The following is a 50260-nucleotide window of genomic DNA, read 5'->3' on the forward strand; positions in this document are numbered from 1 at the left end:
CGATCGATGGCGCCAGCCTCAACGCCGGACTTCTGGTCTCCGGCGTTGATTTTGCGGCAACCGCAGCGAACGGCGGCAGCATCATGCTCGGAGGGACCGGTACGACGGACCTCACCGTCTCCGGCAATGCAACGGCCGGCACGATCCTCTCGGCCGGCGACATCACGGCAAAGGCGGCCAATCTCCAGGCGGGCAGTGTCACAAGCCACGGCAATATCGGCATGGTCGGCAATGTCGATGTGAGCAGCCAGATCCTGGCGGCAGGCGATCTCACGATCAATGGCGGCAGCATCAGCGCACCGACCTTGATCTCCGGCATCGACTTTTCCGCCACCAACGCCGCCGGCGGCAGCATCGTGCTGGCGCAGTCCGGCAAGACCAGCTTGACCGCCTCCGGCAACATCACGGCTGGAACCATCCTGTCGGCCGACGATGTCACGGCAAGGGCGACAGACCTCATCGCCGCCAGTATCACCAGTCATGGGAAGGTTGACGTCGTAGGCGATGTCGATGTCAGCAACCAGATTTTGGCCGCAGGCGATCTCACGATCGATGGCGGCAGTATCAGCGCCCCGATCCTGATCTCCGGCATCGACTTTGCCGCCACCAATGCCGCCGGCGGCGGTATAGTGCTCGGAACTGCCGGCGATATGAATCTTACCGCTTCTGCGGGCATCACCGCGCAGACCATGCTATCGGCCGGCAATATCGACGCGCAGGCGGCCACCATCGCGACCAATGCCGTGACCGGCCATGGCGACATTACCCTTGCCGCCAGCAGCAATGTCAAGGTGACCGGTCAGCTCCTCGGTGCCGGCGATGTCTTGCTCTCCGGTTCATCCGTCCAGATCAATCAGGCCGTCACGGGCGTCGATTTTGCCGCCACCGCGCGCTCATCAAACGGCGCCATCGCCCTCGGAGCAAGCGGCGATCTGACCATCAATGCGGCAAGCACCACCGCCAATACGTTGATCGTCGCCGGCAATCTCGATGTGGCGGCAAGCGCCTTTACGGGCGGCAACATCACGGGCCATGGCGTCGTCGCAATCGGTTCGACCACCAGTCCTGGCGCAATCAGGATCAACGGTCAGCTCCTGGGCGCCAGCAACGTCTCGATCACCGGATCTGCCGTCAGCGGCAACGTCATCGCGGCCGGTGTCGATTTTGCGGCGATGGACCAATCGGGCGCCGGGAATGTCATTCTTGGTCCGACCGGCAATCTCACGCTCCTAGCCACGGCAGGCGACATCTCTTTCAACAGCCTCCTTGCTGCCGGCAGCATCACGGCCAACGCGGCGAACAATGTCAGCGCGAATGCCGTCTCCCACGGCGATCTGACGATCACCGCGGGGAATTCGATCACGCTCACCGGCCAGTCGCTTGCCAGCCGCAACGCCAATCTGTCCGCCCGATCGATGACGATCGACACGCTGGTCTCCGGCGTCGATTTCGCCGCCACCCGTGCCACGGCCGGCGGCAGCCTGATGCTGCAGCGTACCGGCGCGATGACGCTCTCAGCCTCGAGCGGCAGTATCAGCGCCAATTCCCTGCTTTCGGGCGGCAATCTTGCCGCCACGGCAACGCAGAACATCGGTTACAACAGCCTGCAGAGCCTTGGCAGCGCCACGCTCACGGCGCCCGGGGCCATCGCCTATACCAACACCACCCGCGTCGGCAGCAATCTGACGCTCAATACCGGTGCCGTCGATCTCTCCGGCAGCAGGGGTAGCAGGATTGCCGGCGGCGGTACGCTGATTGTCAACGGCTCTTCCGCCAATCTGTCCGGCAGCAATCTCGTCTTCGGCGGCCTGTCACTCAATCTGTCGGGCAATGCGGATCTGTCCAATGCCGAGGTCAGCACCGTCACCTCCAGCGTCACCGGCAACGGTGATCGCGTCGCCGGCGGTTCCGGCGACATCGCCATCTCTGCCGCGGGCCTCGTCACCACCGCCAACACATCGCTGCTTGCCGCGCATGACCTGACGCTCAACCTGCCGTCGCTCGGCAATACCGGTCAGCTTGCCGCCGGCAACAATCTGACCTTCAACGTCGCTGGCGACTTCTACAACAGCCCCTCGGGCCTCGTGTTTGCCGGCAACAACGCCAACCTCCTCGTCGGCGGCACATTGACCAATGACCAGGGCGCTATCGTTTCCGATGGCGGGTTGACCATCCAGGGGACGACCGCCGGTCAGCGCAATGCGGCAGTCACCAATGTGTCCGGTCTCATTCAGTCCGGTGGTGACATGTCGATACTCACCAGCAATCTCATCAACAGGCGATCGACGACGCCGACCTGGGTGACGGGTCAGCTGGTCTCCTCCGGTGCGGTTGTCGGTACCTTCGTGCTCAATCCAGCGGTCGCGGGCCAACCCTTTGCCTATCTGGAATCGACCGACCAGAATATGTTCCAGCTTTATGCGGGGGTCGATCCGGGGCAGTTTTCTGACTACCAGCCGCTGCTGTATTCGGTCGCAACCCTTGCCGATGGCACCTCCTATCACGCCTGGACCTGGGTCAGCGGCAGCGGTCCGACGGAAGTTCGGCCGATCTTCGACTGGATCAAGGCCCGCGTTCCCAAGGATGCCAACGGCAATCCCATCCTCGATCCCAACAATCCCTCGCGTTATTTTATCGTCGATGAGGTCGTGCGCAACGGTTCGGATACGAGCACGACCTACACCTGGGACCCCACGTCCAACATATCGCAGTCGGTTTATGAAGACCGCTTCACCAGTGCGCTCAGCCCCGAGGCGGTGATCCGCGCCGGCGGCAATCTCACGGTTGATGCCACCAACCTCACCAATTCCTACAGCCGGATCGAGGCCGGCGGTGATGCGACGCTCAACGGATCGACGCTCTCCAACGAAGGCGTCGTCCTCAATCGCACCACGATGCTGACCTGTAGCGCGCAGAGCGCCTGCTCGGCCTACAACGCCGATGGCACGGCCGATCCTTCCCGCAATATCGCCAACGGCACGTCGATCGTCTCGGGATCGCAGGTTATCGGCGGCGCGGCTGGCACGCTTAAGGCGGCCCACGCCCTGAGCCTCAATTTCGGTACGGTCAACAATACGTCGCTCGGTTCGACAAGTGGCGGCGCGGCCGTCAGTGCGCCTTCGACATCGAGCGATCCCCTGTCGGCCCTGAATGGCATGACGGCCGGCGGCGCCTTGTTCAACGTCAATGCCGCGCTAGGCAGTTTCGCCTCAAATGGCGGCGCGAGCGTCGGTAGTGGCCCGTCGTTGGCAGCCGTCAGCACGACGATCGCCGGCGGCCCGACGGCCAACGGCAGCGGCCTGACGGCAGCCATCGGCGCTTCGGTGAGCGGCAATGGTGTGACGCTCGCCAGCGGCCCTTCGATCAGCTCCGGCAGCCTGACGACCGGCGGCGCTGCGATCAGTCCGAACAGCCTGATGGGCAAGCTCACCGCTGCTCTCGGCAGCAGCGGCAGCCTTGCCCAGGTGCTGCAGGTCAATGGCGCGGAACTCGCCTCGCTTGCCAAGCCGCAATCGGGCGGTGTCGGCGGCACCGTGCCGGGCCAGATCTTCCTATTCGAGACACGGGCGGCCTTCCTCGACGTGTCGAAGTTCTACGGCTCGAGTTATTTCATCGGCCGAGTTGGCTATACGCCGGAGACCAAGGTTCCCTTCCTCGGCGACGCCTATTTCGACAATCAGCTGGTAGACGAACAGATGCGGCAGCTGGTGGGCGATGGCCTTGGCGCGGGATCCTTCATCCCCGGCAACAATGCCACTGACCAGATGAAGACGCTGCTCGACAACGGCGTCGCTTATGCCGAGGCGAACGGGCTTGCTCTCGGGCAAGCACTGACGCCGGAGCAGGCCGCATCGCTGACCCAGTCGATGGTGATCTATCAGACGCAGATCGTCGACGGCGCCCAGGTGCTGGTGCCGGTCGTCTATCTCTCGGCCGCTGATAAGGCGAAAGTCAATGCAGGCGGCGCCGTCATTGCCGGCAACAGCGTCAGCATCGATGCCGGCTCCGTCAACAATTCCGGTGCGATTGCCGCAGCGGATGGCATGACCATCAATGCGACCGAGATCAAGGCCAATGGCGGCACTTTCCTCGCCGGCGGCAACATGAACCTCAATGCCACCAATGGCATTACGCTTGCCGCCCAGACGATGACCATCGGCGGCCAGAATGTCGTCAACACCAATGCCGGCGTGTCGGCTGGCGGCAATCTGCAGATCGCCGCGGGCGGTACGCTGAGCTCGCAGGGCACCAAGATCGCCGCAGGCGGCAATGCCCAGCTTTCCGGCACCAATGTCAACCTTGCTGCTGTCAAGGTTGATAATGGTAGCCAGCAGAATGCGACGGGCGCCCGTGTCACCGCTGGCGGCAATCTTACCATCGTCGGCAATAATGACGTCAACATCATCGGTTCCTCCGCCAAGGCCGGTGCTGATCTCAAGGTCAAGGCCACGGATGGCGCGGTCAACATCGTCTCGACCGATCTCTCCCGCAAGACGGACGATGGCTACACCAAGACGACCAGTACCGATCAGCAGGCTTCGCAGCTCTCGGCCGGCGGCAACCTTCAGGTCAATGCCAACACGGGTATCCTGATCTCTGGTTCCGATCTGATGGCCAAGGGTAATGTCGGCCTGACCTCGAACGGCGACATCAATGTCACCACGTCTCAGAGCCAGTCGAACTCGACGTTCGGCAAAAATTCCTCGTCCGAGCTGACGCATAATGGCTCGACGATTACGGCGGGCGGCGATCTCGTCGCCAAGTCGAACAATGGCATCAACGTCATCGGTTCGACGATGGATGCCGACGGAAAGCTTGGCTTGCAGGCCGGTAAGAACGTCACCATCGCTGAAGCGACCGACAGTGCAACCCTCGATGTCAAGAGTTCCAGCAAGAAGAGCGGTTTCTTCGGTTCGACGAAGGAGAATGCCTCCGGTCATCTCGAGACCACGACGGCGGCTGGCTCGTCACTCTCCGGCAAGGACGGCGTGACGATCATTTCCGGCGGCGACACCACGGTCTCCGCCTCGAAGGTGACGGCTGGCGACGATACGCATGTCGCTGATCTCAATGTCCAGACCGGCGGCAATCTGATCGTCACTGCCGGTAAGGACACCGAGACCGAGCATGACGCTGCCCGCCGCAAGGGTTTCCTGCGCAGCGGCAGCTCGAGCTATGACGGCTATAACGAGACGACCATCGGGTCACAGCTTTCAGCCTCGGGCGATGTCAATCTGGATGCCGGCAAGGCGGCGGTGATTGTTGGCTCGAAGGTCAATGCCGATGGCTCGCTGAACGTCTCCGGCGAAAGCGTCTCGATCATCGGCGCGCAGGAAAACCACCAGTCCGACAGCAAGCGCAAGGATTCCGGCCTCTTCGTCGGCTCCGGCGGCGGCTTCATCTCGCTCTACGGAAAGAACGAAAAGCAGGGCCAGCAATCTTCCACGGATAACATCGGCTCTACATTGTCGGCCGGTCAGGACGTCAATCTGACGGCAAGGACGACCGATCTCAATATCATGGGCTCGTCGGTTAGCGCCGACCGCGACATCAACCTGTCGGCGGCCCGAGACGTCAATGTGACCCCGGGCGCCGAAAGCTCGTCACAGTCCGAGCAGCAGAAGAAGTCCGGCTTCGGCTTAGCGCTTTCCGCCGGCAATGGCGGCTTCTCGATCGGGATTGGCGCGCAGTCGACCAAGGACAGCAAGGCGCAGCAGTCCGATACCAATGCGGTATCGACATTGGCGGCGGGCCGCGATCTCAACATCTCGGCAGGCAACAACGTCAACCTGCAGGCGACCAGCGCTTCGGCCGAACGCGACGTCAATCTCTTCGCCGGCAAGGACATCAATCTGCTCTCGGCCAACGACGTCACCAATTACGAGGAGGTGCATGAGAAGACCTTTGCCGGTGTGACCATCTCGGTGACGAGCCAGGTCGGCAAGGCGGCTCAAAGCATCATGAACTCGGCCGAGCGTCTTTCCGACAGCGGCGGCGTCAATGCGGTGACCAACACGGCCATTGCCGGCCTCGGTTTCTACGAGGGCTACAAGGGGCTGAAGGGCGCCTATGAGGGGCTTACCAGCACGGATCCGAAGATTGGAACCGGTCTATCCTTCAGCATCGGCATCAATGCCGGCGTCAGCCATCAGGAAAACAGCTGGTCCTCGTCGTCCTCGACCCCGGTCGTGACGGATATTCGTGCGGGGCGCTCCATCACCATGGAGGCCGAGAAAGGCTCCATCACCAGTGATGGTGCGCAGATCCTGGCAGGCTACGACAAGAACGGCATCCCCACGGTTTCCGGCGACCCGCTGACCGGCGACATCTTTCTGTCGGCGGCGAATGGCGACATCAACCTCAACGCCGCCACCGGCACGTCGGATTCGACCAGCTCGAACAAATCCTGGAGCGTGGGCGTCGGCGTCAACTTTGGTTGCACCAGCAAGGGCGGCTGCCAGGAGACCGGCGTGGGGGTCAACGCCTCCTACGGCAAGGGTGGTTCGGAAACCTCCGGCACCAGCCACACGAACACGCATGTGAACGGCACCGGCGATGTCACCATCGTCACCAACGATCTCGCGCTGAAGGGGGCGACGGTCGCCGGCAATTCGGTTGCGATCGACGTCAAGAACCTGACGATCGAAAGCCAGCTGGATACGCAGAAGGCCAAGGCCGATCAGTTCAATGTCTCCGGCCAGATCGGCTTTGGTAACACCGGCGTCTCCGGCACCGTGCAGAAGGCCATGGGCGATGCGGTGCTCGTCTCCGAACAATCGGGCATCCATGCAGGCACCGGCGGCCTCGACATCGATGTCAAAGGTCAGACGTCGCTTGTCGGTGGCCTGATTACCAGCCAGGCGACGGCGGACAAGAACTCCTTCTCCACCGGCACCCTGACGGTTGCCGATATCGATACGCATTCGACCTGGAGGGCCGAAACCTATGGCGGCGGGATCGGCACCAGCGGGCTCACCATCGCTCCGCCCGTCAAGGCCGGCGAGAAGGAGACCGGCAAGGCCTATTCGGCCATCGGCGGCAATATCGGCATCACGATCACCGATCCCGCGCACCAGGTGCAGGACATCGGCACGATCCGCCGCGATACCGACAACACCAATACCTCGCTGCCGGGACTGCCCGACCTGCAGAACATCCTGCGCCAGCAGTATAAGACGCAGGCGGATTTACAGGCGGCGCAAGCGACAATGGCGGGGCTGGTGGGCGATATTGCCAGTGAGTTCTACCGCCAGGCTGCGGAGGGCCGCGACCAGGCTGGAATGGACTACTGGAAAGAAGGCGGAGCCGGCCGCGTGCTGTTGCACACGATCGGCGCCGGCATTCTCGGCGGCGTCAATGGTTGGGAGGGTGCGCTCAAGGGAGCTGCAGGCGCAGCGACCTCTGCGCTGCTGACACCAGCCATTGCCGATCTGGTCAAGGGCATGCTGAAGGACAGCACCTTGTCCGATCAGGACAAGCGGACGCTTGCAGCAGCTATCGGTTCTAGCCTTAGTGGTCTCGCGGGAGCAATCGGTGGTGGTGAAGGTGCCTCCTATGGGGCTGCAAGCTACAAGAACAACTATTTGACCCATGATCAAATGGACAAAGCCACTAAGTTGGCGCAGGAGCTTGCAGATTGTCAGGCGCTGTTCAGCGGCTGTAGCGATCAAGATAAGCAAGCACTGAAGAATCAGATCAGCGACCTTGTTAAATTATCCCAGGAACAAACTGCAGCGTTGATCAAAGAATGCAGTGGCGGTGTCGCATCCGACGCATGCAAGCGTATGCTCAATGATCTGCGAGACTTCGAGGCAGCCAAGAGGGCAATCGTCAGTCAAGCGCTGAACTATCCCGGAGGAGGACTGGATGCTCTTGTCAATGATACAAGCCCAAGTAGTCCATTCTACTATGATGTCGGCTATGGCGACACCAGCGTCGATGGTCTCTTGGCCAAGAATTATGCCGGTGTGCTCAACGGCACAGTCACTCCGGAGCAAGCGCGAATAAACACGCTTCAGGACGTGCTGCAGCAGAATAAGGATGCGGGCACGATTAAGTTGATGATCGATGGCCTCGGTCTCGCGGGCGGCGTCACAGGCGGACTTGCGGGTGGTGGAAGTGTGCTGGCTAGGGTTGGCGCAGTCCTTATTGTCACCTCCGCTGGCAGCCATGTGGTTGGTGACACGGAGCAGGCAGTGACCGGCATGGTCAGCGATCCCGGTCTGGTTCAGTTGCTGAACGCGGGGGGCATGTCAGCCGAGGATGCGCTGACGGTTCAGAATCTCATCGATGTCGGTGCTGTCTTCGTTGGCGTCGCCGGCGCTGGCAAGGAAATATATAGCCTAGCCAAGCCAGCAAGTTCGCTCACCAGTGCGGAGCGTAGCCTCATCAATCGCAATGTTCTGACGCTTGACGAAGCGGCAGCCCAACCTCGGGTCATCTTCACCTCGGACGGGCGGCAGATCACCTTGCCGTCAGGCTATAAGCCTTTGTCTAACTTGTCGGCCGCTGGCGATGTCGGTGGACTGCCTGAAGGGTTTGTTCGTGTCACGGACAACAAGGGGAATATCGTCATTGCCGGACCGAATGGCGCAATCTACAATGATCTTGCTGCTGTACAGCGGGCGTCTGTCACCCAAGGAAACGCGTTTAGCCAAACAGACCTTGATGCGTTGGCTGCAAATGGTGTGAAATTCACGCGCGAAAATGTAGTTGCTACAGGCAGAGCTCCTAACGGGCAGATCGTCTTTCTGGAGACGGGCACCTCGAATGCTGGTTTACAGCACATAATAGAAGCTCATGCCACGGACTTCGCCAATATTGGAGTTTCGCGATCGCAGATCCCCAGCGTGGTAATGCAGGCAGTTACTGAAGGAAATATCGTTGGCTATCAAGGCAGCGGTACGGGGCGACCAATTTATCAAACAACAATCAATGGACAGCCTCAACGAATAGCGGTGACCGTTGGTAACAATGGTTTTATTGTGGGTGCCAACCCCGCAGGGAGCGGTAAATGAGAACCATTAAGGTTATGGCCGACTATCAATGCTTTCCTCTCTGGGAAGCCTCTCCTGGAGCTGTGGGAAACATCGATCCCAAAGATTTGCCTATCTCTTTTTCACTTCGGCAAAGGCTAATGGCATGGGCTAAGACGTTTGATGCAACGCTTAATATTGATGATCCCTTGAGTTCAGGCTTCGGAAGTGAACGGGAGCGCATCGAGTTCCGCGAAGAGGGGGCAACTTTAGCTCAACAGCTTCAGGAAGAATTAGGGGCGCGTTATATCGTTATTGCCAAGCTTTAGTGTTACACATAAGAATATAACGGCGTATTATTCATATGAGGGGCGAATAATGAAGATAGAATTTCATTTCTATTCAAATGAACTGCTGCGCATAATGCTAAGCATTGGCTGACAGTATTAGAATCTGTTCGAATTGTTGAGATTTCGGCTTCCGCAGCTACATGTTTTCACTTTCCTCTAGGATTTCAGAATGAACGCAAAATTCTTCGCTGCGGTCGGATTCGGCCTGCTGGCCGTTCTCTTGGCCGGTTGCGCCGGGACTCCAGACCCAGCCAAGGTCGCTGCCCAGCAACATGAAGGGTCGGCCCAGATTTTGGCAAATAAGAACAAGAAGGGCTCGCTCCTTCTTGTTCGAATGGTGGATTCGCCGCTGTTGGGTGATGTGGATTGCAGCGGTTACATCACTCTGCGCAGGGTCAATGCAGGAAAGCCAGACGAGACGGAGCCGCCTGTATCTATCGGTTCCGCGGTTGCGTATCGCTTGCAAAACCCAAACAAACTGGTGCTCGGCCAGTTGTTCTCCGCGACTGCGCAAAAATATGCACGATGGTTCGTGCCCGTCGCCCCTGGTCGCTATGTCATAACCTACGCAAATTGCAGCTATGGAAATGTCACCATCGAGGCGGGAGGTGACCAGGATGGACTTTTCGGCAGAACATTCAGCTATGTCCGCCCGTTTGGGGGTGATGGTGCCATCACGATTGGCGAGGGGAAGATTGTTGACGCCGGATATATCCGGCTTGAAGGAACGCGCAGCGACCCACGTGTGGTGGGGTCGGAAGCCACGCCTGCCGAACGTGACCTTATGAAGAGCGCCATGCCGGAAGTCTATCCTTCGATAAGTTTCACGAAATTCGGTCCGTGAGGGTAGCAGTCAATCTGGCGATTGCCAGCGGCCACCCTTTTTGGCGGCCGCGGCGGTCGAAGGGTTGGAAGAGAGATTATTTTCCTTGCCGGGAGCAGTCTCTCGAAACAGCGGCCTTACTGCTCACTCGCAGAGCCGATCTGCCTCCAAAGCACGCGACGGGCGGTCACCGGTTCGGCGGCATTTCGTCAGATCCGCCTGCCGTGCAAAATCACGAGAGAGCCGCATGTGGGGGGAGAGCACCGATGCGCTTTTCGTGCGCTGCCGAAAGGATGGCAACCCCGCAGGCCAAGGCAAGTGCGATGGCACCCAGCACCGGCAGGCTGCGATAACCAAATCCACCCTCGAGCAGAGCGGCACCGATGCTTGCTGCGATCGCGATGCCGATGTTGAACCCCGATGGGATGAGCGATGAGGCGAGGCTCGGCGCATCGGCCGTCCACATTAGAATGCGGGCCTGAACCGGAGCACCGATCGCGAAATTAAGCGCACCCCAAATGAAGATCGTCACGGTCATCAGCAAGGGATAGGGGCTGACGAGGTAAAGGACGACCAATATCGCGGCCTGAATGGCGAGCATGACGATCAGCGACGGCATCAGCTTCCAGTCCGAGAGCCGACCGCCCAACAAGACGCCCAATGTCGCGCCGACGCCATTGAGCAGGAGTACCCATGGAATCAGCATGGCATCGAGGCCGGTCACCTCCCGCAAAAGAGGCGTTATGTAGGTGAACGGCACCATTTGCCCGATCATGAGGGCGAGCATGATGATAAGGGACGTCCAGACCTGCTGGCGGCCAAGAACGCGCACTTCGCGGCTCAAATGGCCGGATGGCTGGAGTTCGGCTTTCGTTGATGGGATCAAGGCCCAGATCGCGGCCAATGCGAGCACGCCGACCGAAGTCATGGCCCAAAAAGTCGTCCGCCATCCCCAAAGCCCGCCGATCGCTGCACCGACGGGGACGCCGATAATGTTCGAAACCGTCAGGCCTGCAAGGATGACCGCCACGGCACGTCCTCGGAACGCCTGCGGGACAAGGCCGACGGCAACCACCATGGCGATCCCGAAATAGGCGCCATGCGCGACGGCGGTCGCAACGCGGAAAAGGAGCATGGTGGCGAAGTCAGGTGCGAGCGCGCAGGCGATCTGCCCCAGGCAGAAGGCGATTGTAAGGGCGATCAGAATGGTCCGACGCGAGACCTGCCGGGTTGCCATGGTCAGGAGTGGGCCGCCGATTGCAATACCCAATGCGTAGCCGGAAACCAGAGAGCCGGCAAACGGGATCGAGACATCCAGCCCTTGAGCCACATCCGGGAGAATGCCTGCGATGACGAACTCGGTCGTGCCGAATGCAAACGCAGCCAGAAACAAAGCGAAGAGGGGTAAGGGCAAATCCAGCTCCCATATAAAGGCATAAGGATTTCTTTAAATCACCGCCGAGAGCACATCAAGTGTGAGATATCGTCGGCGAGGGCGGGTGCAAGGGAACGAGGCGCTTGAACCGGTTGCATTCATTCCGCAAAATACGTTTTCCCGAGCAGTTTTCGGCCGCCGACATCCGCCATCTCAGGGTTCGATCCTTGACAAACCGACAATGTTTGTAAAGGCTTGTCGCCATGAGTGAGGTGGCTGATTGGTTATCTTATACAAGTCCGATCAGTCGGAAAAACGCTGCCGAAGCAGTGTTTGAGGATATTCGTTCGGCAATTACATCGGGACGGTTGGCGGTCGGGACACGGCTGCCCGCCGAGGCGCAGCTTGCCGCCCGCTATGGCGTCAGCCGTCCCATCGTCCGCGAAGCGCTCCGCTCGCTGCAGACGCTCGGCCTTACCCAGACCCGCACCGGCAGCGGCACCTATGTCCTGACATCTACGCCCGGCCCGGAGCTGCGCTACGGCGGCTATTCCGCGCGCGATCTGATCGAGGCGCGCCCCTTCATCGAGGTTCCGGCCGCCGGCTGGGCGGCGCTGCGGCGCACAGGGCAGCAGCTGGCACGGCTGCTTGAACTTTGTAATGAGATGGACCGGGAAGAAGAGCCCCTGAAGTGGGTCAATCTGGATTCGGAATTCCACTCGATGGTGGCCGAATCCTCCGGAAATGCAGTCTTTTCCAAGATCGTTTCCGACGCCCGCGATGCGCTGATGCGGCAATCGGAGCTCGTCAACATGATGGCGCAGCGCCGCGTGGCCTCGAATGTCGAGCACCGCCGCATCGTCGAGGCGATTGCGGCGGGATCGGAAGAGGGGGCTATCGCTGCGATGGAGGCCCATCTCGGTCAGGTCAAGCGCGTGGTGACCACGATCATCGGCGAGGATCAGCCGCACCGTTGACGGCGGCCGGCAGATTGGCGAGCCGCTCCGGCCGCAGCGCCTCGAAGAGCTCTTCTGCGGTCAGATATCCATGATCCAGCACGATTTCCGGCACGGTGCGTCCTGTCGCCAGGGCCTCGCGGGCAACCTTGGTCGCTGCCTGATAGCCGATCAGCGGGTTCAGCGCGGTGGCAAGGCCGATCGATTCCTGCAGGCGTTGTGCCATGAGAGCCGGATTGGCGGTAATGCCGTCGACACAGCGCTCGGCAAGGATATGGCAGGCGGCGGTCAGATGCATGATGCTCTCCGACAGCGCACGTACCATAATCGGTTCGAAGGCATTGAGCTGCAGTTGGCCTGCTTCCGCCGCCATAGTGACAGTGATGTCGTTGCCGATAACGGAGAAGGCCACCTGGTTGACCATTTCCGGGATTACCGGATTGACCTTGCCGGGCATGATACTGGAACCGGCTTGCATGGCCGGTAGCGTGATCTCGCCGATGCCGGCACGCGGCCCGGAGGACAGCAGGCGCAGGTCGTTGCAGGTCTTCGACAGCTTGACCGCAACGCGCTTCAGTACGCCGGAGAGATGGACGAAGGCGCCGGGATCCTGTGTCGCCTCGATGAGGTCGCTGGCAGTCACGAGCGGGCGGCCCGTCAGCCGGGCGAGATGAGTGCAGGCAAGGGTTGCGTAGCCGGCGGGCGCATTGAGGCCGGTGCCGATGGCCGTGGCGCCGAGATTGACCTCATGCAGGAGGGTTGCCGATTCGAGCAGGCGGGCTCTGTCTTCACCGAGCATGACGGCGAAGGTCCTGAACTCCTGTCCGAGCGTCATAGGCACGGCGTCCTGCAGCTGCGTGCGGCCGACCTTCAAAATGCTGTCGAATTCCTTGGCCTTGCGCTCGAAGGCATCCTGCAACGCTTCCATTGCCGCAGCCAGACCATCGATGGCTTCGATGACAGCGACGTTGACGGCGGTCGGATAGGCATCGTTGGTGGACTGGCTGAGATTGACGTGATCGTTCGGATGAAGATGGCCATAGTCGCCCTTGGCATGGCCGAGCAGTTCGAGCGCGCGATTGGCGATGACTTCGTTGGCGTTCATGTTGGTCGAGGTGCCGGCACCTCCCTGGATGACATCGACGACGAATTGGTCGTGAAGCTCGCCTGCACGGATTTCGCGGCAAGCGCGCACGATGGCATCGAGCCTCTCCTTGCTGAGCAGGCCAAGCTCGTGATTGGCAAGGGCCGCCGCTTCCTTGACGAAGGCAAGGCCGCGGATGAGGTGCGTGTAGCGCCCGATCGGCGTGCCCGTGACCTGGAAGTTCTCGACCGCTCTTGCAGTGTGCACCCCCCAATAGACATCCGCCGGAATATCCTTTTCGCCCAGCAGGTCATATTCGCTTCGCGTCTTGACCACATTATCCTCCTATGGTCGAAATCAAGCTATATCTGTCAAGCTGTATGACAGATTTGAAACTTGTTATCGATTGTGCCGAACCGCGTCAATAAGCCTGGTGCCGGGTTGACCTTAGGCAATTTCTATGTCTAAGAGGAAAAATCTGTCATACAGCATTACAGCATGACCGGCGATCATCAGTTTCGATCGACGGCTTGAGTGAAGCGAAAGGGCATCCTGTCGGGTGCAAACGAGCACCCCGGACCCGTCCACGGACAAACGGCTCAAGGGAGGAGCAATGTCAGTCGAAACCATCCAGAATGTGCCGACGGATCGTCAGCCGCCAGCCAATGAAGATCTTGGCTACCACAAGGCCTTGAAGCCGCGCCAGATCCAGATGATCGCCATTGGCGGCGCGATCGGCACCGGTCTCTTCCTTGGTGCCGGTGGGCGGCTTGCCGCAGCCGGTCCGGCGCTGATCTTCGTCTATGCGCTCTGCGGCTTCTTTGCCTTTCTGGTGCTACGCGCACTCGGCGAATTGATCATGCACCGTCCGAGTTCCGGCTCCTTCGTTTCCTATGCCCGCGAGTTCTACGGCGAGAAGATGGCCTTCGCCGTCGGCTGGATGTACTGGCTGAACTGGGCGATGACCTCGGTTGCCGATGTGACGGCCGTCGCTCTCTACATGAATTTCTTCAAGCATTATGTTCCATGGCTTGCCGGCATCGATCAGTGGGTCTTCGCGCTGATTGCCCTGATGGTCGTGCTGGTCATGAACCTGCTGTCGGTGAAGGTCTTCGGCGAGCTCGAATTCTGGTTCAGCCTGGTCAAGGTTCTGGCACTGGCCAGCTTCCTCGTCATCGGCATCTATTTCGTCGTCTCGGGCACGCCGATTGCCGGCCATACGGCTGGTTTCAGCATCATCAGCGACAGCGGCGGCTTCTTTCCGAATGGCATCCTGCCCGCCTTCGTCATTATTCAGGGCGTGGTCTTTGCCTATGCGTCGATCGAACTCATCGGCACGACGGCCGGCGAGACCGAAGATCCGCGCAAGGTCATGCCGGGCGCGATCCGCACGGTGGTTGCGCGCCTGCTGATCTTCTATGTCGGCTCGGTGCTGCTTCTGTCGCTGCTGCTGCCCTATACGGCCTATAAGGCTGGCGAGAGCCCCTTCGTCACCTTCTTCGGGACGATCGGCATCCAGGGCGCCGATGTCATCATGAACCTCGTCGTGCTGACGGCCGTGCTGTCCTCGCTCAATGCCGGCCTTTATTCCACCGGCCGCATCCTGCATTCGATGGCGGTTTCGGGCTCGGCGCCGGCCGCGCTTGCCAAGATGAACAAGGCCGGCGTGCCCTATGGCGGCATAGCGGTGACGGCAGTGGTGACCGTCATCGGCGTGGCGCTGAACGCCGTCGTGCCGTCGGCCGCCTTCGAGATTGCGCTCAATCTCTCGGCGCTCGGCATCATCTCCGCCTGGGGCGTCATCGTGCTGTGCCAATTGAAACTCTGGAAGCTGTCGAAGCGCGGCGAGATGGCCCGCCCGGATTTCCGCATGTTCGGCGCGCCCTATACCGGTATCCTGACGCTCGTCTTCCTCTTTGCTGTGCTGGTGCTGATGGCGCTCGACTATCCTGTCGGCACCTGGACGATCGCCTCGCTCGTCCTGATTGCACCGGCCCTGGTCGTCGGCTGGTATCTGCTGCGCGACCGCATCCATAGGCTGGCGGTCGAGCGAGGCCGGTCGTGACGGCAGGAAGGATCAATCCGCTGGTGGCCGTGGTTGCCACCGGCGGTACCATCGCAAGCGAGCGTGCCGACAACGGCGCCAGCTCGCCATCTTTGACGGGGGAAAGCCTGCTGGCACTTTTGCCTGACATGCCCGTCGATCTCAGGCCCATCGAGCTGATGGCGAAGGATTCGGCGAGCCTGACGCTTGCCGACATGCAGGAGATCAGCGACAAGGTCGGCGAATTGCTTGCGGATGATGTCATCAACGGCATCGTCGTTCTGCATGGTACGGACGCGATGGAAGAGACGGCGCTGCTCGTCCATCTGCAGCACGGCCTGAATAAGCCGGTCGTGTTCACGGGTGCGCAATTTACGGCGGATCATCCGAACGCCGATGGCCCTGCGAACCTTGCCGCTGCCGTTGCCGCCGCTACCGATCCGGTCAGTGCCGGACGCGGTGTGCTCGTCTGTTTCGGCGGCCGCCTGCTGCCGGCTTGGGGGCTTTATAAATATTCGTCGGATGTCGCCGACGCTTTCCGGCAATCGCGGCCACGCGAAAATCCACCAAGCATGCGCCTTGCGGCAGCGCTCGACAGTGTGCGCGTCGATGTGGTGGCAATCTATCCCGGGTGTGATTCCGTGCATGTGGATGCGAGTCTCCGGGCCGGCGCACACGGCATCGTTCTTGCGGCACTCGGCTCGGGTAATGCCAATCCGCGTCTGGTTGAAGCCGTCAGGCGTTGTGCCGATGTCGGGGTGCCCGTCGTGGTCTCCAGCAGGGTGCCTGATGGGTTGCTGGTCTCAAGCTATGGCGGCGGCGGCGGCGGGCACGATCTCGCCGAGGCCGGTGCTGTTCATTCCCCGACGTTGCGGCCGGGGCAGGCGAGAATTCTGCTGGCGGCCCTCGTTGCCTCCCGCGCCAGGGCCGAGCTTATCAGGCAGGCTTTTGCCGACTTTGCAGACGACGCGACGCTCTGATCGCCAGCCATGAGAACGGGCCGACTGGCGGATGACAGCGGCCCGAAGTCTGGCTGGAAGTATGATCGTCAGGCCTGGTGCGCGGCATTGGCGACGACGACGGGGATCAATAGATCGCCCCAGTTGCCGTTGCCGCCATGGTGGCGGGCCGAGCGGACGAGCTCGACGGAAACACCGGCCTCGACCGCATTCATGACGGCCTGATTGAGGCGATGCAGCTCGTTCGCCAACATGCGGATGACTGCCTGCTGATCTGCATTCATGGTGAGAGATTGTTCCTCGGCTCTCTCGCGAACACGTGCTATCGATGCCATGTCATTCTCCTTCTATGATCTTGATATCACTCTGCTGCCGGCTTGAACTGGGCGTGCTCGGTCGATCCGTGCATGGCCGTGGTGGATGACTGTCCGCCGGTGATCGCCAGCGAAACGGCATCGAAATAGCCTGTGCCCACTTCGCGCTGATGCTTGGTGGCGGTGTAGCCATTGGCTTCCGCGGCGAACTCCGCCTGCTGCAGTTCGGAATAGGCGGCCATCTGGCGAGCCTTGTAGCCGCGGGCGAGCTCGAACATGCCGAAATTCAGCTGGTGGAAGCCGGCAAGCGTGATGAACTGAAACTTGTAGCCCATCGCACCCAGCTCGCGCTGGAATTTGGCGATCGTCGCGTCGTCCAGGTTCTTCTTCCAGTTGAAGGATGGCGAGCAATTATAGGCGAGCAGCTTGCCGGGATGGACCCGATGCACGCCCTCGGCAAATTTACGCGCCTGCTCGAGATCCGGCTTTGACGTCTCGCACCAGATCAGATCGCAATGCGGTGCATAGGCGACGGCGCGGGCGATGCAGGGCGCGATGCCGTTCTTGACCTGATAGAAGCCTTCGACCGTGCGGCCGGCGTCGTAATCGACGAAGGGCCGGTCGCGTTCGTCGATATCGGATGTCAGAAGCTTGGCGGCCTCGGCATCGGTGCGAGCGACGACGAGGGTCGGCACACCCATGACGTCGGCGGCAAGCCGTGCCGCGTTGAGATTGCGGATATGGGCCGCCGTCGGAATAAGAACCTTGCCGCCGAGATGGCCGCATTTCTTCTCCGATGCCAGCTGGTCCTCGAAGTGGACGCCTGCGGCACCCGCCTCGATATAGGCTTTCATGATCTCGAAGGCGTTCAGCGGACCTCCGAAGCCCGCTTCGGCATCGGCAACGATCGGTGCGAACCAGGTGTCGACGGAAAGCCCTTTGCCTTCGGCCGTCTCGATCTGGTCGGCCCTTTGCAGCGTGCGGTTGATGCGTTTCGCCAGCTCCGGACCGGCATTGGCGGGATAAAGCGACTGATCCGGATACATGGCAGACGCCGTATTGGCGTCGGCTGCGACCTGCCATCCGGAGAGATAGATCGCCTTCAGGCCGGCGCGAACCATCTGCATGGCCTGATTGCCCGAGAGCGCGCCGAGCGCATTGACGAAATCTTCCTCGTGAATGAGCTGCCACAGACGGTTCGCGCCCATTTCGGCGAGTGAATGGCGGATGGTGATCGATCCACGCAGCCGCTCTACATCAGCGGCCTGATAGGGGCGTTCGATGCCATCGAAACGCTCGGCAGGTGCGCTTGGAACCAGTTTGTAAAAATCTGTCATGCTATTCTCCCGATACCTTCTCTCGATCCTCCGATCGATCTCGATTGCATGACTATTTTTACAATAGTGGTGCTCGCAGAGCTAGGAAAACCAGAAAATCTCAGTAGTTAAAAAGGTTATGATGTGCTATCGTTGACATCGCTTGCCAGTAAAATTGTAAATCATGTAAAATTCCACTGAAGGAAGGTTTGTAAAGGGTTTGACATATGGTTGAACGCAAGATCTTCGCTGGCCCCAGGGTTCGTCGCGTCCGAATGGGCCTCGGCCTGACACAGACGACGATGGCGCAGGCTCTCGATATCTCGCCGTCCTACCTCAATCTCATCGAGCGCAATCAGCGGCCGCTGACCGTGCAGCTGCTGTTGAAGCTCTCGGCGGTCTACAAGGTCGATCTCGACGAATTGCAGGGCGGAGAGGCCGGCAGTGCAGGGCAGCTGCGCGAAGTCTTTGCCGACCCGCTGCTTGCGGGTGAAATTCCGGGCGACCAGGAGCTGATCGAGCTCGCCGAAGCCGCGCCGAATGCGGCAAACGGCATGATCCGGCTTTATCGCGCCTATCGCGAGCAGGCCGCAAGGCTGTCCGATCTTGCCGAGCTTCTGTCCCGCGAGGGACGGGTTGCCGATGTCGCCGGTCCGCGCCTGCCGCTGGATGAGGTTCACGACCGTCTGCAAGCGCGGCCGAATTTTTTCGCCCGCATCGAAGATGCCGCAGAGACATTCCATGAGCGCCTCTCGTCCGGTGACGATGTGGCAGGCGGATTGAAGGCGTGGTTGAAGAGCGAACATGGCATTGCCGTGCGCCTGCTGCCGGTGCATGCCATGCCCGGTCTGCGCCGACGCTACGACCGGCATTCCATGCGGCTTTTCCTGTCCGAGCGATTGTCGCCCTTCGATCAGCTTCGCGAGATTGCGACCGAGGTCTCGCTGTTGGTCATGCGCGAGGAGATTGCCGCCGAACTGGAGGCGCTTGCGCTCTCGACGCCGGAAGCCAAGCGTATTGGCCGCTTCGAGCTGGCGCGCTACGCCTCCCACGCCCTGCTGATGCCCTACGGCGCCTATCTTTCGGCAGCGCAGCGTCTGCATTATGATATCGATGGCCTTGGTGCTCGCTTCGGTGTGTCCTACGAGCAGGCCGCGACGCGGCTCACCAGCCTGCAGCGCCCGGCGGCATCGGCTATCCCGTTTTTCCTGATGGAGGTCGATAGTGCCGGCCATCGCCTGCGCAAGGCCGGCGCCCAAGGCTTTCCGCAGGCGCGCTTCGGCGGTGGCTGTCCCAAGCTCAATGTCCATGCCGCCTTTGGCCAGCCCGGGCAGATATTGGTGGACGACACGCAGATGCCGGATGGCGGCGGATTTCTCACCATATCGCGGACGGTCGAGGGGCCGCGGGCCGACTTCGGAGAAAGGACGCGCCGCACCGCGCTCCTCATCGGCTGCGATATCGCCCATCGCGACGAGGTGATCTACGGCAAGGCGCTTGGCTCGATGCCCGTCGCGATCGGTCCGGCCTGTCGTCTGTGCGAACGTCAGGGCTGTCTGGCGAGAGCAGAGCCGCCGGTGACGCGCCCGCTCGGTCTTGACGAAATGGCGACGGGTCTGAGTGTATTCGACTTCCAGTAAACGCATTGAATTTGCCGTTGCGCACAGGGAACGGCAAATTAGATATATTCAAATCTATCGTTTATATGGATAATTGTTGCGCCGATATCCCGATAAATAGGATCTCATTCCTCGCGCGCTGCGCGTGCCCTCTCTACGTTCCGCGCAGATAAGGAGTCCCAGATCCATGAATTTTGCCAAGCGAACATCTGCCGCCATTTTTGCCGCTGCGCTTTCCTGCGGCGCGCTGTTCACCACGATTGCACATGCCGATGCGACGCTCGATCGCATCAAGGGTCGTGGCGCGTTGACCGTCGGCGTCATCCTCTCCGGCGCGCCTTTCGGCTATATCGATCCGGCAAGCCAGGAACAGAAGGGCTATAACATCGACATTGCCAAGGCGCTTGCCGAAAAGCTCGGCGTCAAGCTGGAAACGGTGACCGTGACGCCGCCGAACCGTGTGCAGTTCCTGCAGCAGGGTAAGGTCGATATTCTGATCGCCAACATGCAGTACACGGAAGAGCGCGCCAAGATCCTCGATTATGTGCCGACGCCCTATGACCGCAGCGGCGGCGCTGCCGTCGGCCGCAAGGATAGCGGCCTCAACGACTGGAGCGACCTCAAGGGTAAGTCTGTCTGCGTTTCTCAAGGGTCGAACTATACGCAGCCGCTGATGGAGCAATATGGCGCAGAAGTGAAGGGGCTGCCGAGCCAGCCGGAATCGCTGCTGGCGCTGCAGGGCGGCAATTGCGTTGCGGCCGTCCATGTCGGGGCGACGGTCGGCCTGCTGCTTCAGGATCGGCCGGAGGAATGGAAGGACTACAAGATCCTGTTTCCGACCGAACTCGTTCCCTCGGATTCGGTGATCTGGCTGCGCAAGGGCGAAAGCGATACGCGCGCCGCACTCGACAAGGCCATCCAGGAACTGCATGCCAACGGCAAGCTTCTGGACTATGCCAAGGCAAACCGCCTGCTCAACACGACCTATCTTGAGGAAGAGCATAAGAAGTTCGAGGGCAAGTGACCTGACCGGTCGCTTGAGGAGCGGTTTGCATGGGAAGTTCGCTTCTTCAGACCTTCATAGACTGGACCGGCAGGCTCGGGCTTCACTATGAATTCCTGGCCAGCGGTTATGAGGCGCAGATCTGGCGTGGTGGTTTCATCACCACGCTTTATCTCATCGTGCTCCTCATTCCGGTCAGCCTGTTGTTCGGCCTGCTGTTTGCGGCCATGTTGACCTCGGGGAACAAGGCTCTGGCCGCGCCGGTCAGAGCTTTCATTGAAGTGACCCGCAATACGCCGACACTCGTGCAGCTGATGTTCAGCTTCCTCGTGTTGAACACACTCGTCTCCAATGGGCTGGGTGGCGCGCAGAACAATCCTTTGACACCGTTCTTCTGGGTGGTTGCCGTGGTCGGCCTGCATGTTGCAGCACTGCATGCCGATGCGCTTCGCGCCGGTATCGAGGCCGTGCCGGAACAGACGGTGGAAGCGGCGCGTGCCATCGGCTTCACGCGCCTACAGATCCTTCGCTTCGTGGCGATACCGCTCGCTTTCCGGGCGTCGCTGCCGGCGATCGTCAACAACATGATCAATCTGGTCAAGCTGACCACCGTCGGCAATGCGATTGCCGTGAGCGAAATCACCTATGCCTCGATCATGGTCTGGACGCAGCGCGACAATGTCGTCGAACTGATGATCGTCATTCTGCTGTTCTTCAGCGCCATCAATCTTGCCCTCGCCAAGATCGGGCATTGGATCGAAAAGCGCCTCGCCGTGCCTGGCTTCGGAGTGGGCGCATGAGTGTGGCAAAGCTGTCATCGGCGCCTTCGAGCAACTGGCTGCCCTGGCTGGTTGGAGCGCTCGTTGCGATCGCCGTTATCTGGCTGCTGGCGGATCTGTCGCTGCTGCATGTGCTCATCGAATGGCTGCCCTATCTCGGTAGCGGCTTCCTGATGAACATCCTCATCAGCCTGCTTGCGATGGCTGGAGGGACGCTGATCGGTGTCTTGCTTGGCATTCTGGAGCTGGCGCCGCTGAAGATCGTACGCTATCCAGTCGGCCTTTATGTCCAGATCTTCCGCAATGCGCCCCATCTGGTGCTGATCTTTGCAACGACCTATATCTTTCCTTTCGAGATCGTGGTCTTCGGCCATTACCTGCCGTTTCCCGATTGGGTGAAAGCCGTGATCGGGCTTGCCATTCCTGCCAGCGCCTATGTCGCCGAGATCACGCGTGGTGCCATCCAGTCGATCCCGACCACGCAGTGGGAGGCGGCCAAGGGCCTCGGCTTCTCCCGGTCTCAGGCGTTGCGCTGGATCATCCTGCCGCAATGCGCGCGGCGTTCGCTGCCGCCCTGGATGAACCTCTTTGCCTCGATCACCATGGGAACGGCGCTTGCCTCCCTGGTCGGCGTGCATGAGCTGCTGCATGCGGCGACCGACGCCAGCACGGCCGTCCGCCGGCTGGATTTCACCGTCCTTGCCTATATCGTCGTCATGGCGGCGTTCTTTGCGCTTTGCTATCCCATTTCCAGCCTGACGCGGCGCCTTGAACGCCGCCTGAAAGCCTAGAGGAGCCGGCATGAGCCACGCTCAGACCAATCCGATCGTCGAACTGGCCGATGTGCATCTCGCCTATGGACCGACCGAGGTCCTGAAGGGGATTGACCTAACAGTCGCCCGCGGACAGACGGTTTCGATCATCGGTCCGTCCGGATCCGGCAAGTCGACAATCCTGCGCTGCATCAACGCGCTGGTCGCGCCGCAGACGGGCCGCATCGCGGTCAATGGCGTGCGCGTCGACCAGATGCGCAGCGAGGCCGAACGCATCAAGCTCAGGCAGAAGATCGGCATCGTCTTCCAGCAATATAATCTCTTTCCGCACCTGACCGTGCTCGACAATATCACGATCGCCCCGACACGAATCCTCGGCGTCAACAAGGCCGATGCCGAACGCCACGCCCGGGATCTCCTGGCACAGGTACGCCTGTCCGAGAAGGCGAACGTCTATCCCGGACAGCTTTCCGGTGGCCAGCAGCAGCGCGTGGCCATTGCCCGGGCGCTTGCGATGCGGCCGGATCTCGTCCTTTTCGACGAAGTGACCTCGGCGCTGGATCCGGAGACCGTCGGCGAGGTGCTTGCCGTCATTCGCGATCTCGTCAAGGAAGGTATGACGAGCATTCTGGTCACGCATGAGATGCGCTTTGCCGAAGAGATCAGCGATGTCGTGGTCTTCACCGAAAACGGCCGCATCGTTGACCAGGGGCCGCCCGAAGCTATCTTCCAGACATCGACAAATGCGCGCATCCGCCGTTTCGTCAACGGCCTTGCCGGTGCGCGGGCTTCGCTCGAGGATGGTGAGGGAATTTGACGATGGAAAAGGCCTTCCCGCTCACGACAGGCTTTGCCGAAGCCATCGCATCGGCCGATCCGCTGCGAGATGAGGCGGCCGTTGCCGCAGCCCGCACGGCGATCGTCGATTGGCTGGCCTGCGCCTTCGGTGGTGCTGCCGGCCGCACGACACGCATCCTGCTGGAACAGCTGCCGGCAGGCCCGGGGAACGCCGTCATCATCGGGCACGGGCGGCGCACCGATGCGCTGACCGCGGCCCTGGTCAATGCCCATGCTGGCCATGTGCTCGACTATGACGACGTGCATGCGAGTGTACGCGGGCACCCGACGACGGTCATCGTTCCCGCTCTGCTGGCGCTGGCATCGGAGACACCGATATCGGCGAACCGTCTGATTGCCGGCTACATCGTCGGGCTGGAAGCCATGGCACGCTTCGGTCTCTCGCTCGGCATGCGCCACTACGAGAACGGCTTTCACGCAACGGCAACGCTCGGCACGATCGGTGTTGCCGCAGCCGTCGCCCATGTGCTTGGCTATTCGGTTGCCGAGACCGCCACGGCACTGGGGCTGGCTGCCACGCATTCGAGCGGTTTGCGCCTGCAGTTCGGCCATGATGCCAAGCCTTATCATGCCGGCATGGCAGCGCGCTCAGGCCTGCTGTCGGCCAAGCTCGCCAAGGCAGGCTTCGGTGGCGCCAGGGATTTTCTCGACAATCCGATCGGCTTCTATTCGGCCTTCGCCTTTGGCGAGGGGCGGCCGCGGGCAGCCATCGAGGGGTGGGGCGCGCCTTGGCAGATCGTGACGCCCGGCCTGACACTCAAGGCTTTTCCGTGCTGCACGGCGAGCCATCCGGTGGCGATGATCGGTCTTCAGCTTCATGAAGAGGGATTGAACGCAGAGCAGGTCGAGTCCGTCATCATCACCTTCCCGCCGGGAGGCGATGCAGCGCTGGTCGTGACCGATCCGACGACCGGTATCGATGCGCGCTTCAGCGCCGAATATGTGTTCGCAACCGCCCTGGTCGACGGTGCTCTGAAGATCGGCCATTTCGGCGAGACGCCGGTGAGGGAGGATCTGATGGCGATCGGCCGGCGCGTTCGCCGCCGTCATGACGAGACGGCGCCACGCCTTTCGAACGATCCGAAAACGCGTTTCGTCATTGCCGAGGTAACGCTCAAGGACGGAAGCCATCTGACGCGCGAGTTCAAGGGCTTGCCCGGCCTCAGCGATCCCACGGAAAAATTCCGCGACGCGACCGGCAACCATCCGGCCGTGTCGGCCGTTCCCGATCTGGTGAGAACCATGCGCGGCGAGGACGACCTTCATCGTCTCGTCCAGCTTCTATCAAACAGTTTGAACTGATCCAGTTTCCAAGAAACGCAAGGCATGCACCCATGAGCAAGACCCGCAAGATCCATCTCGGCCTTTTCCTGCAAGGTGCCGGCCATCACGTCTCCGGCTGGCGTCATCCTGAGGCGGAAGCCGGCAGCGAGAATTTCGACTTGCTGCGCCGTGTCGCCCGGATCGCCGAGGCTGCGAAGTTCGACATGCTGTTCCTGGCGGACGGCCTGACGAGCGGTGTCGATGCGCATCCCTCGATGATTGCCCGTTTCGAGCCGCTGACGTTGCTTGCCTCGCTCGCAATGGTGACCGAGAAGATCGGCCTTGCCGCGACGGCATCGACCACCTATGGCGAGCCCTATCATCTCGCCCGGGCCTTTGCCTCGATCGATCATCTGAGCCATGGCCGCGCGGCCTGGAACATCGTCACCACCTCCTATGCCCGTACGGCCGCCAACTTCTCCAAAAGCCATCCGGAGCATGACGAGCGCTATGCCGTGGCGGAGGAGTTCGTCGATGTGGTGCGCGGCCTGTGGGACAGCTGGGCCGACGATGCCTTCCCCAAGGATAAGGAGAGCGGCGTCTATGCCGATCCCGCAAAGGTGCGCGTGCTCGACCACAACGGCAAATATTATTCGGTCAAGGGCCCCCTTAATATCCCGCGCTCACCGCAGGGACACCCCGTGCTCATCCAGGCCGGCTCATCCGGGCCGGGCCAGGATCTTGCCGCCCGCACCGCCGATATCGTCTTTACTGCGCAGCAGAGCCTCGACGAGGCGCAAGCCTTTTACAGGAGCCTGAAGGGCAAGATCGCCGGCTTCGGGCGCAGCCCCGACGATGTCGCCGTCATGCCTGGCTTCCTACCCGTCATCGGCAGAACGGCTGCCGAGGCGCGCGAAAAGCTGGATGTCTTGAACCGCTGGACCGACATCAAGAGCGCCATGCCGCTTCTGGAAGAGCGTCTCGGCCATAGCCTCGCAGGGTATGATCTTGATGGCGCGCTGCCCGATCTGCCGATTTCCGACCAGCTGCGCAGCCGCGCCGAGCTGCTGACCGAACTCGCCCGTCGCGAAAAACTGACGATCCGTGAGCTCGCCCTGCGCGTCGCTGCCGGCCGCGGCCATCACATCGTGCTCGGAACGGCCGAGGAAATCGCCGATCGCATGCAGCAATGGTTTGAAAACGGCGCCGCAGACGGTTTCAACGTCATGCCGCCCTTCTTCCCCGGCGGCCTTGAGGATTTTGCCAACGATGTCGTGCCGATCCTGCAGGAGAGAGGTCTCTTCCGTCGGGATTACGAGGGCACGACGCTGCGCGATCATTTGGGCATAGCGCGGCCGGCCTGGGCTTGACGAAGGCCGAGGCCATCAGTCTCGGCTCTCTTTTTCAGGCGTCCATAAGGATGGATCAGGCGTAAAGGCCGAACTGCGCATTGTGCAGCCGCGCATAGGCGCCATGGCGGGCAAGTAGTTCGTCATGTGATCCCTCTTCGACAATGCCGTTATCGCCCATGACGATGATGCGGTCCGCATTTCGGATCGTCGACAACCGATGGGCGACGACCAGCGTCGTGCGTCCCTTCGCAAGTTCCAGCAGCGCCTGCTGGATCGCATATTCGGTCGCGGTATCGAGCGCCGAGGTAGCCTCATCGAGAATAAGGATCGGCGGATCTTTCAGGAAGATGCGGGCAATCGCAAGGCGCTGCTTTTGCCCTCCGGAAAGCTTGACACCGCGCTCGCCCGTCGGCGTATCGAGCCCGGCGGGCAGGGAGCCGACGAATTCGTCAAGCGAAGCGCGTTGCAACGCCTTCATGATGTCTTCGTCGGTGGCGCCGAGCTTTCCATACGCGATGTTCTCGCGAATGGTCGAGCCGAACAGGAAGACGTCCTGCTGTACGATGCCGATCTGGCTGCGCAGCGAAGCCTGGGTCATGTCGCGAATATCGATGCCGTCGATCGCGATGCTGCCGGCCGTGACATCGTAGAAGCGTGGCAGCAGCGAGCAGATCGTCGTCTTGCCGGTGCCGGAGGCGCCGACAAAGGCCACGGTCTCGCCAGCGGCAATCGTCAGGGAGAGATCCTTGAAGATCACAGCCTGATCGGAATAGCCGAAGCCGACATTCTTGTAAGCGATATTGCCTCTCAGATGATCGACCACAATCGCATCCGGCCTGTCGGCAAGATCGGGTTCCGTATCGATCAGCGACAGGAAACGTTTGAAGCCCGCTATGCCCTTGGGATAGGTCTCGATGACCGAGGTAATCTTGTCGATCGGGCGGAAGAAGACGTTGATGAGCAGCAGGAAGCTGACGAAGCCGCCGTAGCTCAGCTCTCCTGAGATGACGAACCAGGTTCCCGCCATCATGACGACGAGCTGAACCAGGCGCGTGCTGAAATAGCTGAGCGCGATGCTTGCCGTCATATAGGCGTAGCCGTCGAGTTTGGTTGCCTTGTAATCCTCATTGTCGCGGGCAAAGAGCTGGCTTTCATATCGCTCATTGGCAAACGCCTTGACGACCCGGATGCCGCCGACCGTCTCCTGCATGCGGCTATTGAAGTTGCCGACTTTGCCGAACAGGCTGCGCGAATTCACCGTCATCTTCGAGCCGTAACGGCTGACCAGCCAGGTCATAAAGGGCACGATGGTCGTTGTCAGCAGCGCGAGCTTCCAATGGACGCTGAACATCAGCAGGAAGGCGCCGATGAAGGTCATGATCGCGATGAACAGGTCCTCGGGACCGTGGTGGGCAATCTCGCCCACCTCCTCGAGATCCTTGGTGACGTGCGTGATCAGATGACCCGTCCGGTTATTGTCGAAATAGCGGAAGGAAAGCTTCTGGATATGATCGAATGCCTGGCGGCGCATATCGGACTCGATCGAGATGCCGAGCGCATGGCCCCAATAATTGACAATCGCCGACAGGCCGGTGCTCGTCGCATAGACGACAAGCAGCAGCGCCGCTGTCGCAAAGATCAGACCCCAGTCGCGGCTCGGAAGCAGTTCATCGACGAAAAGCTTGACCGCCAGCGGAAAGCCGAGTTCCAGCAGGCCGGCAAGCACGGCGCAGCCGAAATCCAGGAAGAACAGCTGCTTGTAGCGGGCATAATAGGAAAAGAAGCGACGAAGCATGAATGCCTCCATGGGCACTGAAGAGGATAGGGGAGACAAGAACGGACTGAGCGGCAGCCCGAATTCGGCATCGCCGTTCAGCGTCAATTGGTGCCGAAATTTCTCATCTGGCGATCCTCCTGCTTGAGTCGCGCGATTTTTATAGTCGACGCATGCAGGCGTGTCACCCCTATAAACGGCGGGGGACGGTCGTGGCATTTGGCTTGCCGCGCGAAGGGAAACAATGCCCGCAATGGACGGATTATGGCTGTCAGGTGATGCCAATGGTGAGATATAAATTCGCGACGAGTTCCGATGGCAGCTTCAATACCGTCAGAATCCTTGAAGCCGTTCAGAACGCCTGATCACATCGATACGTTTCGGCGCACCGGCACGACCTCCGAAGAACTCGCATTTGATCGCCGCAGCGACCGAGGAGAAGCGGATAGCTTCTTCCGCCGCCATTCCCTCTGCAACGGCAAGAGCGAAGGCGCCGTGGAAGATATCGCCGGCGGCAAGCGTATCGACAGCCTTGATGGATATGGTCGGACAGTGCTGGACCTTGCCGGCGCCATCGTCGAACCAGTGACTGCCGGCGGCACCCGCCGTCACGCAGATGAAGGCATGATCGAACCGTTGTTTCAGCCGCTGAGTCATCACGGAAACATCGTTGCTTCCTGTCAGGCGTTCGGCGGCCGGTTCGGAAAAGATGATGTGTGTTGCCTCCGGCGCCAGCTGCTCGATGATGCCGTCGGGCGCGACGTCGCCGTCAAGAATGGCCGGCTTGCCCATGGCGCGCGCCGCCTCCAAAACCCGAAGAGCCAGCGCCGGCCAGCGAACATCGACAAGCACGGCATCGAAGGCGGCGATATCGGCTGGCATGAATTTCTTGATGGTATGGTGCAGTTTCGGATCGTAGAAAGGAACGATCAGCCTTTCGCCGTTATCGTCCACCAGGATCGTCGAGACGGCAGAACGGGCGCCGCCCACGCGCAGCATGCCATCCATATCGATGCCGTCGCCTTTGAGATCGCGAACGATCCGATCGCCGGTCTCGTCCAGGCCGACAGCGCCCCACAGGCTCGCCCTGCCGCCGAGCCGCACGACGGCATAGGCAGCGCTCGACGCCATGCCTTCGGCGATCTGCAGCATCTCGTAAGGCAATACCTTCCCCTGACCTCCCGGAAGGGTACGGACGCGAAAAAGCGTATCGAGAACGGCAGCGCCGACGCACAGGACATGCCTGGGTTGGCCGGGCGGCGGATCGAAGATCGATGGGGCGCTCAAAGCCGCTTTCCGCTCGCCTTGTCGAACAGATGGATGCTGGCCGGGTCGATCCCGATTTCGATCTTGTCGCCGAAGCGGATGTTCAGCCGCTCGCGGAACAGGCAGGAGATGTCTTCGCCGCCGCAGTCGAGCTTGGCATAGATCTCCGAACCCGTGCCCTCGACGATGCCGACTCGGGCCGATAAGCCACCGGTTGCCGCGCGGATATGCTCGGGCCGAATGCCGTAGACGAGCGCGCGCCCGCCATGCTCGGCAGTGGAGAAACCCTCCGGCAGCGGCAGGATGAGGCCCTTGTCGCTGCGGAAGACGCCTTCTTCGATCCTGCCGTCGATGAAGTTCATCGAGGGCGAACCGATAAAGCCGGCGACGAACAGGTTTGCCGGGCGGTCGTAGAGATCGAGCGGTGCGCCGACCTGTTCGATGATGCCGCCGTGAAGCACGACGATCTTGTCGGCCATGGTCATCGCCTCGACCTGATCATGCGTCACATAGATCGTCGTCGTGCCGATGCGCTGATGCATGGATTTGATCTCGCCGCGCATCTGCACACGCAGCTTTGCGTCGAGATTGGAGAGCGGCTCGTCGAACAGGAAGACCTGCGGATCGCGCACCAGCGCACGCCCCATGGCAACGCGTTGGCGCTGGCCGCCGGAAAGCTGGCGCGGCAGGCGCTCCAGCAGGTTCTCCAGGCCGAGGATGGCGGCAGCCTTCTGCACCTTGGCGGCGACTTCCGCCGGGTTTGCCTTCTTCAGCTTCAGCGCGAAGCCCATGTTTTCGGCGACCGTCATATGCGGATAGAGCGCGTAATTCTGGAACACCATGGCAATGTCGCGGTCGCGTGCCGGAAGATGGCTGACTTCGCGGCGGCCGATGTGGATTTCGCCATCGCTGACTTCCTCGAGGCCTGCGATCATCCGCAGCAGCGTGGACTTGCCGCAGCCGGAGGGACCGACAAGGACGACGAACTCGCCATCGGCGATGTCGACGCTGATGTCGAGAATGACCTTCACCTGGCCATAGCGCTTCTGGATATTCTGTATGTTGACGGGTGCCATGAATGTGTTCCTGTCAGAAAGAAAGGGGTGCCATCGTCAGCCGCCCTTGACGGCGCCGGCGGTCAGTCCTGCGATGATCTGGCGTTGCGCGAACATCGTCAGCACCAGGACCGGCAGCGTGACGATCAGGGCCGCGGCCGCAAGCGGCCCCCAGCTCACCTGCTCGAAGGAGAGCATGTTGTAGACGGCGACGGGCAGCGTGCGGGTCTCGCGGCTTGCAAGCACGATGCCGAAGACGAAGTTGTTCCATGAAAAGATGACCGAGAGAATGAAGGCGACGACGATGCCGGGGCGTGCGATCGGTAGTGCGACCAGCCGGAAAACCTGCCAGGGCGTCGCGCCATCGATGCTTGCGGCCTCTTCGAGCTCCATCGGCGTCGTCTCGAAATAACCGATCATGATCCAGACGACGATCGGAACGGTGACGACGAGATGGATGATGATCTGCGGCCAGAGCGTTCCCAAGAGATTGAGCCATTGGAACAGCAGGAACAGCGGAATGAGGAAGGAAAGGCCCGGCGTCATGCGGGCGATCATGATGACGATCGCCGACTTTTCCGCCTTCAGCCGGGCGATGCCATAGCCCGCCGGCACGCCGATGACGAGGGCGAGCAGGGTGGCCGCACCCGTCACCAGAACGGAGTTCCACAGATAGAGGAAGAAGTTGTTTTCCTGGAAGACATTGACGTAGTTCGTCCAGGCAATGCGATCCGGAATGAGGATCGGCGGATAAGCGCCATTGTCGATCTCGTATTTCAACGATAGCGAGATCATCCAGAGGAAGAACAGGACGACTGGTGAAACGACGACCAGGGCCACGAAGAACAGGCCGATACGATTGAGTGTCGAGCGCTTCATGTCAGTTGCCCTCCGCGTCCGTCCACCGCGTGCGCTGGCGGATCATCAGGAGGATGAAGGAGAGCGCGACGATGACGATGAAGAACACCACTGCCATGGCCGAGCCATAGCCAATGTCGTAGTAGGAAAACGCGGTGTTGTAGAGATAGATATTGATCGTTTCGGACGCCGTTCCCGGGCCGCCCTGCGTCATCGCATAGATGATATCGAAGCTCTTGATCGCGTCGATGCTGCGGATGATGACGGCGATCATCAGGAAGGGCGCGATCATCGGCAGCGTCAGGTAGCGGAACTTCTGCCAGGCATTGGCACCGTCGATTTCGGCGCTCTCATAGGGTTCGCGCGGCATGGAGGCGAGACCGCCGAGCACGATCAGCATGACGAGCGGCGTCCACTGCCAGACTTCGACGAGGACGAGCGAGGGTATGACGCTATACTGATTGTAGATCCACTCCTGCGGTCCGATACCCACCATCGACAGAAGATAGTTCAGCACGCCGAGCTGCGGATGGAACATCATCGTCCAGACGAGGGCGACGGCAACGGGCGTTGCCATCATCGGCATCACGAAGATGCCGCGCAGGAAGCCCCGCAACGGAAAATTCGCATCGAAGATCAGTGCGGCCAACGTCCCGAAGAACAAGGGACCGACGACGGAAAGCACGGTGTAGAGCACCGTGTGCCAAAGCGATTCCCAGAAGCGCGCATCGGTCGCCAGCCGGATATAATTGTCCAAGCCGACGAAACTCTGCGATTGGCCGAGCGTCCATTTGTTCACGCTCATCCATAGGGTGAAGACCCAGGGAAAGACGATGACGGCGGCAATCACGATCAGCGCGGGAATGACGAAGGGCCAGTAGTTGGGAGCAAGCCTTTGCGGCTTGCTCCTTCCTTTGGTTGCCTTCGCGGCGGTATCTTCAATGCTCACGGAAGCCATCATCCCTCGCTTCGCGCCAGCACCGGCTCGAACTGGGCAGTTGCCGTCTTCAGTTCGGCCGCCGGATCGGCGCCGCCGATCATGTTCGTCAGCGCGACGCCGTAGATATCGCGAAACTCGGTAACCGGGATGATGACAGGTAGCGCCAGCTGCGAGACCTTGGCGGAGCCGGCGACGGCATCCAGCCAGGCGCCTGGCATTTTCACGCCTTCGCGGACCTTCTGATCCTCCAGAACGGACTGACGGAACGGAACGCCGGCGCCGGCCTGCAGGAGGCGCGCGCCCATGTCGTGCGAGATTGCCCATTGGCAGAAGAGGTAAGCGGCCTCCTTCTTCTGGCTGGCGGCGGTAACGCCGATACCGTCGCCGAAGGTTGCCGCAGCCTGCCCATTCGGCCCCTTCGGCATGATGCCATAGCCGACCTGGCCGACGACGCGGGACTTTTCAGGATTTTCGATCGGCGGCGCGAAGCCGACGCCGTCGAGCCACATGCCGATCTTGCCCTGCAGGAAAGCCGATTGCGCTTCCGCCCAGTTGAAGCCGGAAACGCCGGGAGGTGCCGATTTCGTCATCAGGCGCTGGTAGAGCTTTGCAGCATCCAAGGCCCCTTGCGATTCCGTCTGCAGCTTGCCGTCGGCTGAAAGCGGTGTTGTACCCTCGCCGAGCATGAAGGCCGTCCAGACCGGTGTATTGGCGTTCTTCAGGCCGCGCGCGACAAAGCCGTAAGTGTTGGTCGATTTGTCGGTCAGCGCCTCGGCGGCCTTGACCATGTCCTCGAAGGTCTGCGGATAGGCGAGGCCCTTCTTCTCGAACAGGGTCTTGTTCCAGTAGACGATCCAGTAATCGACCGAGAAGGGCAAGGAGCGCATAACACCAGAGGAATCCTTGGCGAATTTCAGGCCGGCCTCGGCGAAATCGCTTTCCGTCAGCGACGGATCGGTGAGCGACGGATCCTTCATGAAGCCGCTGATATCGGCAAGCCAGCCACCCTTTTCGAACTGGCGCTTCTGGACGTGGTAGCTCAGATGCACGACGTCGAAGCTCGGCTTGCCGGAGCTGAGCTCGATCGTGGTCTTCTGGCGCTGCTGCTGTTCCGGAGTCGCCTCGGCATTGACCTTGATGCCCGTCAGCGCCTCGAACTCGCTTAGATATTTGAGGATCGTCTCGCTGCGCGGGCTCTTGACCAGATTGACTTCGAGCGTCGTGCCGGAAAAGCGCTTCCAGTCGACGGCTGCCGAAGCGGTGCGGACACCGAGAAGGCTTGCCGCGCCGAGTGCGGCGGTGCCGGCCATGAAGCCGCGACGTGTCGGGTTGAAAAATGACGATGACATTGCGTTCCTCCTCCTTTGGCCGAAAATCTCCTCATTCGCGGCCCGTTATCCAAGGTTTTTTACATCTTCAATGCGCGATCCCGTGCTCCGCCGATGTGCGATACGAGAGCGGCAACCGCCTCTTCGGCCGATCGTCGCTGAATGGCCTCAAGCACCTTCAGATGCTCTTCCATGACCGGTCCGACATGGCCGTTGATGCGAAACCTGTCCTGGCTGATCAGCCGCATCTTGATCGAATTGACCCGATAGGCGTTCGAGATGATCGTATTGCCGAGCGCATCGATGAAGGCATCATGCATGCCCCAGTCCACCGATTGCGCGTGAAGCTCGAGTTCCTGCGAGCTGTCGCCGGCCCGGATCGCATCCGCGATATCGCGATGGTCCTTCAAAAGCTTAGCAATCGTCTCATCCGACGCCGAATAGGTGAACAGCGCGACGGCTTCCTTTTCCAGAAAAAGACGGAGCTGGAAGGCCTCGCGGATTAGGTCCAGATCGATATGAGCGATCTGTAGTCCGCGCTGCGGCACCGTCTTGATCAATCCTTCGGCTTCCAGGCGCGGGATCAGTTCGCGGATGGCACCGAGCGTCAGTCCCGTCAGCTCGACCAGCCGCCGCTGCGAGATGAATTGCCCAGGCCGAACGTCGCGCGCCAAGAGATGGCGCGTGAAGCTCTCATAGGCTTTCTCTCTCAACGTCGTCTGTTCGCCTGGTCCGTCCATCGGCAGCTCCGGACTGTTCGGTTAGGCTGCCTCGGCGCGAAACAGCGCACCGAAGGCAGTAAAGAGCGTATCGGAATCTCGGCTGTTCAATGCCACGAGCGGCGGGCGCACGGCAAGCCAGCTGTCGTCCTCGGTCAACCGGGTGAGAATGGCCTTGATCGAGGGGATGACTGGATAGTTCAGCAGCTCTTCGACGAAACGCTCGACATTGGCGTCGTCGATGCCCTTTTCCGCCATGGCCTGGACCTCGCGGGGGAGGAGGTTCGCCATGCCGGAAATGGCTCCCTGTCCGCCGAGGCGCACACCGCGCGCCAGATGCCGTTCATCGCCGATCAGAATGATGAGATCGCCATGCGTCTTCAGCAGTTCCTCGGTATAGGGCCAGTCGCCAGAGGAATCCTTGACGCCGACAACGACATCCGGAAACGCCGTGCGCAGGCGACCCACGAGGGAAATGGAGAGCGGTACCATCGTCACCGAGGGAATATTATAGACGATCACGTCGCGGGCATGCGTGCCGAGCATGGTGAAAACGGCCGAAAACCATTTAAAGAGGCCATCGTCGCTGACGTTCTTGAAGTAGGAGGGCGGGGCAAGAAGAATATTGCGGACGCCCTGCGCCAGTGCCTGCCCAGCTTGAGCTGCCGCATCCTCGGCAGCATCGACGAGCACGCCCATGACGATCTGCTCAGGTGCGATGCCGGCGGCGATCATGGCGGCCAGAACCTGCTTGCGCTCCTGCATGCCGATGGAGGCCCCTTCGCCTGTCGTGCCGAAGAGCGTGACGCTTTTGCAGCCATTGGCCAGACAATGCTTCGCCTGCTCAATCACGCCCGGGATCGCGATCTCACCATCCGCATCAAAGGGCGTTGCCAGGGCGGCCGACAGGCCGAAACTTTCTTTCATCCGATCCTCCCGATCTTGTAGGATCACTGCGTAGCACACTGACATGTTAGTTGTAAAGCGTCGATTCATTTAGTCATGCATAAGGACGCCATGATCGTACAGGGAGCATAATCGGCCGCTGCGACCACGTCCGATGCGGCGCGTGTTGGTTCGCAATGGTTCCGACTGTCAACAGCCAGCGCTATTTCCGCACAGGAACGTAATCGAGCCCGCCATCTATCCGTGAAGGCCGGCCATCGAGGAAGAGTTCACCGATGCGCGGCGCGGAGCGGGCGATGACCTTGCCGCGCTTGATGACGGCGAGGCGATTGGGCTTCAGGCGCAGCGCCTCCAGCGTGTCGATGGCCTGCAACACGACGAAATCGGCATTGCAGCCCTTTTCCAGGCCATAGCCTTCAAGGCCGAGCGCCTTGGCGGAGTTGACGGTGAGCGCATCGAAGATCTTCTTCTTGTCTTCGATGCCGGCCATCTGTGCGACATGGATGGCCATATGGCCGACCTCAAGCATGTCGCCCGAGCCCATCGAATACCAGGGGTCCATCACGCAATCATGGCCGAAGGAGACGTTGAGCCCGGCATCCATCAGTTCGCGCACGCGCGTCATGCCGCGTCGCTTGGGATAAGTGTCGTGCCGGCCCTGCAGCATGATGTTGATCAGCGGGTTGGGAATGACGTTGATCCTTGCTTCCGCCATGAGGGGGATGAGCTTGGAGACGTAGTAATTGTCCATCGAATGCATCGAGGTCAGGTGCGAGCCGGCAACGCGGCCCTGCAGCCCGAAACGAATGGTTTCTGCCGCCAACGTTTCGATGTGGCGCGACATCGGATCGTCGGTTTCGTCGCAATGCATGTCGACGGGAAGGCCGCGATCGGCGGCGATCCTGCAGAGCGCCTCGACGGAGGCTCTGCCCTCATCCATCGTGCGCTCGAAATGCGGAATGCCGCCGACGATATCGACGCCCATGTCGAGTGCGCGTGAGAGGGAAGCCACGCCGTCTTTGGCGCGATAATAGCCATCCTGCGGGAAGGCGACAAGCTGCAAGTCGATATAGGGCTTGACCCTGTCCTTCACCTCCAGAAGCGCCTCGGCCGTCACCAGCTTAGGATCGGAAGTGTCGACATGGCTACGGATGAACAGCAGTCCTTGTGTGACGGCGAGATCGCAATAGCGTAGCGCGCGCTCGACAAGCTCCTCCTTCGTCACGATCGGGCGCAATTCCCCCCAAAGTGCGATGCCCTCCAGAAGCGTGCCTGATATATTCATGCGTGGCAGGCCAAGCGAAAGCGTCGCGTCCATATGGAAATGCGGGTCGACGAAGGGCGGGCTCACCAGCCGGTCGGTCGCATCGATCTCTTCCTTCGCCTCCGCGGCGATCGAGGCTTCGATTGCTGCGATCTTGCCATCCTTGACCGCGATGTCGATGCGCTTGCGACCATCGGGCAGATTGGCATTGCGAATGATCAGATCGAACATGAACGGCTCCTCGGATTATCTTTCGCCACGGCGATAGGGTTGCATCAGCGCCTGCGGCACGCGGGCGCGCCTGCTCATGACGGCAAGGGCAACAATGGACAGAATGTATGGCGTCATCAGAAAGAGCTGATAGGGCACACCCTGCACCGCTGTTTGCAGGCGCAATTGGAAAGCGTCGAAGAAGGCAAAGAGCAGGGCGCCGAACAGCGCTCGACCCGGCCGCCAGGACGAAAAGACGACGAGCGCGATGCATATCCAGCCGCGGCCCTGCACCATCGTCGGAAAGAAACTGTTGAAGGCGGAAAGCGTCAGGAAGGCGCCGCCCATGCCCATCAGAGCACTGCCGGCGATGATGGCGCCATAGCGGATCCTCGTCGGGTTAAGGCCCTGCGCCTCGGCCGCATGCGGATTTTCACCCGTCATGCGGATCGCAAGTCCGACCGGCGTGCGGAAGATGAGATAGGCCATGACCAGTGCCGCCAGGATCGCGAGATAGGTCGGGGCGGTCTGCGTGAAGAGAGCCGGGCCGATGAAGGGCAGGGTGGAAAGCCCGGGGATCGCGATCGGCTGGAACGGCGTGATGGTCGGCGGTGTTCCGGCAACCGGAACGATCAGCCGGAAGACGTAGTAACTGAAGCTGGATGCAAAAAGCGTCACGCCGAGGCCGGAGACATGCTGCGACAGGCCAAGCGTCACTGTCAGGGCCGAATGCAGAAGCCCGAAAATACCGCCAGCGATTGCCGCAATCAGAAGACCGGTCCATAAATCCGCGCCATGATAGACGGAGAGCCAGCCGATCATCGCGCCAAAGGTCATGATGCCCTCGATGCCGAGATTGAGAACGCCGGCGCGTTCACAAAGAAGCGCGCCGAGCGTGCCGAAGATCAAGGGTGTCGCAATCCGCAGCACGGCGGCCCAAAGCCCGGCCGATGCAATGATGTCGACCAGCGTGTTCATCGGCGGATCCTGTATTGCGTGAAGAACAAGGCGATCAGCATGGTCAGTAGCGACAGGGCGACCGTGACGTCGGCAATATACGTGGGAATGCCGAGGCTGCGGCTCATGCCATCGGCGCCGACGAACATCGTGGCGGTGAAGATCGCCGCAAGGACGACGCCGAGCGGGTTGAGGTTTGCAAGCATGGCGACGACGATGCCGGCATAGCCGAACCCGGGGGACAGATCGGTCGTGACGTAACCTTTGACACCCATCACTTCGATCGCGCCGGCAAGGCCGGCAAGCCCACCCGAAAGACAGGCGACCTTGACGAGCGTCGAGCCAAGGCGAACGCCGGCAAAGACAGCGCCTGACGGGTTGAGACCTGCCGCCCGCGACTGCATGCCGAAAACGGTGCGCGACTGAACGAAATAGACGAGCGCCGCAATGACGATCGCAATTGCAAAACCGATATGAAGGCGCGATCGCGCAATCAGCTTGGGCAGCATGGCGTGATCCCCAAGTGCCTGGGATTGCGGCCAGCCGAATGCCGTGGGGTCCTTCAGCACGCCGTCGATCAGCATGGAGACGAAGAGAACGGCGATGAAATTCAGGATGAGGCTGGTGACGACTTCGTCGACGGAAAAGCGCAGCCGCAGCCACAGCGGCACGAGGATCAGGACCATGCCGGCAATAGCGCCGATCACCATCAATAGCGGAATGAGGATCGGGCCGGGCAGGCCGGCGAGCATTTTCGACCCGAAGCCCGCAACGGCAATGGCACCGAAATAGAATTGCCCCTCGGCGCCGATATTCCACAGGCGGGCGCGAAAGGCGACTGCGGCGGCCAATCCCGTCAGGATCAATGGCGTCGCGCGAGTCAGCGTCTCCGTTGCCGAAAGCCTGGAGCCGAAGGCTCCAAGCAGAATCCGGCGATAGGCTTCCAGGACAGGTGCGCCGGCAATCGCGATCAGGATGCCGGCGAGCGCGAGTGCTGCGATGATTGCAAGCAGGGGAGCCAGGGCCATCATGTAGAGTGGGCGGTGTTCGCGCCGTTCAAATCGCATGTTCTGTCCCGCTCTTGTCTTTCCATTCTCCGGCCATCATCAGTCCCAGCAGGCGCGCATCGGCCTCGCCGGCATCGATCGGGGCCGAAAGCCGGCCGCCGACGATGGCCTGGATGCGATCGGCCAGGGCAATCACTTCATCCAGATCCTCCGAAATCAACAGGACGGCGGTGCCTTGCCGGCGCGCTTCCAGAATACGCCCGTGAACGGCGGCGACGGCGCCTTCGTCCAATCCGCGCGCTGGCTGCGCGGCGATCAGGATGCGTGGTCGCTCATGGAGATTGCGGCCGAGGATCAGCTTCTGCATGTTGCCGCCCGATAATAGCCGGGTGCGTGTCGCAGCACCGCCGCCGCGCACGTCGAATGCCTCGATGATCTCCTGCGCAAAGGCCATGCCGGCCTTTTTATCGACGAGGCCATGCTTCGAATAGGAAGACAGGCGCTCGAGCACGGCATTTTCCCAGATCGCCATTTCGCCGATCGCACCATCACGGTTTCGGTCTTCCGGGATGCGTCCGATGCCGGCATCGATGACCGCGGCAACGTCGAGATCGCCGACGGGCTTGCCGAACAGAAGAAGTTCGCCGGATGAGCGGTTCGACATGCCGGACAGGATTTGCCCCAAGGTCGCCTGGCCGTTGCCCGATACGCCGATGATCCCCAGAACCTCGCCTGCCCGGACATGGAAGCTGATCTTTTTCAGCCGTTCGACGCCACCGTTCTTGACGGTGATATCGCGAGCTTCGAGCACGATGTCGCCCGGCTTCGACGTTTCGCGAGTTGGGCGCGTGACACGATGTCCGACCATCAACTCGGCAAGCTCGGCCTTGCTGGTCTGAGATGCCTGTCTTTCGGCCGCGACCTTGCCGCCGCGCAGGACGACAATACGATCGGCCGTGGCCATGACTTCATCGAGCTTGTGCGAGATGAAGATCAAAGACAGGCCTTGTGCTGCCATCTGCTTCAACGTCGAAAAGAGCTTTTCCGCCTCGATCTGGGTCAGAACGGCGGTCGGCTCGTCGAGGATCAGGATGCGCGCATCATTGTAGAGTGCCTTGAGGATCTCCACCCGCTGCTGCTCACCGACGGAGAGATCACCAAGGCGCGCATCGGGGTCGACCTTCAGGCCGAAACGCTCGGAGATCGCCAGGAGCTTGTTGCGGGCCGCACCCGTTTGAGACTTGAGTGACCAAAGCCCTTCGGTACCCGTCATAATATTCTCGAGTACCGTCAGGTTCGGCGCCAACGAGAAATGCTGATGCACCATGCCGACGCCGGCCCGGATCGCTGCGCGCGGCTTGCCCTGCGGCAGTTCCATATTGCCGATCAGGATGCGGCCGCTATCGGGCACATAGTGCCCGAAGAGGATACTCATCAGCGTCGTCTTGCCAGCGCCGTTTTCTCCGAGCAGGGCAACGATTTCGCCCTTTGCCAAGGACAGCGAGATATCGTCATTGGCAATCGTGCTGCCGAAGCGTTTGCTGACACCTTCAATGGAAAGGACAGGAATGGTCATGCCGGAAAGCCTGCAATCGGGAAGCGATGCTGCCAACGTTGCTCGGCCTCGAGCACGGATGCAAGCTGCAGCAACAGCTTATCCTCACCCATGGGTGCCATCAGCTGGACCGGCAGCGGCAATCCCTCTCCATCTTCGCCGAAGGGAAGTGTGATGGCCGGAAAACCGGAAATATTGGCGAGCGCGGCAAGAGGGGCAAAGGACGTCATGCGTTCGAGGTGCAATTCCGTGTCCGAATGATCCGTCGGAAAGGACCCGATGGGCGGTGGTGCAGAGGCGAGCATCGGCATGACGACGACATCGACCCTGTCGAAGACATCCCACAGAATACGGCTTGCCCTGACGGCGCCATTGAGGGAGTTCCAAAGGGCGGTTGCCGGCATGGCGTGTCCGCGCATGATGAAGGCTTGCGTCATCGTCTCTGCAAGGCGCGTGTCCAGTTCGAGATCGTCAATCAGGCTGGCGATATTGACGGAAATGATATCGCCAAAGGCACGGGCGCTGGCTTGAACGGCACTTTCCACCTCACCCCAACGGATGGATACCAGTTCGTTTCCCTGGCTTTCGAGGAAACTGGCCGCTGCTTCCACCGCTTGGGCCCGATCTGGTTCGATTGCGTAACGCTGGCCGGTGTCTGCAAGGAGTCCGACGCGAAGCTTACCGGTCTTGGCCGGGAGTTGAGCGATATCCGCGAACGGTCCTCGCGTTCGACCTCGCACGACATCGAATATCCGTGCGGTATCGCGTACCGAGCGGGTGACGGCCAATTCGCTCGCGATGCCGCCGAGATGATTGCCGAAGGAGGGGCCGGCGGGCACGGCGCCGCGTGTCAGCTTCAGTCCGACAAGGCCGCAGCAAGCGGCCGGCACGCGGATCGAGCCGCCCGCATCCGTCGCATGCGCGATCGCAACGATACCGGCGGCGACTGCGGCCGCCGCACCGCCCGAAGAGCCGCCGGCGGTTCTGTCTTGGTCCAGGGGATTTCGGCAGATCGGGCCGATTGCCGGTTCGGATGCGAGTGAGAAGCCGAATTCCGGGCTGGTGCTCAAGCCGAAGGCGCAAAGGCCACCGTCGCGAAAGCGGCCAGCCAAATCGCTATCTGCTCCTTCACCCGTGCGGGCGAACAGGCGCGAGCCAGCGGTCACCGGTAGCCCCGGGAAGGGGCCGCCGAGATCCTTGGCAACCGTCGGCACGCCTGCGAATGGCCGCAGCGCAAAGCGCTCTGGATATTCCGATGCCTCCTGATCCAAGACTTGCGCTGCGGCAAGTCCCGCCTCTGGATTTAGATAGGTAATGGCGCCAAGCTCATCCTGCTTGGCGCAGGCGGCAAGCGCTGCCTGCATGGCATCCACACAGGTAAGCTTGCCGGACTTGATCGCGCCAGTAAGCTCCGTGGCATCGGCGAATGATGGGCTGGTCATGATCGACCGAAGGATTACTTCGGTTGATCCGCTACCTTCGGCACTTCGAAGGTGCCGGCCTTGATGTCGGCACGAACCTTCTCCATTGCAGCTTCGGCCTCTGCCGGTGCGACGCCTTTCACATAGACGATGTCGCTGCCGCCTTCCTTCATCAGGCCGTAGGCCGTGTAGTTGCGGCCAACCGGCTTGCCGGCGGCGACATCGGCGATCGCCGCATTGAGAATGGGGCGGAAGTACCACATGGCATTGGCAAAGACGGTTTCGGGATAGCGCGGTGTATAATCGATCAGCGATCCCACCGACTTGATGTGGCGCTCCTTGGCGGCATCGGCCGTGCCGATCCGCTCACCGAAGAGAATGTCGGCGCCGGCATCGATCTGCGCGAGACCGGCTTCGCGTGCCTTTGGAGGATCGAAGAAGGTTCCGATGAAGGAGACGAGATGCTTGCAATCCGGATTGACCGCTTTGACGCCCGCGGCAAAGGCATTGATCAGCATATTGACCTCTGGGATCGGGATTGCTCCAACGGAGCCGACGACGTTCGACTTGGTCATCTTACCCGCCAGCATGCCGGCGAGATAGGCGCCGTCATAGTTCCAGGTGCCGAAGACACCGAAATTGCTGCCGGCTGCTTCGCCGCTGGAGCCGAGAACGAAGGCGGTATCCGGATAATCGGCGGCGACCTGACGCGCTTCCTTCTCCACGGCATAGGCTTCGCCGATGATCAGCTTGTTGCCCTGTTCGGCATATTCGCGCATGGCGCGCGGATAGTCCGTGCCGGAAACGCCCTCGGAAAAGACGTATTCGATAACGCCTTCCTTGGCCGCGTCCTGGAGCGCCTTGTGAAGACAGGAGTTCCAGGCGTTTTCGACCGGCGAGGCATGGATGCCCGCCACCTTGAGGGGTGCGGCAGCGCGTGCGGCCGGCGCCAGCGCGCTGACGCCAAGGGCAATGCCGGAGGCTATGACGGCACGGCGTGACAGTATGATTTCATTGGTCATTTTTCAGTTCCCCTGCTTTTTGATCATTTGGTAAAAACCATAGAAGGGGGCTAAAAAAGTGTCAAGCAACAGGCATGCTCAAATAATATGCGAAAGCGCCCCCATGCTTGCTCGTCACATATATTGATAGACAGTCCGTGCGGCCGTTATTCGATCGTCCTGCAGGCCATCGCCGGTTGTTGCTTGGCGCCATACAAATTGGCTCTACGCTGAGGATTCCTGACCAAAAGAGCCGATCCGGCGTGGCAATCGATAAAATCTGCTGATACAACTGTATTCTTCATTAACTAGCTCACTTCACTCAATGTTTTGGATTTCGTGCGATAACGGAACCAAAGGGTAGGGTGATCCATGCAAGAGCTTCCAGTTTCGTCAAAAATCATTAAATCCGTTTTCTTCCGCCCCGATGATGGGCGGCTTTACATCCGCTTTAAGAACGGCGAGGAGCGTCAGTTTACCGGCGTTCCGCAGAAGGCCGCAATTGCCATGGTGAAGGCACCTTCACCGGGCCAGCACTATATCGAGCATATCCGCACCCAGTTCGAACGCGTGGCTTGAGACGAGAGTTCAGAGCCGGCTGTCTTGCCTTGAAGACGCCGGCTGACTTGTTGCTCTCCGGCCACAAGCTCCATAGGCGATGGCCAGGCTTATCCATCAATGCATTGATAAACGAAGAGTTGCGCTATCTACATCGATCAGAACCATCTCCCAGGGAGGACGCGGCGTGATTGATGAAAAGCAACTTATATCCAAGATCACCTGGAGGCTCATGCCCTTCCTCGGGATCCTTTATCTGATTGCCTATATCGATCGCCAGAATGTCAGTTATGCAAAGCTGCAGATGGTCGGCGATCTCGGCATGAGCGAATATGCTTATGGTCTCGGCGCCTCGCTGTTCTTTATCGGTTATTTCATCTTCGAAGTACCGAGCAACCTGCTTCTCGACAGGTTCGGAGCGAGCAGATGGTTCGCGCGCATTCTGATATCCTGGGGCGCGGTGACGGTCGCGCTCGCCTATACGCAGAATGCCACCATGTTCTATATTCTCCGCTTCCTGCTCGGCGCCTGCGAGGCGGGCTTCTTCCCCGGCGTACTCTATCTGCTGACCCTTTGGTATCCTTCGGCCTATCGCGGCACCATGGTCGGGCTCTTCATGATCTTCAGCGCCTTTGCCAATGCGATCGGCGCGCCGCTCGGCGGCGTGCTGCTGGATCTCAATGGACTTTATGGTATTGCCGGCTGGCAATGGGTCTTCCTGGTGACTGGCATTCCCGCGATCATTGCCGGTTTCGTCACCCTGTTCTATCTGCCGGATCTGCCTGCCAAGGCGACCTTTCTCGACGACGCGGAAAAGACCTGGCTTGAAGATCGGCTCGCGGTCGAAAATTCGGCCATGGAGCAAAATGCCGCCGACGGCTTCAAGGCGCTTGTCAATCCGCGCGTGCTGTTGATGGCGCTTTGCTATATCGGCTTTCCGCTGGCCGCCTATGGGCTCAGCTATTGGCTGCCGACCATTGTCAAGAATTTCGGTGTGAGCAACACAACGAACGGTTTTCTCAACATCATTCCCTGGCTTCTGGTCGCGATCGCCCTTTACGCCGTGCCGGCAGCGGCGGACAAGGCCGAATCGAAAACGCCCTACATCGTCATCCCTGCCTTGATCGGTGCCATAAGCCTGGTCTTATCCGCCGTCATTCCCGATCATACGCTGCAATTTGCTTTCCTCTGCATTGCGGCCGCCGGCATCTTCGCCGGCCAGCCGGTCTTCTGGAGCCTGCCGTCGCGCTTCCTTCAGGGCGCTGGCGCCGCAGCCGGCCTTGCCGCGATCAATTCCGTTGGCAATCTTGGCGGCTTCATCGCCCAGAACGTCGTCCCGTGGATCAAGGATTCCACCGGAAGCACGATAGCGCCGATGTTCTTCCTTGCCGCTTGCCTGCTGGCTGCCGCGCTGCTTGTTTTCATCATCGGGCGCATGGTGCCACGCACGCCGCGGCGGGACGGTCTTGGTGCTCCAAATGCGGCCGGCATGAAGTGATTGCGATTATTCAAGCAAGAGCATCCTTCAAATGAGAGGGCGGCCTGACGGCCGTCCTGATTTCTCGCGCGGCTGCTGGCACCATCATCATGGAAATGCCGATACGACGGGCTGCCACCCGTCGCCATCGCATCCCTCTGGCGCAGCGGCAAGACCATATTACGCTCCCAGATAATTACAGGAGTTGACAGATTTTTACAGATTTAGTAGCTCTGACGCACGGGAAATGCGCTATGCCTTATCGCTAGTCGGCCTTCACAAAGGATGATGATGAAACTCTCCGTCGCCAACGATTCCGGTGCAGGCGCGACGCGCTTCGGCGACATCATCTATGAGAGGATTGTCGCGATGATCGCCGACGGACAGTTTGCGGTGAACGAAAGATTGCCGGCGGAAGCCAGGCTCGCGGAGATGTTCGGTGCGTCGCGGCCTGTCGTGCGTGATGCGCTGGAGCGGCTGCGTGCCGATGGCTTGATCGTGTCGCGCAAAGGGTCCGGTTCCTATGTGCGCCAAAGGCCGGATTCCTCAGTCCTGAAAATGGTGCCCGTAGGATCGCTCGCCGACGTCCAGCGCTTTTTCGAATTTCGAGCGGGGCTCGAGGCGGAAGCCGCCGAGCTAGCGGCACGCAACTGGCAGGCTGATGACAAGGAACGGATCACCGCAGCGCTTCAAAAGATCGAACAGTGTCTTCGCGAGGGCCGGCTCGGCGCGGAAGAGGATCAGGAATTGCACGATGCGATTGCGATCGCCACCGGCAACCAGTTCCATGTCACCGCCCGCGAATTGTTCAGGCCGCACTTCGCCATCGGTCATTCGGTGACACGCAGCCTCAGTCTCAAGCGGACTCCGGAGCAGATCCGCAGTGTGCAGGATGAGCATGCGGTGATCGTTCAGGCGATCTTTGCGCGGCAGGATGCCGAAGCGCATGACGCCATGAAACGACACATCTTGAATGCACGCGCCCGCATGTTCAAAGGCGTCTAGAATATTGAATGAGATAAGGCGAGGCGATCTACTTTTTGAAGCTTCCCGCTTGCGCCTCGATGGATGACGAAGGGTAGGAATATGAGCATCGAAACCATGCGGCGGGCGCTGACTGGCGTATCTGGCGTTCCGGTCACGGCCTATGATGCAAATGGCGAAGTGGAACCGCGCATGACCGCTCAGGTCTACCAGCGCGTGGCAGCGGCCGGCATCTACAACATCGTCGCGGCAGGCAATACCGGTGAGTTCTATGCGCTGACGCCTGAAGAAATCCGCCGCGTCCACGAAGCTGCGATAAAGGGCGTCGATGGCAAGGCACCGGTGACGGCGGCAATCGGCCGTTCCCTGCGCGAGGCGATCCAGATGGCCAGGGATGCCGCCTCGATCGGCGCTTCCGCCGTCATGTCGCATCAGCCGGTGGATCCGTTTGCCGCACCCGCTTCTCAGATCGACTATTTCCGCGATCTTGCGGAAGCATCGCCCCTGCCGCTCGTCGCCTATGTCCGTGCCGAAGGTTTCAGCGTCGACGACATGGTTCGCTTGGCCGGCCACGGCAATATTGCCGGCATCAAGTTCGCGACGACGGATCTGATGCTGCTTTCGCGGGCGATCGCCGCCTCCGATCCGAATGGCGCGCTGTTCGTCTGTGGCCTGGCCGAAAGCTGGGCTCCGTCATTTGCAGCCGCCGGTGCACGCGGCTTCACCTCCGGCCTCGTCAATGTCGCACCAAAGCTTTCGCTTGCCGTTCTCGATGCCTTGGCAAAGGGGGACTTTGCTGCTGCCCGTGCGATCGTCAGCACGCTCGAGCCTTTCGAGCGTATGCGCACGAAGTTTCGCAGCGGCGCCAATGTCACGGTCGTCAAGGAAGCGGTCACTTTCTCCGGCCTGAATGTCGGCCCCGTTCGTGTTCCGGGGTTGCCAAGCCTCGATCAGAAGGATCGCGAGGAACTGTTTGCCCTGCTTCGTACCTGGCGGGAAGCAGGCGAGCTTTCTACCAGCTGACTCGCGGCATCGGCACAACCGCTGGCGGCGGGAATGCGCGCGACATACACTCATGCTGATTTGATGAGTGATGCTGCCTCGAGACGCATTCCGTCAACGTCTCACGCCGGCGGCCGCGGTTAGGGCGCGTGCACCGTAAACTGTAGGTAGGCTGCAAGGCTGATGGCGGACAGCGCCACAATGGCGACCGGATGGGAGAGGCTCTTGCTGATGGCCGCAAGCGTCAGGCCGAGCAGGATGATAGCGCCTCCCAGCAGAAGCCCTTTGTCGGCGATAGACAGTGCAAGGGCGGAGAGGCTCACCGCGGCTGCGACCATCGTGACCGGCATCTGGTTTTGCAGACCTTCGCCGCCGCTCGTAAATGTGAGCAGGAACCTGTTCCAGCTCAAACCGAGGGAAATGCTCAAAAGCAGCGGTAGAAGAATGGGCAGCATGAATATCGTCTCTTGCAGTGGGCGATGAAAGAGACGCAATTCATGTGCCAACGACTGCAGGCGGCGATCCGTCCGGCCCAAACGTCATGCCGGCATGAATGGTTGCCCGTTTGGGCGGCGATCTGCCGTTCCGTTCAGCACTCCGGCAGGACTGACGGGCTCAAAATCCCATATGATCAGGGATCACCGACAGCGCGCTCCGTTTTGCGTGATGATGACATCCATCGGAATATCGTGATGAAGCGGATGGATGGTTTCGATCCTCTGCGATTCGAAGCCGACCCCGATGGTCAGCGGCTTGCGATCGAGGGCGGCAAGGGTTCTGTCAAAAAATCCGCCTCCATAGCCAAGACGGAAGCAATGTGGATCGAAACCGACCAGAGGTGCAATGACGATATCCGGAACGGCTTGCCTGCCGCCGGCCGGAACCGGAATGTTCCATACTCCGCGTTCAAGTCGCTCCCCCATTCTCCACGAGCGGAATATCAAGGGTTTCGCCTTGGCGACGACAACAGGCAGCAGACACACGGCGCCACGAGCTGTTGCGGCCGCCATCCATCCCCGGAGGTCCGGCTCTCCGAGAAACGGCCAAAACAGGCTGATATGTTTATCGGCGATGTCGGGAATGACCTGATCGAGATGGGCTGCAATCGAACGCGTATATTCCTCGCGCTCTGCCACCGGCAGGGCTTTCCGATCGTCGATCAGCCTTTGCCGCTCCGCTTTTCGCCACGCAGAGATATCCAGGATTCGGTTCTCGCTTGATGGGATGCCGCTATAAGCCGGGTCGACGTCGTGCAGCATACAGGCGGGAGATGCGTATTCACGAGATTCTTCGTCCGGTTGATGTCGATCTGATTTTACCATCCGCTCCTTAACGCTCCGTCCCACTCGATATCGAAACATGCTTGAGCTATGAGAATGATTTTTATATAGGGAATGATAGGGCAGCTTAATTCCTGAATCGAGATCTTTTCATTGGACCTCTCATCGATCGAGATATTCCTGGCCGTCGCCAGTGATCGCAGCGTGACAAAGGCTGCGAAGGCTGTCGGTCGCGTGCCATCGAACGTGACGACACGCATCCAGCAGCTGGAGGAGGATCTGGGCGTCCTGCTCTTCAGCCGCGACGGCAAGAAGATGACGCTGACGAAAGAAGGCGAGACGTTCCAGATCTATGCCAATCGACTTGCCGCACTGGCGCTTGAAGCGCGCCAAGCGGTCAGGCCCGTGCTTCCATCGGGCACATTGCGGGTCGGAACGATGGAAAGCACGGCTGCAAGCCGGCTGCCCGCGGCGCTCAGCCAATTCAATCGCATGTGGCCGAATGTATCGCTCCAACTGACCCTTGGCGCCTCGCGTGACCTTGCCCGGGATGTTCTGAATGACGTTCTGGACTGCGCGCTGATCGCCTTGCCGCCAAAACCCATGCTGGATGACGATGCGGGTTTTGGGGCCGAGCTCAGACAACTCGAGGCCGCACCGGTCTTTGTCGAGGATCTGTTGCTGCTGTTGCCGTCCGGGCATTCCTCAATCCGGTCGGCCGCCGACCTGCGGGTCGGATCGATTGCGGCCCTGGAACCCGGATGCACCTATCGGCGGATTGCCGAGAGCTGGGCGCGCAAATCGAGCACCTTGCCGACGACGGAACTCGGCTCCTATCATGCCATCCTGGCAAGTGTGGCGACCGGCAATGCTGCCGGTGTCATACCGAAATCGGTCCTTGATCTCATGCACTGGCCGATGACATCAGCGACACATCAACTGGCCGCGGTCGACACGATGCTTATTTTCCGCAAAAATGATCGCCCGAGCGCCTTCAATGCGTTTCATGAGGTCCTTAGCGCCACCAGGGGCAAGGGCTCTCGACTGGTGCCGAACTAATCAAATTCTGTCGCCCAGCCACGAAATACGCTTCCGGAAAACTGGTTTCATCATGCAGCATCAAGAGTCTCAAAAGGCCGGATCCAACCGGTTCCGCTTGTTTTCGCCGATCCTTGCCGGAGCAACCTTACGCGAGCGATTGATTGCCTGCCTCGGCGCTTTGATCGGTATCGGTCTTACCGGCGTCATCAGCGGTTATCTTTTCGGGCAGGGGCCGCATCTTCCGCTTATCGTCGCCCCGATGGGGGCGTCCGCGGTGCTGCTTTTTGCGGTTCCGGCAAGCCCGCTTGCCCAGCCCTGGTCGATCATCGGCGGCAACACCATTTCCGCCATGATGGGTATCATTGCAGCCTATTTCATCCGTGATCCGATCATCGCGATCGGGGTCGGTGTCTCGCTTGCGATCGGGGCGATGTCGTTTACGCGATGCCTGCATCCGCCGGGCGGCGCGGCTGCCTTGACCGCCGTTCTCGGCGGGCCGGTGGTTGCCGGCTGGGGCTTCCTGTTTCCTTTCGTGCCGGTCGCCCTGAATTCCTGCATACTCGTCGGCCTCGGGCTGGTGTTTCACAAACTCTCCGGGCGGAATTATCCGCATGTGGTCGCAAAGCCGGCCGAAAACATCCATCAGACACGCGATCTGCCGCCGCCCTTGCGGGTGGGCTTTCGCGAGGAGGACGTCGATGCAGCCCTGGACGAGCTCGACGAGACCTTCGACATCGATCGGGCAGACCTCGGCCGCCTCCTGCGGCAGGTCGAATTGCAGGCGGCGGTACGATCGCATGGCGACATAAGCTGCGCCGATATCATGTCGCGCGATGTCATCGCCATCAGCGAGGATGCCGAGCCGGATCATGCACGGCATCTTCTCCTGAAGCACAACATCCGCACCTTGCCGGTGAAGGACCGGGAAGGCCGCCTGATCGGCACGGTCGGCCTTCGCGAACTTTCGGAAAGTTCGGATACTATCATAGGTTCCGCATCGAAACCGGCCGTGGCAGATGCCGCGGATCCCGCCTTGTCGCTGTTGCCCGTTCTGACGGATGGTCGCACGCATGCGGTCATCGTCGTCGATGCCGACTGGCGCGTCCTTGGCCTGATATCGCAGACGGATCTTTTGAGTGCCATGGCCCGGCTTCTGCCGACCAGGGGCACTCCAGCGCAAGTGGTCGCATGAAGTAGACGAGAAAGTTTTGGGCGAGCAGCTTTTGAAGCGTTTTCGCGTAACCTTCGGACGCGTCTATCGGAGGTGGACGCCTTCGATGCGTGCTAAATTTCCATTTAAAGAATGACAATTATAAATCATTCTCCATTATTGAAGATGATTGCGGATCCGAAGAATGGGCAGGAATATGTTCGTCGAGCGCGCACAAAATGGAGACTTCATCGTCGATTCCTTCGAGATCGCCGAACGTTTCGGGCTATCGCTCAGCGAGTTCCGCCGCTACATGCAGCGCGGTGCGATCTCCTCTTGCGTCGAGGTGGGCACGGCGGATCATCAAGGCACCAGGCGCCTGTCCCTGCGACTTGGCAACCGGATATGGCGGGCTGTTCTGGACGACGATAACAGGGTTCGGCACGAGGAGATGACATTTCTGCATATGGGTGCGCGACCGCCGGCCCCTTGACGCAACCGCAGCCTGGATCGAAATCCTACGGGCCTTCCCACAGGATCGCTCCGTCACGGACGAATGTTGCGCTGCTTTAGCACTACTTTGGCAGAATTGAATTTGGGGTCATTAGGAACCTGATACGGCAGTGAGGACATCGTTGTGGTGGATGGTGGTTTGAGAGCGCGG

General features: G+C 60.5%; 40 protein-coding genes. 20 read left to right on the forward strand and 20 right to left on the reverse strand.

Features of this window, described 5'->3' with window-relative positions:
- The first annotated feature begins 83 nt into the window (after positions 1-83).
- The 3 genes from FHT84_RS29600 to FHT84_RS29610 all read left to right on the forward strand — a co-directional run bounded on the left by FHT84_RS29600 (position 84) and on the right by FHT84_RS29610 (position 10169).
- The gene (locus FHT84_RS29600; RefSeq protein WP_246698669.1) at positions 84-9017 is read left to right on the forward strand and encodes a hemagglutinin repeat-containing protein; all 8934 of its coding nucleotides are present in this window, start codon (positions 84-86) and stop codon (positions 9015-9017) included.
- On the forward strand, positions 9014-9304 hold the full coding sequence (locus FHT84_RS29605) for a hypothetical protein (RefSeq protein WP_183765577.1): 291 nt from the start codon (positions 9014-9016) through the stop codon (positions 9302-9304). Before FHT84_RS29600 ends, FHT84_RS29605 begins: the two co-directional genes overlap by 4 nt.
- A gap of 190 nt (positions 9305-9494) precedes the next feature.
- On the forward strand, positions 9495-10169 hold the full coding sequence (locus FHT84_RS29610) for a hypothetical protein (protein WP_183765579.1): 675 nt from the start codon (positions 9495-9497) through the stop codon (positions 10167-10169).
- A gap of 211 nt (positions 10170-10380) precedes the next feature.
- Here FHT84_RS29610 and FHT84_RS29615 read toward each other — a convergent pair whose 3' ends face one another.
- Complete coding sequence (locus tag FHT84_RS29615) at positions 10381-11562, reverse strand: MFS transporter (RefSeq protein WP_183765581.1); 1182 nt, start codon at positions 11560-11562, stop codon at positions 10381-10383.
- A 224-nt stretch (positions 11563-11786) separates the two neighbouring features.
- On the opposite strand from FHT84_RS29615, the gene FHT84_RS29620 reads away from it, so the two are divergent.
- Positions 11787-12500 (forward strand): FadR/GntR family transcriptional regulator, encoded by a 714-nt coding sequence (locus tag FHT84_RS29620; RefSeq protein ID WP_183765583.1) that lies wholly within the window; start codon positions 11787-11789, stop codon positions 12498-12500.
- Here the strand turns inward: FHT84_RS29620 and aspA are convergent.
- Positions 12472-13899 carry an aspartate ammonia-lyase gene (gene aspA / locus FHT84_RS29625; protein WP_183765586.1) on the reverse strand — a complete coding sequence of 476 codons (1428 nt, stop codon included), beginning with the start codon at positions 13897-13899 and terminating at the stop codon, positions 12472-12474. The two genes, FHT84_RS29620 and aspA, sit on opposite strands and share 29 nt — an antisense overlap.
- A 277-nt stretch (positions 13900-14176) precedes the next feature.
- On the opposite strand from aspA, the gene FHT84_RS29630 reads away from it, so the two are divergent.
- Together FHT84_RS29630 and FHT84_RS29635 are read left to right on the forward strand one after the other, a co-directional pair.
- Positions 14177-15628 (forward strand): amino acid permease, encoded by a 1452-nt coding sequence (locus tag FHT84_RS29630; RefSeq protein ID WP_183765589.1) that lies wholly within the window; start codon positions 14177-14179, stop codon positions 15626-15628.
- The gene (locus FHT84_RS29635) at positions 15625-16587 is read left to right on the forward strand and encodes an asparaginase (RefSeq protein ID WP_183765592.1); all 963 of its coding nucleotides are present in this window, start codon (positions 15625-15627) and stop codon (positions 16585-16587) included. The genes FHT84_RS29630 and FHT84_RS29635 overlap by 4 nt, the downstream gene beginning before the upstream one ends.
- Before the next feature lie 68 nt (positions 16588-16655).
- On the opposite strand, the gene FHT84_RS29640 is transcribed toward FHT84_RS29635, so the two are convergent.
- Positions 16656-16901 (reverse strand): hypothetical protein, encoded by a 246-nt coding sequence (locus tag FHT84_RS29640; RefSeq protein WP_112345161.1) that lies wholly within the window; start codon positions 16899-16901, stop codon positions 16656-16658.
- A 26-nt stretch (positions 16902-16927) separates the two neighbouring features.
- A complete protein-coding gene (aceA, locus tag FHT84_RS29645; RefSeq protein WP_183765595.1) occupies positions 16928-18217 on the reverse strand; it encodes an isocitrate lyase in 1290 nt (429 codons plus the stop codon).
- Positions 18218-18423: 206 nt separating this feature from the next.
- On the opposite strand from aceA, the gene FHT84_RS29650 reads away from it, so the two are divergent.
- The 7 genes from FHT84_RS29650 to FHT84_RS29680 all read left to right on the forward strand — a co-directional run bounded on the left by FHT84_RS29650 (position 18424) and on the right by FHT84_RS29680 (position 25861).
- Positions 18424-19836 carry an XRE family transcriptional regulator gene (locus FHT84_RS29650; RefSeq protein WP_183765598.1) on the forward strand — a complete coding sequence of 471 codons (1413 nt, stop codon included), beginning with the start codon at positions 18424-18426 and terminating at the stop codon, positions 19834-19836.
- Positions 19837-20002: 166 nt separating this feature from the next.
- On the forward strand, positions 20003-20839 hold the full coding sequence (locus FHT84_RS29655; protein WP_183765601.1) for a transporter substrate-binding domain-containing protein: 837 nt from the start codon (positions 20003-20005) through the stop codon (positions 20837-20839).
- A gap of 29 nt (positions 20840-20868) precedes the next feature.
- Positions 20869-21618, forward strand: a complete 750-nt coding sequence (locus tag FHT84_RS29660) for an amino acid ABC transporter permease (protein WP_112345157.1) — start codon at positions 20869-20871, stop codon at positions 21616-21618.
- The gene (locus FHT84_RS29665; protein WP_183765604.1) at positions 21615-22388 is read left to right on the forward strand and encodes an amino acid ABC transporter permease; all 774 of its coding nucleotides are present in this window, start codon (positions 21615-21617) and stop codon (positions 22386-22388) included. Before FHT84_RS29660 ends, FHT84_RS29665 begins: the two co-directional genes overlap by 4 nt.
- Before the next feature lie 10 nt (positions 22389-22398).
- A complete protein-coding gene (locus FHT84_RS29670) occupies positions 22399-23187 on the forward strand; it encodes an amino acid ABC transporter ATP-binding protein (protein ID WP_183765607.1) in 789 nt (262 codons plus the stop codon).
- Positions 23188-23189: 2 nt separating this feature from the next.
- Entirely contained in the window at positions 23190-24530 is a 1341-nt protein-coding gene (locus tag FHT84_RS29675; protein ID WP_183765610.1) for an MmgE/PrpD family protein, read from the forward strand.
- Between the two features lie 32 nt (positions 24531-24562).
- A complete protein-coding gene (locus FHT84_RS29680; protein ID WP_112345153.1) occupies positions 24563-25861 on the forward strand; it encodes an LLM class flavin-dependent oxidoreductase in 1299 nt (432 codons plus the stop codon).
- Positions 25862-25916: 55 nt separating this feature from the next.
- Here the strand turns inward: FHT84_RS29680 and FHT84_RS29685 are convergent, their stop codons facing one another.
- The 14 genes from FHT84_RS29685 to FHT84_RS29750 form a co-directional block, all read right to left on the reverse strand.
- Positions 25917-27638: an ABC transporter ATP-binding protein gene (locus tag FHT84_RS29685; RefSeq protein ID WP_112345231.1), complete on the reverse strand. Its 1722-nt coding sequence runs from the start codon at positions 27636-27638 to the stop codon at positions 25917-25919.
- 312 nt (positions 27639-27950) lie between these two features.
- Positions 27951-28904, reverse strand: coding sequence for a sugar kinase (locus tag FHT84_RS29690; RefSeq protein ID WP_112345152.1), 954 nt, complete (start codon positions 28902-28904; stop codon positions 27951-27953).
- Positions 28901-29959 carry a sn-glycerol-3-phosphate ABC transporter ATP-binding protein UgpC gene (gene ugpC / locus FHT84_RS29695; protein ID WP_112345151.1) on the reverse strand — a complete coding sequence of 353 codons (1059 nt, stop codon included), beginning with the start codon at positions 29957-29959 and terminating at the stop codon, positions 28901-28903. Before ugpC ends, FHT84_RS29690 begins: the two co-directional genes overlap by 4 nt.
- Positions 29960-29995: 36 nt before the next feature.
- Positions 29996-30817, reverse strand: coding sequence for a carbohydrate ABC transporter permease (locus FHT84_RS29700; protein WP_112345150.1), 822 nt, complete (start codon positions 30815-30817; stop codon positions 29996-29998).
- Position 30818: 1 nt separating this feature from the next.
- On the reverse strand, positions 30819-31754 hold the full coding sequence (locus FHT84_RS29705) for a sugar ABC transporter permease (RefSeq protein WP_112345230.1): 936 nt from the start codon (positions 31752-31754) through the stop codon (positions 30819-30821).
- Positions 31754-33085 (reverse strand): sugar ABC transporter substrate-binding protein, encoded by a 1332-nt coding sequence (locus tag FHT84_RS29710; protein WP_112345149.1) that lies wholly within the window; start codon positions 33083-33085, stop codon positions 31754-31756. Before FHT84_RS29710 ends, FHT84_RS29705 begins: the two co-directional genes overlap by 1 nt.
- A gap of 59 nt (positions 33086-33144) precedes the next feature.
- A complete protein-coding gene (locus FHT84_RS29715; RefSeq protein WP_112345148.1) occupies positions 33145-33804 on the reverse strand; it encodes a GntR family transcriptional regulator in 660 nt (219 codons plus the stop codon).
- 21 nt (positions 33805-33825) lie between these two features.
- Positions 33826-34710, reverse strand: a complete 885-nt coding sequence (locus FHT84_RS29720) for a dihydrodipicolinate synthase family protein (RefSeq protein ID WP_112345147.1) — start codon at positions 34708-34710, stop codon at positions 33826-33828.
- 181 nt (positions 34711-34891) lie between these two features.
- Positions 34892-36184, reverse strand: coding sequence for an amidohydrolase family protein (locus tag FHT84_RS29725; RefSeq protein WP_112345146.1), 1293 nt, complete (start codon positions 36182-36184; stop codon positions 34892-34894).
- A gap of 15 nt (positions 36185-36199) precedes the next feature.
- A complete protein-coding gene (locus FHT84_RS29730) occupies positions 36200-37141 on the reverse strand; it encodes an ABC transporter permease (RefSeq protein WP_112345145.1) in 942 nt (313 codons plus the stop codon).
- Positions 37138-38187: an ABC transporter permease gene (locus tag FHT84_RS29735; RefSeq protein ID WP_112345144.1), complete on the reverse strand. Its 1050-nt coding sequence runs from the start codon at positions 38185-38187 to the stop codon at positions 37138-37140. Before FHT84_RS29735 ends, FHT84_RS29730 begins: the two co-directional genes overlap by 4 nt.
- Positions 38177-39703 (reverse strand): ABC transporter ATP-binding protein, encoded by a 1527-nt coding sequence (locus FHT84_RS29740; RefSeq protein WP_112345143.1) that lies wholly within the window; start codon positions 39701-39703, stop codon positions 38177-38179. Before FHT84_RS29740 ends, FHT84_RS29735 begins: the two co-directional genes overlap by 11 nt.
- Positions 39700-41124 carry an amidase gene (locus tag FHT84_RS29745; RefSeq protein WP_112345142.1) on the reverse strand — a complete coding sequence of 475 codons (1425 nt, stop codon included), beginning with the start codon at positions 41122-41124 and terminating at the stop codon, positions 39700-39702. Before FHT84_RS29745 ends, FHT84_RS29740 begins: the two co-directional genes overlap by 4 nt.
- Positions 41125-41138: 14 nt before the next feature.
- Positions 41139-42125 (reverse strand): BMP family protein, encoded by a 987-nt coding sequence (locus tag FHT84_RS29750; protein WP_112345141.1) that lies wholly within the window; start codon positions 42123-42125, stop codon positions 41139-41141.
- Between the two features lie 351 nt (positions 42126-42476).
- Between FHT84_RS29750 and FHT84_RS29755 the strand changes: the two genes are divergently transcribed.
- From FHT84_RS29755 to FHT84_RS29770, 4 genes are all read left to right on the forward strand, one after another.
- Entirely contained in the window at positions 42477-42683 is a 207-nt protein-coding gene (locus FHT84_RS29755) for a KTSC domain-containing protein (protein ID WP_112345140.1), read from the forward strand.
- Positions 42684-42849: 166 nt separating this feature from the next.
- The gene (locus FHT84_RS29760; RefSeq protein ID WP_112345139.1) at positions 42850-44160 is read left to right on the forward strand and encodes an MFS transporter; all 1311 of its coding nucleotides are present in this window, start codon (positions 42850-42852) and stop codon (positions 44158-44160) included.
- A gap of 270 nt (positions 44161-44430) precedes the next feature.
- On the forward strand, positions 44431-45144 hold the full coding sequence (locus tag FHT84_RS29765; protein ID WP_112345229.1) for a FadR/GntR family transcriptional regulator: 714 nt from the start codon (positions 44431-44433) through the stop codon (positions 45142-45144).
- Between the two features lie 81 nt (positions 45145-45225).
- Positions 45226-46146 (forward strand): dihydrodipicolinate synthase family protein, encoded by a 921-nt coding sequence (locus FHT84_RS29770; protein WP_112345138.1) that lies wholly within the window; start codon positions 45226-45228, stop codon positions 46144-46146.
- A 119-nt stretch (positions 46147-46265) separates the two neighbouring features.
- Here FHT84_RS29770 and FHT84_RS29775 read toward each other — a convergent pair whose 3' ends face one another.
- On the reverse strand, positions 46266-46580 hold the full coding sequence (locus tag FHT84_RS29775; protein WP_145644276.1) for a hypothetical protein: 315 nt from the start codon (positions 46578-46580) through the stop codon (positions 46266-46268).
- A 183-nt stretch (positions 46581-46763) separates the two neighbouring features.
- On the reverse strand, positions 46764-47486 hold the full coding sequence (locus FHT84_RS29780; protein WP_348647388.1) for a 5-formyltetrahydrofolate cyclo-ligase: 723 nt from the start codon (positions 47484-47486) through the stop codon (positions 46764-46766).
- A 72-nt stretch (positions 47487-47558) separates the two neighbouring features.
- Between FHT84_RS29780 and FHT84_RS29785 the strand changes: the two genes are divergently transcribed.
- The 3 genes from FHT84_RS29785 to FHT84_RS29795 all read left to right on the forward strand — a co-directional run bounded on the left by FHT84_RS29785 (position 47559) and on the right by FHT84_RS29795 (position 50089).
- Positions 47559-48464, forward strand: a complete 906-nt coding sequence (locus tag FHT84_RS29785) for a LysR family transcriptional regulator (RefSeq protein WP_112345135.1) — start codon at positions 47559-47561, stop codon at positions 48462-48464.
- A gap of 52 nt (positions 48465-48516) precedes the next feature.
- On the forward strand, positions 48517-49638 hold the full coding sequence (locus FHT84_RS29790; RefSeq protein WP_113250291.1) for an HPP family protein: 1122 nt from the start codon (positions 48517-48519) through the stop codon (positions 49636-49638).
- Between the two features lie 175 nt (positions 49639-49813).
- A complete protein-coding gene (locus tag FHT84_RS29795; protein ID WP_112345133.1) occupies positions 49814-50089 on the forward strand; it encodes a DUF6522 family protein in 276 nt (91 codons plus the stop codon).
- Positions 50090-50260 lie beyond the last annotated feature (171 nt).

The organism is Rhizobium sp. BK289, from assembly GCF_014193575.1.
Taxonomy (GTDB): domain Bacteria; phylum Pseudomonadota; class Alphaproteobacteria; order Rhizobiales; family Rhizobiaceae; genus Rhizobium; species Rhizobium tropici_C.

Excerpts from the sequence above, each read along its gene's own strand:
- FHT84_RS29600 (WP_246698669.1), top strand. The coding sequence starts at position 84 with ATGCTCGGAGGGACCGGTACGACGGACCTCACCGTCTCCGGCAATGCA.
- FHT84_RS29605 (WP_183765577.1), top strand. The coding sequence starts at position 9,014 with ATGAGAACCATTAAGGTTATGGCCGACTATCAATGCTTTCCTCTCTGG.
- FHT84_RS29610 (WP_183765579.1), top strand. The coding sequence starts at position 9,495 with ATGAACGCAAAATTCTTCGCTGCGGTCGGATTCGGCCTGCTGGCCGTT.
- FHT84_RS29620 (WP_183765583.1), top strand. The coding sequence starts at position 11,787 with ATGAGTGAGGTGGCTGATTGGTTATCTTATACAAGTCCGATCAGTCGG.
- FHT84_RS29630 (WP_183765589.1), top strand. The coding sequence starts at position 14,177 with ATGTCAGTCGAAACCATCCAGAATGTGCCGACGGATCGTCAGCCGCCA.
- FHT84_RS29640 (WP_112345161.1), bottom strand. The coding sequence starts at position 16,901 with ATGGCATCGATAGCACGTGTTCGCGAGAGAGCCGAGGAACAATCTCTC.
- aceA (WP_183765595.1), bottom strand. The coding sequence starts at position 18,217 with ATGACAGATTTTTACAAACTGGTTCCAAGCGCACCTGCCGAGCGTTTC.
- FHT84_RS29650 (WP_183765598.1), top strand. The coding sequence starts at position 18,424 with ATGGTTGAACGCAAGATCTTCGCTGGCCCCAGGGTTCGTCGCGTCCGA.
- FHT84_RS29655 (WP_183765601.1), top strand. The coding sequence starts at position 20,003 with ATGAATTTTGCCAAGCGAACATCTGCCGCCATTTTTGCCGCTGCGCTT.
- FHT84_RS29660 (WP_112345157.1), top strand. The coding sequence starts at position 20,869 with ATGGGAAGTTCGCTTCTTCAGACCTTCATAGACTGGACCGGCAGGCTC.
- FHT84_RS29665 (WP_183765604.1), top strand. The coding sequence starts at position 21,615 with ATGAGTGTGGCAAAGCTGTCATCGGCGCCTTCGAGCAACTGGCTGCCC.
- FHT84_RS29670 (WP_183765607.1), top strand. The coding sequence starts at position 22,399 with ATGAGCCACGCTCAGACCAATCCGATCGTCGAACTGGCCGATGTGCAT.
- FHT84_RS29675 (WP_183765610.1), top strand. The coding sequence starts at position 23,190 with ATGGAAAAGGCCTTCCCGCTCACGACAGGCTTTGCCGAAGCCATCGCA.
- FHT84_RS29680 (WP_112345153.1), top strand. The coding sequence starts at position 24,563 with ATGAGCAAGACCCGCAAGATCCATCTCGGCCTTTTCCTGCAAGGTGCC.
- FHT84_RS29685 (WP_112345231.1), bottom strand. The coding sequence starts at position 27,638 with ATGCTTCGTCGCTTCTTTTCCTATTATGCCCGCTACAAGCAGCTGTTC.
- ugpC (WP_112345151.1), bottom strand. The coding sequence starts at position 29,959 with ATGGCACCCGTCAACATACAGAATATCCAGAAGCGCTATGGCCAGGTG.
- FHT84_RS29700 (WP_112345150.1), bottom strand. The coding sequence starts at position 30,817 with ATGAAGCGCTCGACACTCAATCGTATCGGCCTGTTCTTCGTGGCCCTG.
- FHT84_RS29705 (WP_112345230.1), bottom strand. The coding sequence starts at position 31,754 with ATGGCTTCCGTGAGCATTGAAGATACCGCCGCGAAGGCAACCAAAGGA.
- FHT84_RS29710 (WP_112345149.1), bottom strand. The coding sequence starts at position 33,085 with ATGTCATCGTCATTTTTCAACCCGACACGTCGCGGCTTCATGGCCGGC.
- FHT84_RS29715 (WP_112345148.1), bottom strand. The coding sequence starts at position 33,804 with ATGGACGGACCAGGCGAACAGACGACGTTGAGAGAGAAAGCCTATGAG.
- FHT84_RS29720 (WP_112345147.1), bottom strand. The coding sequence starts at position 34,710 with ATGAAAGAAAGTTTCGGCCTGTCGGCCGCCCTGGCAACGCCCTTTGAT.
- FHT84_RS29725 (WP_112345146.1), bottom strand. The coding sequence starts at position 36,184 with ATGTTCGATCTGATCATTCGCAATGCCAATCTGCCCGATGGTCGCAAG.
- FHT84_RS29730 (WP_112345145.1), bottom strand. The coding sequence starts at position 37,141 with ATGAACACGCTGGTCGACATCATTGCATCGGCCGGGCTTTGGGCCGCC.
- FHT84_RS29735 (WP_112345144.1), bottom strand. The coding sequence starts at position 38,187 with ATGCGATTTGAACGGCGCGAACACCGCCCACTCTACATGATGGCCCTG.
- FHT84_RS29740 (WP_112345143.1), bottom strand. The coding sequence starts at position 39,703 with ATGACCATTCCTGTCCTTTCCATTGAAGGTGTCAGCAAACGCTTCGGC.
- FHT84_RS29745 (WP_112345142.1), bottom strand. The coding sequence starts at position 41,124 with ATGACCAGCCCATCATTCGCCGATGCCACGGAGCTTACTGGCGCGATC.
- FHT84_RS29750 (WP_112345141.1), bottom strand. The coding sequence starts at position 42,125 with ATGACCAATGAAATCATACTGTCACGCCGTGCCGTCATAGCCTCCGGC.
- FHT84_RS29755 (WP_112345140.1), top strand. The coding sequence starts at position 42,477 with ATGCAAGAGCTTCCAGTTTCGTCAAAAATCATTAAATCCGTTTTCTTC.
- FHT84_RS29765 (WP_112345229.1), top strand. The coding sequence starts at position 44,431 with ATGAAACTCTCCGTCGCCAACGATTCCGGTGCAGGCGCGACGCGCTTC.
- FHT84_RS29770 (WP_112345138.1), top strand. The coding sequence starts at position 45,226 with ATGAGCATCGAAACCATGCGGCGGGCGCTGACTGGCGTATCTGGCGTT.
- FHT84_RS29775 (WP_145644276.1), bottom strand. The coding sequence starts at position 46,580 with ATGCTGCCCATTCTTCTACCGCTGCTTTTGAGCATTTCCCTCGGTTTG.
- FHT84_RS29780 (WP_348647388.1), bottom strand. The coding sequence starts at position 47,486 with ATGTTTCGATATCGAGTGGGACGGAGCGTTAAGGAGCGGATGGTAAAA.
- FHT84_RS29790 (WP_113250291.1), top strand. The coding sequence starts at position 48,517 with ATGCAGCATCAAGAGTCTCAAAAGGCCGGATCCAACCGGTTCCGCTTG.
- FHT84_RS29795 (WP_112345133.1), top strand. The coding sequence starts at position 49,814 with ATGTTCGTCGAGCGCGCACAAAATGGAGACTTCATCGTCGATTCCTTC.